At 60.0% G+C, this 57,671-nt stretch carries 43 protein-coding genes and 8 pseudogenes (1 of these 51 running past the window's edge); 24 read left to right on the forward strand and 27 right to left on the reverse strand.

What is annotated here, in order from left to right:
- The 10 genes from F7R26_RS39165 (at position 1) to F7R26_RS39210 (ending at position 11,685) form a co-directional block, all read left to right on the forward strand.
- Positions 1 to 189 (forward strand): hypothetical protein, encoded by a 189-nt coding sequence (locus F7R26_RS39165; protein WP_150986957.1) that lies wholly within the window; start codon positions 1 to 3, stop codon positions 187 to 189.
- Positions 182 to 922, forward strand: a complete 741-nt coding sequence (locus tag F7R26_RS39170; RefSeq protein WP_150986958.1) for a ParA family protein — start codon at positions 182 to 184, stop codon at positions 920 to 922. Before F7R26_RS39165 ends, F7R26_RS39170 begins: the two co-directional genes overlap by 8 nt.
- Before the next feature lie 12 nt (positions 923 to 934).
- Positions 935 to 2,002, forward strand: coding sequence for a ParB/RepB/Spo0J family partition protein (locus tag F7R26_RS39175; RefSeq protein ID WP_150986959.1), 1,068 nt, complete (start codon positions 935 to 937; stop codon positions 2,000 to 2,002).
- A 163-nt stretch (positions 2,003 to 2,165) separates the two neighbouring features.
- The gene (locus tag F7R26_RS39180; RefSeq protein WP_150986960.1) at positions 2,166 to 3,557 is read left to right on the forward strand and encodes a DUF5710 domain-containing protein; all 1,392 of its coding nucleotides are present in this window, start codon (positions 2,166 to 2,168) and stop codon (positions 3,555 to 3,557) included.
- A 186-nt stretch (positions 3,558 to 3,743) separates the two neighbouring features.
- A complete protein-coding gene (locus F7R26_RS39185) occupies positions 3,744 to 4,031 on the forward strand; it encodes a hypothetical protein (RefSeq protein ID WP_150986961.1) in 288 nt (95 codons plus the stop codon).
- A 32-nt stretch (positions 4,032 to 4,063) separates the two neighbouring features.
- Positions 4,064 to 4,579 carry a KfrB domain-containing protein gene (locus F7R26_RS39190; protein WP_150986962.1) on the forward strand — a complete coding sequence of 172 codons (516 nt, stop codon included), beginning with the start codon at positions 4,064 to 4,066 and terminating at the stop codon, positions 4,577 to 4,579.
- 244 nt (positions 4,580 to 4,823) lie between these two features.
- On the forward strand, positions 4,824 to 5,879 hold the full coding sequence (locus F7R26_RS39195; RefSeq protein WP_150986963.1) for an ankyrin repeat domain-containing protein: 1,056 nt from the start codon (positions 4,824 to 4,826) through the stop codon (positions 5,877 to 5,879).
- Positions 5,779 to 7,050: a KfrB domain-containing protein gene (locus F7R26_RS39200; protein ID WP_150986964.1), complete on the forward strand. Its 1,272-nt coding sequence runs from the start codon at positions 5,779 to 5,781 to the stop codon at positions 7,048 to 7,050. The genes F7R26_RS39195 and F7R26_RS39200 overlap by 101 nt, the downstream gene beginning before the upstream one ends.
- A 38-nt stretch (positions 7,051 to 7,088) precedes the next feature.
- A complete protein-coding gene (locus F7R26_RS39205) occupies positions 7,089 to 9,608 on the forward strand; it encodes a type IV secretory system conjugative DNA transfer family protein (protein WP_150986965.1) in 2,520 nt (839 codons plus the stop codon).
- A 328-nt stretch (positions 9,609 to 9,936) separates the two neighbouring features.
- Positions 9,937 to 11,685 (forward strand): helicase-related protein, encoded by a 1,749-nt coding sequence (locus F7R26_RS39210; RefSeq protein ID WP_150986966.1) that lies wholly within the window; start codon positions 9,937 to 9,939, stop codon positions 11,683 to 11,685.
- Positions 11,686 to 11,989: 304 nt separating this feature from the next.
- On the opposite strand, the gene F7R26_RS39215 is transcribed toward F7R26_RS39210, so the two are convergent.
- The 3 genes from F7R26_RS39215 to cadR all read right to left on the reverse strand — a co-directional run bounded on the left by F7R26_RS39215 (position 11,990) and on the right by cadR (position 15,954).
- Positions 11,990 to 13,168 carry an MFS transporter gene (locus tag F7R26_RS39215; protein ID WP_035832055.1) on the reverse strand — a complete coding sequence of 393 codons (1,179 nt, stop codon included), beginning with the start codon at positions 13,166 to 13,168 and terminating at the stop codon, positions 11,990 to 11,992.
- A 298-nt stretch (positions 13,169 to 13,466) separates the two neighbouring features.
- Positions 13,467 to 15,395: an FTR1 family protein gene (locus F7R26_RS39220; RefSeq protein WP_008645747.1), complete on the reverse strand. Its 1,929-nt coding sequence runs from the start codon at positions 15,393 to 15,395 to the stop codon at positions 13,467 to 13,469.
- A 121-nt stretch (positions 15,396 to 15,516) separates the two neighbouring features.
- Positions 15,517 to 15,954, reverse strand: coding sequence for a Cd(II)/Pb(II)-responsive transcriptional regulator (gene cadR, locus F7R26_RS39225; protein ID WP_008645748.1), 438 nt, complete (start codon positions 15,952 to 15,954; stop codon positions 15,517 to 15,519).
- A gap of 86 nt (positions 15,955 to 16,040) precedes the next feature.
- Between cadR and F7R26_RS39230 the strand changes: the two genes are divergently transcribed.
- A complete protein-coding gene (locus F7R26_RS39230) occupies positions 16,041 to 18,440 on the forward strand; it encodes a heavy metal translocating P-type ATPase (RefSeq protein ID WP_011229367.1) in 2,400 nt (799 codons plus the stop codon).
- On the forward strand, positions 18,437 to 19,513 hold the full coding sequence (gene lspA, locus F7R26_RS39235) for a signal peptidase II (RefSeq protein WP_011229366.1): 1,077 nt from the start codon (positions 18,437 to 18,439) through the stop codon (positions 19,511 to 19,513). The genes F7R26_RS39230 and lspA overlap by 4 nt, the downstream gene beginning before the upstream one ends.
- 74 nt (positions 19,514 to 19,587) lie before the next feature.
- Here lspA and F7R26_RS39240 read toward each other — a convergent pair whose 3' ends face one another.
- From F7R26_RS39240 to F7R26_RS39250, 3 genes and pseudogenes are all read right to left on the reverse strand, one after another.
- The gene (locus F7R26_RS39240; protein WP_017514740.1) at positions 19,588 to 19,788 is read right to left on the reverse strand and encodes a GIY-YIG nuclease family protein; all 201 of its coding nucleotides are present in this window, start codon (positions 19,786 to 19,788) and stop codon (positions 19,588 to 19,590) included.
- Positions 19,789 to 20,084: 296 nt separating this feature from the next.
- Positions 20,085 to 20,462, reverse strand: coding sequence for a hypothetical protein (locus tag F7R26_RS39245; RefSeq protein WP_157128667.1), 378 nt, complete (start codon positions 20,460 to 20,462; stop codon positions 20,085 to 20,087).
- Positions 20,463 to 20,655: 193 nt separating this feature from the next.
- Positions 20,656 to 21,072, reverse strand: a pseudogene (locus tag F7R26_RS39250) (tyrosine-type recombinase/integrase); the annotation flags it as partial.
- A gap of 224 nt (positions 21,073 to 21,296) precedes the next feature.
- Between F7R26_RS39250 and F7R26_RS39255 the strand changes: the two are divergent.
- Positions 21,297 to 24,237, forward strand: a pseudogene (locus F7R26_RS39255) (Tn3 family transposase).
- 156 nt (positions 24,238 to 24,393) lie between these two features.
- Here F7R26_RS39255 and F7R26_RS39260 read toward each other — a convergent pair.
- Positions 24,394 to 24,657 carry a copper-binding protein gene (locus F7R26_RS39260; RefSeq protein WP_011229361.1) on the reverse strand — a complete coding sequence of 88 codons (264 nt, stop codon included), beginning with the start codon at positions 24,655 to 24,657 and terminating at the stop codon, positions 24,394 to 24,396.
- 84 nt (positions 24,658 to 24,741) lie between these two features.
- On the opposite strand from F7R26_RS39260, the gene F7R26_RS39265 reads away from it, so the two are divergent.
- A complete protein-coding gene (locus tag F7R26_RS39265) occupies positions 24,742 to 25,752 on the forward strand; it encodes an IS30-like element ISRme10 family transposase (protein WP_011229360.1) in 1,011 nt (336 codons plus the stop codon).
- A 70-nt stretch (positions 25,753 to 25,822) separates the two neighbouring features.
- Here F7R26_RS39265 and F7R26_RS39270 read toward each other — a convergent pair.
- From F7R26_RS39270 to F7R26_RS39290, 5 genes and pseudogenes are all read right to left on the reverse strand, one after another.
- A pseudogene (locus F7R26_RS39270) lies at positions 25,823 to 25,939 on the reverse strand (site-specific integrase); the annotation flags it as partial.
- Between the two features lie 35 nt (positions 25,940 to 25,974).
- Positions 25,975 to 27,318, reverse strand: a pseudogene (gene tnpC, locus F7R26_RS39275) (IS66 family transposase); the annotation flags it as partial.
- Positions 27,319 to 27,522: 204 nt separating this feature from the next.
- Positions 27,523 to 27,738, reverse strand: a complete 216-nt coding sequence (tnpB, locus tag F7R26_RS39280; protein ID WP_080672772.1) for an IS66 family insertion sequence element accessory protein TnpB — start codon at positions 27,736 to 27,738, stop codon at positions 27,523 to 27,525.
- Entirely contained in the window at positions 27,714 to 28,091 is a 378-nt protein-coding gene (gene tnpA, locus F7R26_RS39285) for an IS66-like element accessory protein TnpA (RefSeq protein WP_011229357.1), read from the reverse strand. The genes tnpB and tnpA overlap by 25 nt, the downstream gene beginning before the upstream one ends.
- A gap of 80 nt (positions 28,092 to 28,171) precedes the next feature.
- Positions 28,172 to 29,231 (reverse strand): annotated as a pseudogene (locus F7R26_RS39290) (tyrosine-type recombinase/integrase); the annotation flags it as partial.
- A 1,299-nt stretch (positions 29,232 to 30,530) separates the two neighbouring features.
- Here F7R26_RS39290 and F7R26_RS41920 point away from each other — a divergent pair.
- Positions 30,531 to 30,731 (forward strand): annotated as a pseudogene (locus tag F7R26_RS41920) (c-type cytochrome); the annotation flags it as partial.
- On the opposite strand, the gene F7R26_RS39300 reads toward F7R26_RS41920, so the two are convergent.
- Together F7R26_RS39300 and F7R26_RS39305 are read right to left on the reverse strand one after the other, a co-directional pair.
- Positions 30,660 to 32,303, reverse strand: coding sequence for a glycosyltransferase family 39 protein (locus tag F7R26_RS39300; RefSeq protein WP_223277462.1), 1,644 nt, complete (start codon positions 32,301 to 32,303; stop codon positions 30,660 to 30,662). The pseudogene F7R26_RS41920 and the gene F7R26_RS39300 sit on opposite strands and share 72 nt — an antisense overlap.
- A gap of 761 nt (positions 32,304 to 33,064) precedes the next feature.
- The gene (locus F7R26_RS39305) at positions 33,065 to 33,310 is read right to left on the reverse strand and encodes a hypothetical protein (RefSeq protein WP_008650714.1); all 246 of its coding nucleotides are present in this window, start codon (positions 33,308 to 33,310) and stop codon (positions 33,065 to 33,067) included.
- A 164-nt stretch (positions 33,311 to 33,474) separates the two neighbouring features.
- On the opposite strand from F7R26_RS39305, the pseudogene F7R26_RS39310 reads away from it, so the two are divergent.
- Positions 33,475 to 33,923, forward strand: a pseudogene (locus F7R26_RS39310) (transposase); the annotation flags it as partial.
- 41 nt (positions 33,924 to 33,964) lie between these two features.
- On the opposite strand, the pseudogene F7R26_RS39315 reads toward F7R26_RS39310, so the two are convergent.
- Positions 33,965 to 34,261 (reverse strand): annotated as a pseudogene (locus tag F7R26_RS39315) (integrase core domain-containing protein); the annotation flags it as partial.
- Positions 34,262 to 34,744: 483 nt separating this feature from the next.
- Here F7R26_RS39315 and F7R26_RS39320 point away from each other — a divergent pair.
- The 4 genes from F7R26_RS39320 (at position 34,745) to F7R26_RS39335 (ending at position 38,385) form a co-directional block, all read left to right on the forward strand.
- Positions 34,745 to 36,352 carry a glycosyltransferase family 39 protein gene (locus F7R26_RS39320; RefSeq protein ID WP_008650720.1) on the forward strand — a complete coding sequence of 536 codons (1,608 nt, stop codon included), beginning with the start codon at positions 34,745 to 34,747 and terminating at the stop codon, positions 36,350 to 36,352.
- Positions 36,349 to 36,732 (forward strand): GtrA family protein, encoded by a 384-nt coding sequence (locus F7R26_RS39325; RefSeq protein ID WP_008650722.1) that lies wholly within the window; start codon positions 36,349 to 36,351, stop codon positions 36,730 to 36,732. The genes F7R26_RS39320 and F7R26_RS39325 overlap by 4 nt, the downstream gene beginning before the upstream one ends.
- Positions 36,729 to 37,850, forward strand: a complete 1,122-nt coding sequence (locus F7R26_RS39330) for a glycosyltransferase family 2 protein (RefSeq protein WP_008650723.1) — start codon at positions 36,729 to 36,731, stop codon at positions 37,848 to 37,850. Before F7R26_RS39325 ends, F7R26_RS39330 begins: the two co-directional genes overlap by 4 nt.
- A 256-nt stretch (positions 37,851 to 38,106) precedes the next feature.
- Positions 38,107 to 38,385 carry a zinc ribbon domain-containing protein gene (locus tag F7R26_RS39335; RefSeq protein WP_223277440.1) on the forward strand — a complete coding sequence of 93 codons (279 nt, stop codon included), beginning with the start codon at positions 38,107 to 38,109 and terminating at the stop codon, positions 38,383 to 38,385.
- Between the two features lie 57 nt (positions 38,386 to 38,442).
- Here the strand turns inward: F7R26_RS39335 and F7R26_RS39340 are convergent, their stop codons facing one another.
- Both F7R26_RS39340 and flgB read right to left on the reverse strand, forming a co-directional pair.
- A complete protein-coding gene (locus F7R26_RS39340; protein WP_011514822.1) occupies positions 38,443 to 40,932 on the reverse strand; it encodes a heavy metal translocating P-type ATPase in 2,490 nt (829 codons plus the stop codon).
- 499 nt (positions 40,933 to 41,431) lie between these two features.
- Positions 41,432 to 41,854 carry a flagellar basal body rod protein FlgB gene (gene flgB / locus F7R26_RS39345; protein ID WP_008650726.1) on the reverse strand — a complete coding sequence of 141 codons (423 nt, stop codon included), beginning with the start codon at positions 41,852 to 41,854 and terminating at the stop codon, positions 41,432 to 41,434.
- A gap of 296 nt (positions 41,855 to 42,150) precedes the next feature.
- On the opposite strand from flgB, the gene F7R26_RS39350 reads away from it, so the two are divergent.
- Entirely contained in the window at positions 42,151 to 43,218 is a 1,068-nt protein-coding gene (locus F7R26_RS39350; protein WP_011229350.1) for a porin, read from the forward strand.
- 182 nt (positions 43,219 to 43,400) lie between these two features.
- Entirely contained in the window at positions 43,401 to 43,679 is a 279-nt protein-coding gene (locus F7R26_RS39355; RefSeq protein WP_008646716.1) for a hypothetical protein, read from the forward strand.
- A gap of 298 nt (positions 43,680 to 43,977) precedes the next feature.
- On the opposite strand, the gene czcE is transcribed toward F7R26_RS39355, so the two are convergent.
- The 9 genes from czcE to czcN form a co-directional block, all read right to left on the reverse strand.
- Positions 43,978 to 44,379, reverse strand: a complete 402-nt coding sequence (gene czcE / locus F7R26_RS39360; RefSeq protein ID WP_011514820.1) for a copper-binding periplasmic protein CzcE — start codon at positions 44,377 to 44,379, stop codon at positions 43,978 to 43,980.
- Positions 44,380 to 44,487: 108 nt separating this feature from the next.
- Positions 44,488 to 45,918, reverse strand: a complete 1,431-nt coding sequence (gene czcS, locus F7R26_RS39365; protein WP_011229349.1) for a sensor histidine kinase CzcS — start codon at positions 45,916 to 45,918, stop codon at positions 44,488 to 44,490.
- Between the two features lie 4 nt (positions 45,919 to 45,922).
- On the reverse strand, positions 45,923 to 46,600 hold the full coding sequence (gene czcR, locus F7R26_RS39370) for a heavy metal homeostasis two-component system response regulator CzcR (protein WP_008646724.1): 678 nt from the start codon (positions 46,598 to 46,600) through the stop codon (positions 45,923 to 45,925).
- A 1-nt stretch (position 46,601) separates the two neighbouring features.
- Positions 46,602 to 47,552 (reverse strand): cation diffusion facilitator family transporter, encoded by a 951-nt coding sequence (locus tag F7R26_RS39375; RefSeq protein WP_004635344.1) that lies wholly within the window; start codon positions 47,550 to 47,552, stop codon positions 46,602 to 46,604.
- Between the two features lie 50 nt (positions 47,553 to 47,602).
- Positions 47,603 to 50,794 carry a heavy metal efflux RND transporter CzcA gene (czcA, locus tag F7R26_RS39380; protein WP_004635342.1) on the reverse strand — a complete coding sequence of 1,064 codons (3,192 nt, stop codon included), beginning with the start codon at positions 50,792 to 50,794 and terminating at the stop codon, positions 47,603 to 47,605.
- A 16-nt stretch (positions 50,795 to 50,810) separates the two neighbouring features.
- Complete coding sequence (gene czcB / locus F7R26_RS39385; RefSeq protein WP_004635340.1) at positions 50,811 to 52,373, reverse strand: heavy metal efflux RND transporter CzcB; 1,563 nt, start codon at positions 52,371 to 52,373, stop codon at positions 50,811 to 50,813.
- 17 nt (positions 52,374 to 52,390) lie between these two features.
- Positions 52,391 to 53,647, reverse strand: a complete 1,257-nt coding sequence (gene czcC, locus F7R26_RS39390) for a heavy metal efflux RND transporter CzcC (protein ID WP_024570390.1) — start codon at positions 53,645 to 53,647, stop codon at positions 52,391 to 52,393.
- Positions 53,648 to 53,722: 75 nt separating this feature from the next.
- On the reverse strand, positions 53,723 to 54,070 hold the full coding sequence (gene czcI / locus F7R26_RS39395; RefSeq protein WP_011229345.1) for a CDF family cobalt-zinc-cadmium transporter CzcI: 348 nt from the start codon (positions 54,068 to 54,070) through the stop codon (positions 53,723 to 53,725).
- Between the two features lie 314 nt (positions 54,071 to 54,384).
- Positions 54,385 to 55,032 carry a heavy metal efflux RND transporter CzcN gene (czcN, locus tag F7R26_RS39400; protein WP_150986967.1) on the reverse strand — a complete coding sequence of 216 codons (648 nt, stop codon included), beginning with the start codon at positions 55,030 to 55,032 and terminating at the stop codon, positions 54,385 to 54,387.
- 256 nt (positions 55,033 to 55,288) lie between these two features.
- Here czcN and F7R26_RS39405 point away from each other — a divergent pair, with 256 nt between their 5' ends.
- Positions 55,289 to 55,747 carry an MgtC/SapB family protein gene (locus tag F7R26_RS39405; protein WP_004635330.1) on the forward strand — a complete coding sequence of 153 codons (459 nt, stop codon included), beginning with the start codon at positions 55,289 to 55,291 and terminating at the stop codon, positions 55,745 to 55,747.
- A gap of 603 nt (positions 55,748 to 56,350) precedes the next feature.
- Here F7R26_RS39405 and F7R26_RS39410 read toward each other — a convergent pair.
- A complete protein-coding gene (locus F7R26_RS39410) occupies positions 56,351 to 56,527 on the reverse strand; it encodes a hypothetical protein (RefSeq protein ID WP_004635326.1) in 177 nt (58 codons plus the stop codon).
- 598 nt (positions 56,528 to 57,125) lie between these two features.
- On the opposite strand from F7R26_RS39410, the gene F7R26_RS39415 reads away from it, so the two are divergent.
- Positions 57,126 to 57,671 carry the 5' portion of a DNA-binding protein gene (locus F7R26_RS39415; RefSeq protein ID WP_004635320.1) on the forward strand. 393 nt of this gene lie beyond the right edge of the window, so 546 of the gene's 939 nt are visible here — the first part of the coding sequence; its start codon is at positions 57,126 to 57,128; its stop codon lies off the right edge, out of view.

Genomic DNA, 57,671 nt, shown 5'->3' on the forward strand with positions numbered 1-57,671 from the left:
GTGACTGAAGAGAAGAAGCCCACGCTAGTTCGATTGCCCGTCGAGTTCCGCAAGGAACTGTTGGACGAGAGTGCGGCGCAGACCCGTGAACGCGGGCAGACCGTGTCGATTCCCCAATTGGTTGTTGAACTGGCCAAAGAAGCTTGGGAGGCGCGGCGAGCCCGGAAACCTGGACAGGACAATGGCTAAATTGATCACCGTCATCAACAACAAGGGCGGCGTCGGGAAAACGACCATCGCATGCCACCTCGCTTTCGCCTCGGGGGAAGCTGGCAAGAGGACCCTGTTGTGTGACTTCGATACGCAAGGAAACGCCGGTCAATTTCTGACCAAAGACCTGCAGATCACTAAGCGTCGCGGCGGCTCGGAGCAGCTTTTCGAGCAGGCGGAGCTACAATACACCCCCGCTTGGGTGGACAACATTCAACTCTTGCACGGGCACGGATACTTGCAAGAGTTGGATTCGCGCGGTGACGAGCTCAGCGAACTGGCGATCCAGAAGCGCGGTGAGATCCGCAAGCTTCCGTTCGACTACGTGATTTTCGACACGCCGCCGGCGCTCGGTCCGCGGCAGACCGCTCCGTTGTTCTGGTCGGACTTGGCCGTGGTGATTGTTGAGCCTCAGCTTACCTCGTTGACGGGGATGGCCGATGTCTTCAAGAACATCCAGGATGCGCGGAAGCGCAATCCGAGCCTGCAGGTGCAGGTGGTAATCAACCGGTACACCAAGGCGTCGTCGTCGCAAAAGAAGGTGCGTGCGGAGCTCGAGCAAAAATTCGGCAAGATGATCGTGGGCGAGTTCACGACGCGCGTTGCGGTGTCCGATGCGCTGGCCAACTACCAGCCGGTGTGGCGGTTCGCGAAGGACAAGAAATTGAACGCCGCCTGGAAAGATTTTTCCGGGCGTGTGTTGGGACTTTAAGGATAGGAAAACATGGGCACACTCGACTTCCTCGACAGCTTGGAAGCACCTGCCGCAACGGCCATCAGTATCCCTCTTCGGGATGTGATGCCCGACCCGAAGCAGCCGCGCACGCGATACCGCGAAATCGATGGCAATGTGTCGGTGGAAGGTCGGGACCACATCAAGAACCTGGCCAAGAGCATTGCTGATCAAGGCCTTCTGCAGCCGATTACCGTGCGCGAGGTGGACGGCGGCTACATGATCGTCATGGGAGAATGCCGGTGGCGCGCGTTCGTGCTCAATCAGGAAGAGGGCATTCCCGGACATGAGGCTATTCCGGCCTTTGTACGGAACGACATGTCGCCGGCGAAGCTGCGCCTGGCGCAGTTGGCCGAGAACCTGAATCGCGATGACCTTACCGATCTGGAGGTCGCGCACTTCGTCAAGGAAACGCTGGAAGAGAATCCTGAGCTCAAGAAGTCCGAGCTTGGGGCGATCATGCGGCAGAACAGCCAATACATCTCCCGTATCCTCGCTTTGTTGAACCCGAAGTGGTCCGACGTGGTCGATTCCGGGATGATCTCGTTCGCATCGCTGCTTGAACAATACCGCGCGCTGCCGGAGAAGGTCCGGGCAGAAGTGAAGACGAAGGTGCAGGCCGAGGGCCGCAGCAAGATTACCTCGACCGACCTGAAGAAGGCTCGCGACGGGATGAAGGCTCCGGGGCGGGTCTCGGTTGACCCCGAATTGGCGCGCTCGGTCGATCAGATGCTCGAGGCCAATACGCCCAAGGGCGAACACTACCATCCGCCCAAGACCCAATTCACTGATGCTGGCATCACGACCCCGATCATTCCGAGCGGCGTCGAGAATGTGAATGCCGGTCTGATCGACAAGCGCACGCTGCGTATCACAGCGCGCCAACTGAAGATGCTCGTTGAGAAGAGCGCCGTCACCGGCAAGGAGAAGGGCTTGATGGTGGAGCTGATTCTGCCGGTCGAGGATTTGAAACGGATGCACAAGAAGATCGGCGGAAAATTGCCTGAAACCGATTCGCTTCTGCAGGCCGCCTTCATGGATCAACTCAACTCGATCTGACGAAACAAGGGGAGCGCATAGCTCCCTTCGTTGCGCCGTGTGTGAATATGTTATTGCACAAAAAGAGGCATTAGTTTTGCAAGTTCCGTTTGGCTACGATGCTGCCCAACCTCACGAGCAACGCCCCATCCGGTGGGAAAGCCGTAGGCTGACCAATCCGCACATGATCATGATGGGTGATACCGGTAGCGGAAAGACGCACCAGCTGCGGCATGTGTGCGATAGCTTGGTGCGCTCAAGTTCCGCACAGACCAGGATTCATGTGCTCGACCGCCACGGCGACATCGACGTGCAGGGCGCGTCGTCCGTATTCTTTAGCCAATCTGCTGATTTCGGCATCAATCCCCTCGAACTGAACCCCGACCCCCACTACGGAGGGGTGCGAAAGCGCGTGCAGGCGTTCATTTCCGGCATTAATCGAACGAGCCAGCGTCTTGGGCATAGGCAAGAGGCAGTCCTGCGGAACTTGCTTCTAGATCTGTACCGGTCCATGGGCTTCTCCCTGGATGATCCACGGACCTGGCACGCGGCGAACGCCGCTGAGATCTATAGCGTCCCGGGCAAAGAGGACCGCCTCTATCTCGAGGTGCCATACGAAGAGATTGATCGGGCGAAGAAGTGTGGCATCCGTTGGGACGGCGACGAAAAAGCCTGGTGGTGCCCACATGGGGAGCACACGGGAGAGCGCCGGAGGTGGCCGGCGAAAGTGGCCGGCCAACGATATCCAACGTTGCTTGACGCCATTCGGTTCTCAAACAACAGGCTCAAGGCCATGTTCCTGGGGTCAAGTCAGCAAGCTGTGCGCAGTCTTGAGGCTGTGCAAAGGGTGGCGAAGAGCCTGGCCGTCAAGCAGCGGCGGGCGGCTCGCATGGCCGAGGTGATGGTGGGGGAGGAGGAGATCAGTGCAGAGCTCGCGGAAGCTCGCGCCAAAGCCATTGCAGCGTACACGGCGGCAGTTAATGCAATGGTTACAGGCCGCGAATTGGACGATCTCCTCAAGTACGACTCGATCGAGACCGTGAAGTCGGTTGTGGACCGCCTTGAGAATTTCTATGCGATGGGCGTTTTCCGGAGCGTTCCGCCTCCACACGATCCCGGCGCCAAAGTTCACCGATATGTGATGACAGCATTGCACGACGACGCGCAGAAGCTGCTTGTGGACACGAAGGCGGAAGAGATTTTTTCGCGTGCGATGCAGCGCGGTGAACAGAGCGAGGTGCGGGACGTACTTGTGGTGGACGAGGCCACGGTTTTCATAAGTGACGAGAAGGACCACATTCTGAATCGCATTGCAAAAGAAGGCCGGAAATTTGGCGTAATGCTCCTTCTTGCCTCTCAAGGTCCCGGGCATTTTACCGATGATCTTATGTCCGCAGCGGGGACAAAGGTCATGCTGGGCTTTGACCGAAACCAATGGCGCGATGCCAACCGCATGCTGGGAATGTCAACGAAGGCGCTCGAATGGATCATTCCGCGGCGCCGCTGCGTCATCACCATGAAAGTCGCCGGCGAGTTACAGAGCGGCACACACTGGGTCAACTTTCAAGCTCTCTAGCGTCAAATTGCGTTGCCAGTGGATGCTGGCGGGGGGACGCACGCGACCAGGGTTCAATTTTCTGACGTTGGAATTCAAGAGCGCAACTTAATAGTTGTTAAGAGTTATGACCTTTACAAACTATTAAATGCGCGTATCATGTACCGAAAGGACAACACGGGTACGTACAGGAAGGGGTTAAGAACAATGAAGAACACAAACAATGTCGCGCTGATCAACCCGGAGTCGGAGCATTTTGTGCCGACCCTGACCGACGTGGTCTCGCCCGCGACGCTTGCTCAAGTGTTCGGGGACCATCCGGTCCCCTTCAAGACGAACGAGGACGGGTCTGCACCTACCTCCGTCTACCTGCAACACCTGGAAGACACTTGGGCGCTGGCCATGGAAGAAGCGGAAACGGACGAGGTTCAAGCGGAACACGCCCCTGCGCGTGATCTTCGAGAAGTTTCCGTAGAAGCCCGGGCCATCCTGTAGACTTCGGGCGGTTTCCACTAGCATCGCGACAAATGAACGAGCGGGAGTTCGACAACCTGGTCAGCATGACACGCCTGACGCCGAAAAGCCGCGAAGCGGCTCGTTTGGTGTATGTGGATGGGAAGTCGCCGAGCGAGGCGGGAGTGACAGTGGGTCTTTCGCCGCAGCGGATTTCGCAGATCCTTGCCACTGTCAAGAAGGCTGAATCCGAACGACCGTTGTCCGCTGCTCCCAACACGCCCGTTACCCCGGTTGACGCCGTAAGGGCAAGCTACGCCTTTGCTGTCAAAGCTGCGCGTGATCTGTTCGGAGACGAGGCGACAATCAGGGCGCCTGGGCCCGACGAGAGACTTGTTGGGCGAGTGGAAGCTCGCACCGATTTCCATCTGGTGCAGCATCTTGGGCGAAGTGCAGTAGCAATTCACGAGCTCGCTAGCCTGGACAGAGTGCCTCCTCTGGCCAGGTCCGTTACCATCCAGTATCGCGCAGGGGCGGCTCAGGTCCTCGACCGCGACCAGGTGCAGACGCGAGAATCTAACGTTCGTTGATGTGGTTCCAGTGGTTCCTATCTGGCTATCAACGACGAACAGAAGTAATATATAAAAAGCATCAAACAAACATAGCGAGGCTTGCCGATTTGCCGCCTCCGTTGGCGAGAGCAAGGGCGCGATGCCTTGATTGCGAGGTAGTGCTATCCGCGCGGTGGGCCGCCGCCGCGCGCTAACCCTGCACGCTGAAATGCGCGCGTGCAGTTTCCATGAGATGCAGTGAGTGAAACCAGGACTGTGAACTATGTCGGCTAAATCGGATTTCTTGGATGCTCTTGCGGAAGGGGACTTCGTCTCCGCCCGCAAGCTGATGGCGCAGCACAAGCTGGGCCCGAACACCCGCGACTGGACTCGCTCGCGCATGTCTCCGCTCGCATATGCGATTCGCCACGGCGACAACCAGTTCGCGGCGGAGCTCGTGGCAATGGGTGCCAAGGTGGATGAAGTGAGCCAAGGGGACACCCCCTTGATTCTGATGGCGAACCCGGAAGGAGCAGAGATCCTGGCTCAGGCCGGCGCAGACGTGAACGCCACGATGCGACGTGATGCGGTCAACATGGGCGTGAACAAGGGTGCGACGGCGCTGATCAAGGCCGCGCATAACAACAATTCCGAACTGGTGGCCAAGCTGATCGAGCTGGGCGCGGATGTTCGCGCGACCGATCGGCTCGGGCGCACAGCGCTGCACTACGCGGCACGCAATAACCCGCAGACTGCCGATCTCCTGATTAACGCCGGCGCCGATTTCCTCGCGAGAGACCGTTTCGGCAAGACGGCTCTGTTTGTTGATATCGCTCCGAGCAATACCGCCCCGTCGCTAGCTACCACATCCCCCGCAAACAGCATCAGCAACTCCGTGAAGGACGCTGCTGCGCGGAAGGAGATCGAGACGACCAACGAAGGCTTGATGGCGGTGCCGGAGAACGCACTGGACGCGGAAACCGCGAGGCGGCTGGTTCACGATGACGTGACGATGTACAAGGGCGTGTCCGATCCGACCGAGAGGCACTGGGCCGCCCTGGCGATGGCCGACAATGCGGACAGGCAGCAGACGTATCGAGAAGCGCTCCTACAGGAGGCCCCGGAGCTAGCGATGGACCTGGGCGCTGCAGTGTCGCGCGAGGCAGCCCTCGTGAGTGAAAAGGAAGAAAGCAAGGCAATCGAAGTCGATTCGATGCTACGCGATCAGGTGACGGCTTTTGATCACGTCGTCGGTGAGCGTATTTCGATCCCGCACGGCGACTTTCTCTACCTGGAAGGCACTGATAATCCTCACGCCCGAGCAGCGGGCCGAATTTGACCAACAGGCGCGAGCTCGTAGCGAAAGCCAGCAGCGGGAGCAAGAGGCGGCCCAGAAGCGTGCTGCCGCTTACGCGCAGAAGAAGTGGGGGTCGAGCCGCGAAGAGGGGAAGCACCCGTATCTTGACAGGAAGCAGGTGAGCGCCTTTGGCGTTCGTGTGGACGGCGGTGAACTGGTGATCCCCCTCGTTGACGCCGAGAACCGTCTCTGTAACGTGCAGCGGATCTTCTCGGATCAGGAGCGAGGAAAACTCTTCCTCAAGGATGCACGAAAGACCGGGTGCTTTCACATCCTTGGCGATATCGACACATCACCCACAGTTCTCTTCGCCGAAGGTTACGCAACTGGGGCCAGCCTCCACATGGCCACGTCGTTGCCTGTTGTGTTGACGTTCGACAGCGGCAACATCGACGCAGTAATGCGGGCCGTGAGCGCGCGCGTGGAAGGGAAGGAAAAGATTGTGTGCGGCGACGAAGATGATCTGCCGCCGTCGAGGATACTCCGCCGGATTAACGGCATGCTTACCACAGAACGTACCTTCGCGAAGCTGAAGCTCAACAGTGTCGACCCCGATGAGTTGAAGCTTGATGGCATCCCGCGACCCGCGCGACACAACCCGGAATGCACGCTCAGCCTTCGGGTTGAGTCGGGGCCGCACGAGACGCCGCGGATAGTGGGCGAGATTCGCAATGCGTCGACCGATGGCGTGCTGCGCGTCATGCTGAACAACGTGGGCCGAGAGAAGGCGCTGGTGGCCGCAGCGGAGCATGGCGCAACCGCGATCTTTCCACGTTTCGCCAGCCACGATGGATTCCCGACCGACTTCAACGATCTGCACGTGCGGGAGGGGCTACAGGCGGTCTCGCTCCAGCTGCAAAAGGTGATTCAGCGCGGGCACGAGACCGCCCGCATTGCGCATGCGGGGGTCGCGCCGGCGAGCGTGCAAGTTTTCGAGCCCCAACTTGGGGGGCGCTATATCGGGCAGGTGATCGAGATCTCGGATACCCATCTGACGCAGCAGATAGGCCGGGGCGTTGCTGTACGGCACAACCGCTCGACAGTCGTCGGGGAAGCGGTGGTTGGGTTGACGGTGGAGATTGCGTATGCCAACGGCAGGGCGCGACTCACCGATCGGGCGAAGCGGGCCGTGGATAAAGTCCCCGAGCGATAGTAAGATATCATGATATAAAAAAATGAGAGTGAACTGATATGATCCAAAGCGGAAAGCGGAACGACTCGGTTCGTTTGAGTGTCTCGGTCTTCTTCGTGTTCGCTCTATGCACGATAGCGACGTGCTGGGTGGCGACCCAATATCTCGCGGCAATGCTCCGCTATCAGCCAGGCCTCGGGGAACCGGTCTTGGCGTTCCGCTCCGGCGTCAAGATCTATCAGCCTTTCTCAGGGTGGATTTGGAGCTGGACGTGGATGAACGAAACCGGGCGGCTGCAAGACTATGTTATGCGCACAACCGGTATCCACGTTGCGGGCATGTTCTTGAGTGTCGCATTTGGCTTCTATCTTTGGTATCGCCGAAGCCTCACCAAGCAAATTACCGAAGGGCTGCATGGCACCGCCAAGTGGGCGTCGCTCGAGGACGTACAGGCGATGAGGTTTGTTTCTTATGAAATGAAGAAGGGTAGCTGGCCGTTCTACAAGCGCGTTTCGTACACCGCTAACGGGGTGTATCTCGGGGCCTTGGACACTCCTGACGGGAGAAAGGTACTGAGATACGATGAGTCGGCTCACGTCCTTGCCTACATGCCCTCGCGTAGCGGCAAAGGCGTCGGTCTGGTCGTCCCCACGTTGCTCTCGTATCCGCACAGTACAGCCACGAATGACCTGAAGCGGGAGAATTTCGAGTTGACCAGTGGGTTCCGCCATTCGGCGGGCTCATTGGTTATTTGCTTTGACCCGACTGGCACGGACGGTCGAAGCATTGATGGCCGCACGCCATTCCGAGTCGGATGCTCATGGAACGTGTGTGAGGAGGTTCGCGAATATCCGCACGATGTACAGGACGCGCAGAACATCGCGGCCATTATCGCGGATGCCAACGACGAAGGGATTGGCAGTGACCACTGGATCAGTACGTCGTGGGGCCTTATAGCCGGGCTGATTCTTCACTGCAAGTATGCGGAGCGGGACAAGTCGCTTACAGGCGCCTTCAACTATCTGACGGACCCGACGTTTGAGGACCCAGAGCAGATGCTGATGGGCATGTTGAACGCCGAACACGATCCCACCGGTCGCTTCGGATGGAAAGACTCCAGCGGGAGAGGCACGAAGGTACACCCTGTTGTGGCAGCCGTGGCGCGTGCCAATCTGAACCGCGAGGCGAAGGAGCGGGCAAGTGTGCTGTCGACTGCCGAAACCAAATTGGCACTTTATCAAGATCCTGTTATCGCGCGGAACATTCGGCGGTCGGACTTCCGGATTCGGGATTTGATGCATCATGAAAAGGCCGTCAGCCTCTACCTGGTGGTGCCGCCGTCTGACAAGAAGCGGCTGCAGCCGCTGCTGCGCATGTTCTTCACGTACCTGATCCGGCAGCTGACGCAAAGCATGGACTTTGCCGACGGCGAGAGCCTCCGCTCGTTCCGCCACCGTCTATTGCTGTTGATCGATGAGCTCCCTTCTCTGGGAAAGATGGACCAACTGCAGGACGGTCTGGGCTACCTTGCAGGCTACGGCATCACAGCCTTCCTCTTCGCTCAGGACACGATCCAGTTGGTTGATGCCTACGGGGAGAACCAGACCATCACTTCGGGTTGCCAAGTTCGCATAGCGAGCGCCCCAAACACGCTCGCTACTGCGAAGGACATTTCGGCGATGACGGGCATCACGACGGTAAAAAAACAGACTGTCAACTACTCGGGCAAGCGCACTGCCGCCATGCTGGACCAGATGAATGTCTCAGAGGATGACGTCGAACGCCCCTTGCTAACTGACGATGAGGCGATGCGGCTTCCGCGTGACGAGATCATTATCTTCAACGCGGGTCACAACCCGATTCGAGCCAAGAAGCTGCGCTATTTCGAGATGAAAGAGTTCAAGCGGCGCGCAGAAGTAGAGAGCCCTACGCGGGTAGAGATCGCGGTGCTGAAAGACGGGCGTGTGAAAGCGCAGTGGTTCATGGTCCAATGCGAGCCGCGGGAGCAGGGTGGTATTCTGATCTGCATCAACGCTTACGATAGCTTCCCTGCAGTCCGGCTCACGGTGAAGCAGGAGAACATCGAGGAGGACACCGTCGTTGAGGCGGAATATGTCTTGCGCCGGCGCGACGGTGCCGAGTTCTCCGATGAGATTACGATCGATGATTCGCACTTCCTCGCTACTCCGCGCGATGAGGCGTTCAAGCTAGATCCTCGGGAATACTTCGAGGTTCATTTCTCTGCCCTTGACCAGGAAGAATGGAAGGGCGCCAAGATCTGTGGTTTTGGACGCCGCCTCTCCGACTACGAGCGAGAGGCTCGCCGGAAGGTGAAGCAGCACTATCACAAACTCGAGGAAGACACTGGCAAGGTCGCGGACATTCGCCTCGAGCGCGCCGAGCAAGATAGTCGATATAGCGGCAACGTCGTTCTGGCCACTGAACACTACCTGGTGCTGGAGCGCATGGGCGATCTCGGAGCCGTCTCACTACATCGGCTGGCGCGCCTTTCGCGTATGCCGAAAGTGGGGGAGCGGATCACAATTCGCTACACCGGCAAGAAAGGGACCGTAGCGTGAAGAACTCATCAACCGTGATGGTTCGGGCGCTTCCTTTGGTCGATAGCGTGTGGATGAGCGCCGGAGCCGCAGCGCATCTATATCGTCTTCTTGCACGCTACAACTGGTGCCTGATCGATCCTGAGCGCTATAGGGCACGCTGGCAACTGTTTTGGCCAACACTGCGGTGGTGCGAACGCGCCATGCTACGGCTCTGCCTTGCGGCGCATGGCGGCAAGCGAGTGGGGCAGCGCTTGACAACGGCATCGCCGCAGGGATATCGCGACGTGCTCCTGGCGCACAGGCCCGTGCGCATTGAGGCCAATGTCGAAGATGAGTTCTGGACGGTATGTTGCTCACTGACGAGTTCGATCTGTACAAGAACCTCTTCATCAATACGACGATGCAATCAGTCGCAGGCCTCGGCAATCTCACGGGCAGCGACATGGCTTTCGATCTGTTCGTGAAAGGCAGATACCTCGACCAGCGCTACAACGACCGGGGAATGTATGGAGCGACCGGCACACCGCTCTCCAACTCGATCGCGGAGATGTACACGCTTCAGCGCTACTTTCAATACGACGACATGAAGAATCGCGGGATCTTGCATTTCGATGCCTGGGCTTCGACATTCGGCCAGGTGGTCGCCGGATGGGAACTTGACGCCACCGGCGTGAACTACAAGCTCAATTCGCGGTTCTCGAAATTCCAGAACGTGCCGGAGCTCGTCAACATGTATCGGTCGTTTGCTGACGTCATTTTGCGCGAGGACCTCGAGGAGCAGGCCCGGGCGCAGGGAAAACGGTTCCCTGTACCTCGTGTCGCAGGCGGGAAGTCAAAGAACATCGTGGTGGAGCGCTCGCCGCAGCAAGCGAAGTACATGGGCATTCAAGAGCGTCGCTACGATTCAACCGGCCAGCCCTATCTGCGCGCGGACGGAAGCCCTGTGATGGGTTGGAACGAAGGTTCGATCATCCATCGCATGGAGAACATGCCGAAGGACCCCCGCAAAGACAATCCGTTGAAGGTTACGAATGACGCGCGAAAGGCCGGTCTGGACTTCCGGCTGATTGATCCTAGCGCGCCTGACTTCGCAGGGAGCAAGGTCAATGCCGCCGTCTCAGAAATGATGCGGATCTACAAGAAGTGGGATGAACGGAAGGGGACGCAAGTCGTCTTCTGCGACCTGTCCACGCCAAAACTAGGGAAGGGCGGGCTGGCGCAAGTGGAAGCTTCGCCAGCGAGGGACGATGACTCGGAAGAGATCGAGGAGGAGGGCGCATCCATATCGATGGACGATATCCTTGCGACAAGTTCCTCGTTCAGCGTCTATGACGACATCCGCGCGAAGCTGATCGGGCGTGGAGTGCCGGCGGCTGAGATCCGGTATGTTCATGAGGCCAACAGTGACCTGCAGAAGGCGAAGCTGTTTGAGCAGGTGAATCGCGGAGAGGTGCGCTTCCTACTCGGATCGACCGCAAAAATGGGCGCTGGGACCAATGTGCAGAAGAAGCTTGTCGCCGAACACAACCTGGATGCCCCTTGGCGACCGCGCGACCTCGAGCAGCGGGAAGGCCGGATTATTCGCCAAGGCAACGAGTTCTATCAGGAAGATCCGGATGGCTTTGAAGTCGAGTTGCTTCGCTATGCGACAAAGCAGACCTACGACTCACGGATGTGGCAAACGATCGAATACAAGGCTGCCGGGATCGAACAGTTCCGCAAGGGTGGTGGTAGCCAGCGAGTGATCGAGGATATCGCGAGCGAGGCAGCAAACGCCGCGGAGATGAAGGCTGCGGCGACGGGCAATCCGCTGATCTTCATGCAGGTGCAGCTATCGTCAGAGTTGCGGAAGATTGAGGCCGTGCATGCGAACTACAAGCGCAACATGCACAGCATGGAAGGGCGTCTGCAATGGCTCGATCGAGCAGAGGTACGCGCGTCGGATCGTATCGAAAAGCTGCAGGCCGAGATTGCCCTGCGTGACGGAAACACGACGGATGAGTTTGCATTTCAGATCGGGCAGCGTCGGTTCGGCAAGGACGACAAGGATGCATTGCTTTGCCGTTTGTCGATAATCGATACTGGCATGACATGACAGAACCGTACGGTCCCAACGGGATCTACGGTGCCTGGCTGAGCTACAGCCTGGTGCTTGCGCCGTTGGCCTTCCTTGGCTTTGCGTGGCTGTCAGGCCGAAGAGGTTCGGGGCCGCCCGAAAAAGTCTGAGCCGTGCGAGGTGCGGATAGCGCGAAGGCTGCCCGCTGCAGGCTGCGTCGACTGGTAGACGAAATCGCGGAGGGGCCACCGGACGCAGCCCGGTGGGCACGTGCGGGACGAAAGAAATCGCGGCAACCTGCCGGGCGTGAAGCGCGGAGAGGCGATCATGTGGATCGTGGTCATCAGCGGCCATGATCGCTGCCCGACCCTTGGCCTGCCACTTGCGGCGTGTCACGCTGAGCGACAAAGATCAGCGCAATGGTGACCGCGCAAAAAGCCGCACCTGCATAGAACGTGAAGGCTGCTCCGAGCCGGTCCCAAAGCAAGCCGGCCAACGCGCTGGCAATGAGAAGCGCCAGCCCGCTCGCCAGATTAAAGAAGCCGAACGCCGTGCCTCGCAGATCTTCGGGCGCGGTGTCGGCTACCATGGTGGCAAGCAGTCCCTGGGTCATGCCCATATGCAGCCCCCATAGCGCCACGCCGGCCAGCATTACCGCCCAGTACGCGCCTATCGCCAGCACGAGGTCGGCGAGAATAAGGGCCACCAGACCCCATGCCAACAGCGTGGTATGAGGCAGACTATCGGACAGCTTGCCAAAGGGATAGGCCGACAGGGAATACACCACGTTCATCGCGACCAGCACGAGGGGCGCCAAGTACAGAGGCAAACCGACCTGTTGGGCGCGCAGCACCAGAAACGCCTCGCTGAACCGAGCCAGCATGAACAGCGCCCCAATCGCGACCACTTGCCAGTACGATCGTCCAAGACGAACAAGGTTTGCCCACTTGATGGGGTTGGTTCGCTTGGCGTCGACATGGGTGTGGGGCTCTCGCACCCCGAGCATCAGCAGCAAGACTGAGAGGATGCCTGGGATGACTGCCACCCAGAAGACGGCCCTGAAATTATTCGCCCACAGATACATCAGGCCGATAGCACTCAGCGGCCCGAGAAAGGCTCCCACGGTGTCCAGCGATTGTCTTAGGCCGAAGGCGGCGCCCCGGAGGTGCGGCGGTGCGATGTCCGCGACCAGCGCATCGCGAGGGGCGCCGCGAATGCCCTTGCCGATTCGGTCCGTGAGACGCGCCGCCAGTACGGTTCCCACGCCGGGCGCCAGTGCGAAGAATGGCTTGGACACCGCGCCAAGCGCATAGCCCAGTACCGCGAGCCATTTGCGCTTGCCGAGGTAGTCGCTGAACGCCCCCGAGAAGACCTTTACCATCAGGGCGGTCGCCTCGGCGAAGCCTTCAATGAGTCCAACGTCGAAGGCGCTGGCGCCAAGCGCCGTCACCATAAAGATGGGGAGCAGGCTATGTATGATCTCCGACGAAAGATCCATCAGCAGGCTGACAAAGCCCAACATCCAGATCGCAGGCGGGATCTGGCATAACGTGGTGCGATGGGATGCGGTCACGGCGATTTCTATGAGGCAAGGTTGACGCCGGGACGATGCTTGAGCCCATGCAAGACGCACGGGAGCCGCACGGTTAAATCGGGCGCTCGAATGAATTCACCCAGTTTAGGGGCACCTCGCGCTCGCTTGCTATCGGGGAGGCGCCAGAATTGGCGAGATGTTACGCCGGTGAGGCGCTCCACGGCCCACGGCAGGCAAGCCGAGCCGAGGAGACGGTTCTCCCCAGCGCGGAGCCGCATTGGCGGCGTTACACCTGGGTAGATGGCCGGTGCGACCGCAAATTGTAGACGACGCTTGCGGCGATAATGAGCAGAATCAGGACTTGCGCTACGACGGTCTGGACGGACGGATAAATGCCCAGGACGTCGATACGAGGCATGGAGATCGGCGTAACTTGTAGGAAGCCGACTTTCTGAAGCGCAGCTATGCCTTTACCAATCAGAACGACCGCCAACACGCCGACCAATGCTGAGCTGAAGGCAAAGAACTGACCAATCGGCAGGCGCGCCGTGGAGCGCAGGAGCACGATGGCGATCGCGGCCAGGATGGCGATACCCGACGCAAGTCCTGCGAGCAAAAATACACCGTTGCCCTCTGTCCACAGGGCAGCGTAAAAGAGGACTGTTTCAAACACTTCTCGATAGACGGTCACGAACGACAGCAGGAACAGCATCAGCGCTGATTTCTTGTTCAATGCCGAGGACAGCTTCGCCTTCACATAGGCCTGCCAGCGACCCGCAAGACTCTTCTGGTGCATCCACATGCCCACGCCAAGCAACACGATTGCGGCAAACACTGCGGAAAAACCTTCCGTCATCTCGCGACTGGCGCCACTCAGGTCGACGACATAGGTGGCTACCGCCCAGGTCAGCCCACCGGCCGCCAGCGCAGTAACCCAGCCTGCATGCACGTAGGGCAGGACATCGGTGCGATCCGCTTTCTTCAGGAACGCCATCATCGCGACGACCACCAACAGGGCTTCAAGCCCTTCTCGTAGCAGGATTGTCAGGGCGCCGAGGAAGGTCGATATGGCGTCATTGGTGCCGCCCAGCGCCTCCTGTGCGTCGTCAAGCTGCGATTGCAACTTCTGCGCAATTTCATGGGCGCGTTCCACCTGGCCCGCTGTCACAGCATTGCGATAGAGCCCCATCGTCTTCTCGATATCCTGGAACAGCGCCTGGTTCTTGGCAGCCAGCGCCGGCTCGACGGGCTCGAAGCCGTCGAGATAGGCAGACAACGCCAGCCGCGAAGCCAACTGCCTGTCGCCCTTGTCCAGGGTGGCCAAGCTTTCCTTCAGCTTGTCTCTGGCGATCATCAGGCTGTCGGTGCTTGACGCGGTGACCGAGCCCGGCGTGCTCCTGAGGTACGCGGTCAGTTGGCGAGCGGCATCCGCCCCGACGGTCTTGGCGAGCGCAGCCTCGGAGGTCTGGCTTAACAAGGCCAGCGTGGGCACGGCTGCGTGGAGAGCCGGTTGAGAGGTCCACAGCTTGGCGCCGGCCTGGCGGTCGGCATCCGAATACGAAAGGGTCGAGGCAAAATAGGCGAGCGCCCAGCGTTCCTCGTCCGAGAGTTGAGCAAATGCCGGCATCGACGTCCCTTCTACCCCGCGCGTGATGATTTGCTGTAGGGCAAAGACGCTGCGCTCCTGGGCGCGCTCGTGATCAGCCAGGGCGATCGGTGGCGGGCTCAGCTTTGCAGCTAGTGGGCCGTCCGCGTGCCCGGAAACGCCGTGGCACGAAGCACATTGGCTTTGATACAGCTTTGCCCCTTGTTGCAGATCGGGCAGCTTGCCGGGGGCCATCGGGACCGGATAGGCTGCGAGGAGTCCGCCGGCCAGTTTGCGAGCTTGCTCGCCGACTGATTCGGGCGGGGCCTTTTCTGCAATGGATGCGCGCAACGCCGCCGCTTCCTTGGCCAACTCTGGCGCGGCTGGCGTCGGCGGCAACTCGGTTAGCTGCCGTTCAGCGGCCTGCGCGAACTCCTGCATCTCGGCATACTCGGCTTCGTTGGCGACGTGGCCATCCTTGACGGACCGGCCATAGTCGACAGCAAGGTAGTCCAGTACTTGCCAGATTTGCTTGGCCTTGTCTTGCGTGGCGAGAGGATCTGCCTGTGCGGTCGAGACCGTCACGAACAGAGAGAGCAGAACAATCGAAAGGAGACGCAGGGCTTGCATGGGAGGCCTTACCGGCAGAACAGCGATTTCGCGTACAAATGCGAATGATTGTAATTCTATTTGCCGGCACGATGCCACTATCCAAATGCAGGAGACGAAGTACGGCGCCAGGGATGCCCACCTAGTCGCTTGGATGGGCGGTGGTCCCCCGCGTATCACACACGCAGTCCGACAGTCCCTGCAGAATCCCGCACGATTGGGCGGGCCTGGCACCAGAACAGGCTTCGCGCAGTTCCACCAAATGGTGCTTCAGTTCGAGCAAAGCTCCGATCCGAGATTCGACCTGACGGATGTGCTCATCCAAGAGCATATTGACTTCACCGCAATCCTGGTCGGGCCGCTTCCGGTAACTCAATAAGGTCCGTACGTCGCTCAACGGCATATCCAGAGACCGGCAGTGACGAATGAACTGCAAGCGCTCCACGTGCTCCTCGCCATACAGGCGAAAATTCCCCCGGCTGCGGCCCGGCGGCGGCAACAGCCCTTCTTGTTCGTAGAAGCGAATGGTCACCACCGGGCATGCGGTGCGCTTGGCAAGCTCGCCGATCTGGATATTCATGGCGTCGGATGGGAGATGTCTTGACTCTATAGTAACTAGAGGGTGTTAAATCGGCAACGCGAGATGAATACACACAAGGGGTTGCCATGAGCGAATGTGGCTCGAAGGGATGTGGCTGCGCTTCCGTTGCGACGCGCAACCCAGAACCGAGCACGGTTGGCGCGGGGCTGAAGCAGGCGCGCTACCGAATCGAAAACATGGACTGTCCGACCGAAGAGGCGCTGATTCGCGACAAGCTCGCGAAACTGCCCGGCGTGGGAGGACTTGAGTTCAATTTGATGCAGCGAACGCTAGCCGTTAGCCACCAGATGGCGTCACCGGGCCCTATCGAGGAGGCGCTATCGGCCATCGGGATGCGGGCGGTTCGCATGGACGAAGCAACGCCCCTGCAAAATACGGTACTGGCCATCCACCAGATGGATTGCCCGACCGAGGAGGCGCTGATTCGCAGCAAGCTTGCCGGCATACCTGGCGTCGCCAGCCTCGAGTTCAATCTGGTGCAGCGGACGCTGCACGTCTGGCATGCGGCTGACACGCTATCCCACGTGCTTACAGCCCTGAAATCACTCGGCTTCGACGCCGAAGTGCGCAGCGCCGGTGCCCCCGCAGCGGCCGAGGCACCGGGGCCCGCGCGCACGAACTGGTGGCCGCTTGCGGTGTCAGGGGTGGCCGCGACGCTGGCGGAGGTCGTGTACTGGCTCCATGGTGGCAACCATTGGGGCGTGGTCGCGCTGGCGCTGGCGGCCATCTTCACTGGTGGCCTCACCACCTATAAGAGGGGCTGGATCGCGCTCAGGAATCGCAACCTGAACATGAATGCGCTGATGTCCATTGCGGTCACTGGCGCCATGCTGATTGGTCATTGGCCCGAGGCGGCGATGGTGATGGTGCTTTTTGCGCTGGCCGAAGTCATCGAGGCCAAGTCGCTGGATCGCGCCCGCAACGCCATTCGCGGCCTGATGGATCTCGCACCGGATACCGCACTGATTCAGCAAGCTGACGGCAGTTGGGCCGAGGTGGATGCCAAGGCCGTCGCAGTTGGTAGCCGGATTCGAGTCAAACCTGGTGAACGCATCGCCCTCGACGGTCAGGTCATTGAGGGGCGCTCCACCGTCAACCAGGCACCGATTACCGGCGAGAGCCTGCCGGTCGAAAAGATCGAGGGCGATCCTGTGTTCGCTGGCACGATCAACGAGTCCGGCTCATTCGAATTCCGCGTCACGGCGGCAGCCAACGCGTCAACATTGGCGCGCATCATTCACGCCGTCGAAGCGGCCCAGGGAAGCCGCGCACCGACGCAGCGCTTCGTCGACCAGTTTGCCCGCCTCTACACACCCGTCGTATTCGCCGTGGCCTTGGCGGTGGCGGTTCTACCCCCGTTGGTGTTCGGTGGACCGTGGCTGGACTGGATCTACAAGGCCCTGGTCCTGCTGGTGATCGCCTGCCCCTGCGCTCTGGTGATTTCCACGCCGGTGAGCATTGTCAGCGGCCTGGCCGCGGCCGCGCGGCATGGCATCCTCATCAAAGGCGGCGTCTATCTGGAAGAGGGGCGCAAGCTGAAGTGGTTGGCCTTGGACAAGACTGGCACCATCACGCACGGCAAGCCCGCCCTGACCGATTTCGTGGTGTGGGGCGACGCCAATCCGGCCACATCCAGGCTGCTGGCTGCGAGCCTGGCTGCCCGCTCGGATCACCCAGTGTCCCTGGCGGTGGCGCGCGCCGCCGAAGGTGAAGGATTGATACCTTGCGACGTCGCCGATTTCGCGGCATTGCCTGGCCGTGGGGTGCGTGGCAGCGTCGATGACCACTCCTACCATCTGGGCAACCACCGGCTGGTCGAGGAACTGGGCGTCTGTTCGCCAGAACTCGAATCGCGGCTCGCTGCGCTTGAGGCCGAAGGCAAGACCGTTGTAATGCTGGTCGGACCAGAGGGGGTGCAGGCGTTGTTCGCAGTGGCCGACACAGTGAAGGAGAATAGCCGTCAAGCCATTGCCGATTTGCACACCTTGGGTGTCAAAACGATGATGCTGACGGGCGACAATCCGCATACCGCCACGGCAATTGCTGGCCAGGTCGGCATTGACCGCAGTCGGGGCAATCTGCTGCCCGAAGACAAGCTGCGGGAAGTCGAACAACTGTCAACGGACGGGAAGACTGGCATGGTGGGCGACGGCATTAACGATGCGCCGGCGTTGGCGCGAGCGGACATTGGCTTTGCGATGGGCGCGGCAGGAACCGACACGGCGATCGAAACTGCCGACGTGGCGTTGATGGACGACGATCTGCGCAAGCTGCCGACGTTCGTGCGGCTGTCCCGTGCCACCGCCAGCGTCCTGAAGCAGAACATCGCTCTGGCGCTCGGCATCAAGGCGGTGTTCCTGGTGCTCACCTTCACTGGCCAGGCCACGATGTGGATGGCCGTGTTCGCCGACATGGGCGCCAGCCTGCTGGTGGTCGGCAATGGATTGAGGCTGTTGCGTCGATGAGCTGGAAGGCCATTTTTTACGACTGGGGCGGCTTGAACGGTGCACTCTTTCAGCTTATCAACGCGGCCACGCCGGCGTTCCTGATGCCGCTTGCCTGGCTCTTCAGCAATGTCCTGGGCAACTACTGGACAGCGCCCGTGGTCGTGCTTGGGCTGTGGGCATGGTCAAGTTCAACGGCAGAGGCTAGGCGCACCATGGCGATTCGCTGTCAGCTTCTTCAATTTGTAGTCGGCTTCGGGATCGCATTTGCAATCGCCTCATGCTTGAAGCTCGGGCTCGATTTCCCGCGCCCGGCGGCAGTGTTTGGCCAGTTGGATCATGTGCTCGGCACGGTGGAGGAGCGCTACAGCCTACCGAGCGGCCACTCCACGTACGCCGCACTGGTTGCCGGGGCGTTGTGGCCGCTGCTGGGCATTCGCCGGAGACTGGCTTTGATTGTCTATGTCGTGCTGGTCGGCTGGTCGCGCATTGCTGCAGGCATGCACTTCCCCGCCGATGTGCTGGCCGGCTGGGGGATCGCCACCGTTAGCCTGATGCTCGCTGGCTTCCTGGTGAGGATGCTGCCGGGCGCAATCAGGACAATGGCGACGCGTGCAAGCGGTGCCTGGTACGCCTTGGCAGCCGCGGTGCTACTAGGCGATCAACTTGCAAAGACCGTCATCTCACAGCTCTTTGGGTATGGCGAGCAAGTCGGCATTACCCCATTTTTCAATCTTGTGCATGTCAGGAACAACGGTGCGGCGTTTAGCCTGCTGGCGGGCGCTGGCGTCTGGGCGCGTGTCGGTTTTGCCGCGCTTGCGATGTGCATTTCGCTGTGGCTAATTGACCAGCTTCGCAGGGGCGCGCCGAGATGGGAGGCGGCTGGCTATTGCTTGATCTTGGGTGGTGCGTTGGGTAACGCTGCAGATCGCCTCTTGCGGGGAGCTGTGGTGGATTTCCTCGATTTCCACTGGCGAGGGACACATTGGCCTGCATTCAACCTGGCCGACGTGGCGATCACGGTCGGTGCGGTCTGCTTGATCGTGGCTACGCGGCGTCGCGGCGGGCAAATCCGAGCAAATTCCACGGCGTAGCCACTACTATTCCTTGCAATGGAGGATCGCGCCAATCGAGCGCCGCACCGTCGAGAAGCCCGTGTTGTTCGAACTCAGGTTGCGTCGAACTCGCGCTGTGCCAGATTCGCCGACTTGCCAATGTAGATAAGCCCGTTGGTCGGCACCTCAAAAGGGGCGATCGCATCTTGGCAATTGAGAAAGAATGCATACACGCCTGGACAGCTCGGCGCACTCAGTTGTTCGGGAGTGGACGCCCTACTCAGGAGGATGTCAACGATCTGGTCGTGGAGCATGGTCGCAACCGCATAAGAGACAGTAGCCGAACACCCATGATGCCAGTGTATTTGGCTGATTTGCAACGACGTCTGGCGCGAGGCGCCGCCCTACAACCCAAAACTTGCATGATTTCGTTGGCAGGCGACGCGCGACATCGGGGGCGAAAACGGCACGGAATGGCGGCTTTCATGCGAGGGAGCCAGGGGGGCTTCTGGCCGGGAAGCGACCTTCGTCACAGCGCAAGTCCCGGTCATGCTCTCGGTGTACGATGTGCGGGGAGAACCGTCCGAGCGGGACGAGACATTGTGGAATCTCAAAGTCCATGGGGGCAGCTATGGGGTTTTCTTGCCGAAAGTTTCTCATTGCCCGTGACGATACTCTCTGGCAGCTGCCAACCACCAAATTCCAGCGGATGTTGCGGGAGCCGGCCAACCACTGCTTGTCCACTTTTGCCGGGCAACGCGCACGCATGGCCGATGTGGTCGTCGAACTGGTGGCCAGAGAGCCAGTGCGCGTCGTTCGAACGACGTTTTCCATTCTCACGTTCGATGCCGAAGGTTGCCTCGATCCAGGGGCATTCGAAAAGCAGCAATTTGCGCTCGCGGAGTCGGTCGTTGCCCCCGTCTTCGCCGCATCCGTGGATGAGAGCAAGCAACCCGTCGTTGACGCGTCCGCGCGATTCATTGCGCAAGGGGGCCAATGGGTTCCGACACGAGCTTTGGCGCGCGCGATCGATGAGGCGGCGTTGGGGCAACGACGGTGCCTACGCCTGTAGGTAGTTGCGCAAGCGCGGCGCTTTGGTAGGTGCGCATGCCGGCGTCGGCGCGCCGCCAGCGCAAGCCGGTGGGGCAGAGCGCCTCACAAATGACAGGGACGATAAGCGCCTACTGTGGCGAAGCGGGCGCGGTGAATGGTTGACCCTGTTGCTCGCCCACGGTGTGCGCATGGCGTCGGTCGTCTTCGGCGTGCAGGTAGATGCCAGTCGTCTCAATCGACGCATGCCGCAGGTTCTTCTGGATAAAGCGGATATCGGTGCCGGCGTCGGCCTGGTGCGAAGCCGCGGAATGGCGCAGCCAGTGCGTCGAGGCACGCGCCAGCGTCGCCGCGCCGACCGGATCGCTCGTCTCTAACACGGCGGCCGCCCGCCGGAACACTTCCTTCGCGATCAGATAGACCGCTGTCGGCGTGAGGTGCCGCTGCGCGTCGCCGGCAACGCTCAGGATGGCCGGGCTCAGCTCACCGGGCGCCGGCATCGGCAGCAGGCCGTGGAACGCACGATAGCGAGCAAACTCGGCCATCAGGGGTGCCCTTGATATTGCTGCAGTTTGCCGGGATAGCGACCCAGAGTATTCATGCGGGTTTCCGGGCAATGGCCAACACGATAGTCATGTAAATCAATGGGTTACTGACTCAAGATTTTGAATGTCATACGTGGCGCACGAGGCACGTATCAGGCAGCTCATTGCGTCTCCGTGTCCTTGCCGTTAATCTCGGCGGTCCGTCTACCGCTTGGGAGAAAAGCGCGATGGATCACTGGCAACTGGCGTATCTCGGCATGCGACAGATGCCGCGCGAGCTCAGCGAGTTCGAGCTAGCCACTTTCTTCACTTTCTCTCCCAAGGAGCGCGCCCTGATCGACGCACGGCGCAGCCAGCTGTACCGGCTGGCCTGCGCCGTCCACATCGGCTTTGTGCGTATGACGGGCCGCACCCTTGACGCCTCCAAGCAGGTTCCGAAATTTCTCTGGGCATATGTTGGCGCCCAACTCGGCATCACGCCACCGGATATGGGCACGCTGAGCGCCCTCTATGACCGGCGCACCGACACGCTGGTGGACCATCAGATGCTCGCCTATCAGGCGCTCGGTTTCAGCCCGATGGCTGAGCATCAGCGACGCTACGTGACGCGTTGGCTCAAAGAGCGCTTAGCGGGACAACCTAGTCGCAGTGACATGCTGCACGAGCTCAAGCGGTGGCTGTACGAGCATCGTGTTCTGATCCCGCATGACCGTGCGCTGAAACGCCTCATTAGCCAGGCCGTGGAGGTTTCCGAGGCGGCATTGACTGACGCGTTGGTGCTCGCATATGGCGAGGCATCGCTTGACGCTTGGGGGGCATTGCTACCTCGTCCGGAAGGCAATCAAGCAAGTCTGCAGCAATGGCTGTGGGCGGTTCCATTGCGCAGCTCCACGCATCAAATGGGGGAGCTGTTTGACAAGATCGAGCGGCTGTACAAGTTGGGCGTCCAACATCGCTGGCCGGCCGTCTGCAATGAGGCGGTGGTACGGCACTACGCGAGACGTTGCGCCAATCGACCGGCCTCGGTCAGCAAACGCATGGTGCAGCAATCCCGCCGCTTGGAGTCTGCTTGCTTCTTGCGCTATGCCTTGTGTGCTGCCACGGACCAGATGTCGTCCATGCTGCGCCACTGGATCCGCAAATCCGTCAACGACGCAGGACGGCTCATTGACGCTGGCCGGCCGGATCCAGAAATCAAGCTGCGAGAATTTGCGGCAGCCGTCAAAGGGCTCATCGCTGATGACACGCTCACACGAGAAACGCTCTGCCAACAATTGGATGCTTTGGCCGACGCCGCAACGAGCCAGCATCGCCTGCGAAGCCGTGCCAGCATGATTCGAGAGCAACTGCTGTTGCGGCATCGGCTTGCGAGAGCCATGCTGGGCAGGCTGGTCCAGCTGCCATTCGCCACGCAGTCCGCCCATCCAGTGATAGAGGCAATGGAGATCTTGCACAATCTCTATGCGCGGAAGGCTAATTGGCTACCAAATCGGGTTGCCGTGCGCTTCGGGCGAGCCTGGCAGCCAGTACTGGAGGGGCAGGACCGTAAGCGAGCGCTGGCCGCCTTCGAATGGGGAACGCTGTTTGCCCTGCGGGTGGCGCTACGCAATGGCTCGGTATTCCTGGATCACAGCTTCGCCTTCCGCAGCCAAGCAACCATGCTGATTTCCGGCCAGGATTGGCAGGCGCGGCGCAACCACTTCTATGGCCATCTCAAACTGCCGCAGGACGCAAGAGCATTTTTGGAACCTGTGGTCGAGCACCTCGACGCGGGGCTCGCCCGGCTGCGCGATGCCGCCGTGCGGGGCGAGCTAAGGATCGATAGCGCCATCCATGTTGATCCATTAAAGGCGAAGCGGCCCGAAGCTTCGGTTGAGGCCCTGCGGCGTGCGCTATTTGACCGGCACCCAGACGGACAACTGCCTGAAATTCTTCTGGAAATCGACAGCCACACTCATTTCAGTTGGCTTCTGCTGGGGCGAGAACCGTATTCTCGCAGTGAGCTGCTCATGGTCTACGCCGCTGTGCTCGCGCACGGGACCTCGATGTCTGCGACGGACCTCGCTCGCATGGTGCCGGAACTTTCACCAAGCGCGATTCGTCAGATGATGCGATCGTATCGCGGACGAGCGGAAACTGCGTAAAGCCGCTGATTCAGTGCTTGCTTTCATGCATCAGCATCCCATCGCCCGGCATTGGGGGCGCGCCGAGTTGGCGTCTTCCGACATGATGTCGCTGGAGACGACGCGCTCGGTCTGGCAAGCGCGGGCTGACCCACGTCGGCGTACCGCTTCGATTGGGATGTACACCCATGTCCGCGACCGGTGGGGCATTTTCTACGACCAGCCAATCCTCCTGAATGAGAGACAAGCCGGCGCCGCCATCGAGGGCGTGATTCGCCAGAATGGCGGGGAAGACGTAACGCAGCTCGCCGTTGATACCCACGGCTACACCGACTTCGCCATGAGTCTGTCACGGCTGCTCGGCTTCGATCTCTGCCCGCGACTCTCTCATCTGCGTGATCGCCGGCTGCATGTACCCAAAGGCCATGCAGTGCCGCCAGAACTGGCCGCAGTAGCGGACGCCGATGTCCGTCTGGTATTGATCGAACTTGCCTGGGATGAACTGGTCAGGATTGCGGCATCGGTCCAGACCGGCCAATGCACGGCGGTGCAGGCGCTTACACGTTTTGGCGCGGCGGCAAGGGGGCAACACGTGTATGAGGCGGGTGTGCACCTGGGACGGCTATTCCGTACGATTTTCCTCGTCGACTATTTCACCAACACCGCGTTCCGCCAGGAGATGCAGCATGCCTTGAATCGCGGCGAGGCGGTGCACACCGTCCAGCGGGCCATCCACTATGGAAAAATCCCCTTGGAACTAGCTCGGCACGATGCGTCGCTGGCAGCGGTCTCGTCTTCGTTGACGCTGTTGACCAATGCCGTGATGGCTTGGAACACGCTGCACATGCAGGAGGCTCTAGAGGCGATAGAGGCCATCGGAGGAGAATCCATGCGTGCCGAAGACCTGCGCCAGATCGCTCCGACTCGTCTGGAAGGTATCAACTTGCGCGGTACTTTCGATTTTCCGATTGCACGCTACGCGCACCGCCTACCACCGAATGCGACAAGCGTGCAGACAGTACCGTCGACCTGGCGTACAGCATGACCTCATTTACAGGTCTTTGAGCCGATGGAACTTCCCATACGGAACGGCTTTCTCCTAAGCTGATAAGTGGAGGCCGGCCTGTCAGGTTGTTTCGTCTGACGTGCCGGCCATTCCGGCAGCCTTTATAGCTAAACCGTTTGACCGCCAACAGCGAGTCTATTTCCGCAGGTCCACAACGGTGGCCTTGCCGTCGACAGAATCGAACGTCGCCGAGACCTGGTCTCCTTCCTTCAGCCCCTTTAGCATGGCCGGGTCCTTGACCGGGAAAGCCATGGTCATGGCAGACATGCCCAGGTTGGCGATGGGACCATGCTTGAGTGTGATTTTTCCAGTTGCCGCGTCAATCTTCCGCACTTCCGCGGGCACAGGCTGAGGCGCCTTCTTTGCACCCGCCGACGGCGTCATGTCCATGCCTTCCATCGTTGCGGCGGTGCCGGGTAGCGCAGCACCTATAGGGGGCGGTCTCTAGAATGAAGTGCAACACCCTGATGTTAGGGTGTTGGGATGGGACAAAGCTACAGTCAACTGGGTATCGAAGAGCGTAACTGTAGTCATCGCCTGCTAAACGAGGGGTGCAGCCTGCGTCAGGTCGCGAGAGTGGCGGGGCGAAGTCCGTCGACTATTTCACGCGAGGTTGCCCGGGCCGGAGGTCATCGTTCCTACGATGCTGCGAGCGCGCAGGGTATGGCGCTGAGAAGGCGTCGACGTGGGCCGCGCAAGCTGGCAGCAGGCACGGCGCTGCTGAAGCTGGTGAGAGCATGGCTGCGCGTGGGCTATTCACCGCAACAGATTGCAGGCAGACTCCGGCGCATGTATGCCCACCAGCCGGAGTTCCATGTGTCCCACGAGACGATCTACTGCGTGATCTACGCCACGCCGCGCGGTGAGCTGCGCCGCGAGCTAATCGGCAGCCTGCGTAAGGCCCACAAGGAGCGTCGTTCACGGGGCGCGGGGAACGATCGCCGAGGCAAGCTGCAGGATATGCGCTCGATCCACGAGCGGCCCGAGGAGGTGTTCGAGCGGCTGGTGCCTGGGCATTGGGAAGGCGACCTGATCAAGGGCGCGGGCAATCGCAGCGCAGTGGCGACGCTGGTGGAACGCAAGACGCGCTTCGTGGTGTTGGCGAAGATGGACGGTTGCGGGGCGGAGGCAGCGCTGGAGGCGTTGACCAAGAAGTTCCGTCGGGTGCCGCTGGCGCTTCGCAAGAGCCTGACCTACGACCAGGGCAAAGAGATGGCGCATCACGCAGAGCTGACCAGGCGAGTCAGTACCGAAGTGTTCTTTGCCGACCCGCACAGTCCGTGGCAGAGGCCAAGCAACGAGAACATGAACGGACTGGTTCGGGAGTATCTACCGAAAGGCGACGATCTATCGGTCTTCTCGCAGGGGTACTTGAACGGAGTCCCGAAGGCGCTGAATTATCGCCCTCGGGCGGTTCTCGACTTCGCCACTCCCGCCGAAGCCATGGCCGAAGAGATCAACAAATTACGAACTGGTGTTGCATCTCAGACTTGAAACCGCTGTCACGGCCAGCGCTGCCATCTTCTCGCGTTCCGTACTCACGGCACCCTCCTTAATAAGAGATTCAGGTAGCGAATGCCTGGCCGAATTGCCGGGCCCGCTTGACGTCATCGGTATGCAAGTAGATGGACGTGGTCGAAATTGAGGCGTGGCGCAGGTTGTCGCGCACAGCGCTCAGTTCGACAGTAAGCGCCCGGTGAACCCGTCTCGACGGGGCTACGCAGGAAGGACGGAAGCAGTCCAGCGATGTGGCAGGAGCTCCGCGATGTCGGCGGTCTTCTGAGTCGGCAGTCGCGTAAGCACGTCTTTCAGGTAGGCGTACGGATCATGCCCATTGAGCTTCGCCGACTGGATCAGACTCATGACTGCGGCTGCGCGCTGGCCAGCGCGCAGTGAGCCCGCGAACAGCCAGTTCGATCATCCAAGAGCGATAGGCCGTATTTGCCCTTCGATATGATTGTTATCGATGGGCACGGCTGGATCCTCAACGTAGCGCACGAGCGCCGCCCAGCGTTTGAGGCTGTAGTCGATGGCACGCGCGATGGCCGCGCCGTCGGGCACCCTCCGCCTTTGTTCACTAAGCCAGAGATGCAGCGCATCCAGGATTGGTCTGGCCCGCTGCTGTCGCGCTTCCAGGCGTAGTTCTGGCTCGGCGTCCCGCACCTCTCGCTCGATCTCGTAGAGCCCAGCAATGAAGCGCAGCGCCTGGCCAGCCAATTCGCTCTTGTGCTTGTCGTGCAACTCAAAGTACTTACGACGCGCGTGAGCCATGCACCCAATCTCGACGATGCCGCCGCCGAAGCTGGCCTTGTAGCCCGAGAAGTCGTCACATACCAGCTTGCCCAGCCAGCCCCGCCGGAATGCGCGGGCATGTTCGCCGCTGCGGCTGGGGGCAAACTGATAGATCACCGCACGTAATGACGAGAGTTGGCTCGGTGCGTAGGCCCACAGGTAGGCGCGATGCGTCTTGCCGTCGCCTGGCGAGAGCATCTGCACTGGTGTCTCGTCGGCATGCAGTACGCTCTGGGTCAATACCTCCGCCTGCAGTGCATCCACCAGCGGTTGCAGACGCACGCCGCAGATGCCGACCCACGCGCCCAGCGTCGATTGCGGGATCGCCAGGCCGGCGCTTGCGTAGATGCGTTCTTGCCGGTACAGAGGGAGATGGTCGCCGAACTTGGACACCAGCGTATGCGCCAGCAGGCCGGCGGTGGGGATGCCCTTGTCGATGACGTGCGGAGGAACGGGTGCCTGGGTGAGAGTCTCACATTGACCGCATACCCACTTGCCCCGGATATGACGTTCGACCGTGAACACGCCAGGGGTGTAGTCCAGCTTCTCGCTGACGTCTTCGCCAATGCGCTTGAGCGCGCAGCCGCATGTGCAAGTCTCGGACTCCGGCTCGTGACGGATCTCAGTGCGAGGCAATTGGGGTGGAAGTGCTTGGCGCTTCGGCTTGTCCTTGGGCTCCGACCTGGATGAAGGAGTCAGTGCTTCGAGCTCGGCTTCGATTGCCTCAAGGTCTGCATCGAGGGCTTCCTCCAGCAAGCTTGCCTGGGCAGATGTCCCAGCACCAGCGCATCCAGTTGCTCTCGGCACAGCGGCGTCGCGATGGCCGTCATACCGTCGGTCCAGACGAAGCGGCCCTTATTGCGGGATTCATGTTCCGAATCTTGCCAGTTCCCCGTCACTCCAACTATTGGCACAGCCCCCAATGGACGCTCGGCCCTTGTACCAAGCCACGACTAAAGCACGGTGATCGCCTCATCGCGGCCCAGGCGTTGCCAAGGCAGGGTACACCAGCACCTTGATACGCGTCGCGCGCTTGTTCGTGAAGAGATAAGCATGATGCGGTCGGGCGGCTCCGAATACCTTCACCACCCGAGCCAAGACCGTATCTGTTCCCGCTCGCATGTCCAGCGGCTCGGTAGCTAGCCAGATTGCCTCGATGCGGATCAACGCAACCACCCCTGAAGCCATTCGCCACACTCTGCTGCGGCCGATCCTGGCCAACGAATACTGATCGTCGCAGCACCGCGTCGCACTTCGATCTGTATATCCGGTATCGCAGGCGTCGGCGTGGGATCGCCGATCTGCAACGGGATGAACTCGGCTTGGGGTACTGTCATCAATGCACGGGCTTCGCCCGCGCTATCCAACGCTTGGTGTTCAGCGACCCAGCGTCGCAGCAGATTCGCGTTCACGCGATGGTGCAGCGCTACCGCCGCAATCGAAACACCCCGATGCAGGCAGTCCTGGACGGCTTTAGCCTTGAACTCGGCGCTGTGCCGACGTCGGCGTCGCGCTGGTGCGCTCTCTTCGATAGTGTTCACGTGTCCACCAAGAATTTAGATGGACACGATGCTCCTTGCTCTCCTGCTTCCCTTCAAGACGGGTTCACCGGGCGCTTACGTTCGACACCCTTCGCCAGTGCGTGCGTCGCGTGGCTGTGGCGCATCCACTGTCGTATCGCCCGTCGGAGCTTCTCTGCCAACGCTGGATGATCGCCTTCAATCGTGTTCGCTGCGAGCCTGAAGAATCGGTGCATGACTTCCCACAGGCGCAGGGGCGTGATACCGGTTTCGCCACCATCCAGGCTACCGACTATGGGCTTAGGTGGGTTCCAGCGAGCGAGGCTGACAGGGAGCCCGCGCTCCAGCAGGTGGCGTTCCAGCGCCGTCCGCGCCAAGGGCGTCAATGTAACCCTAGCGGGCTTGCCACCTTTGCCGACCAGGTGCAGCCAGTGATCGCCCGCGGCGTCGACGTCGAGATGACGCAACGCGGCATTGGCCAATTCGCTGATCCGCAGTCCCGTCGCGTATCCGAAATCCAGCAGGAAGCGAAGCCGCTGTGCGGCCGCGGCTTGCCAGCCGTACGACCACTCGAGGCCGTTGGCGATGGTGCGCACCAGCAGCCATCTCCATCGGTGAAGGCGTGGGTGATTTCCACGGCCATGGCACGCTGGTTACTGCGCACCTTGATGCCCGCCAAGGGGTTGGCCAGTACATAGCGCTGTTCCACCAACCAGCGGAACAGCGCGCTGAGCACGGTCAGCGCATGGGCGACCGAGCGCGCCGAGAGGTTGTCGACAAACGGGCGCCAGTCCGGCGACGTGTGTGGCCGCGGGGGTCCAACCCAGCACTCGCGCGGCGTGGGTCTGTGCAAAAATGTCCGATAGTCGTTGCATCCTTGGTCGTCAAGGATGAAAGGGCCTTCCCTCGCGCGACGATGGCCCACAGGATCAGCCGTTCGGCTTCCTTGCGATAGGCGCGCTGCGTGGCCGGGGATTTGTGCAGGGCCAGCCAGGCCTGGATGTCCTCGTAATCGTTGTCCATGCCCAGGATGTAGGTCGACAGCGGAGCGCGGAAGGCGCCGGCGGAGCCGTCGACCTCGTGTGGCAGCCGCAGGTGTTCCCACGGTGTCACGATGGCCCGTCGGTCAGCGACGATCAAGGCGCGGGCACGCTCGGTAAGCGCGTGCTTTAGATCACCATCGATATATGGGAGCGCAGCATGCGCGCAGCGGGTAATCGGGCCGACTGATTGTGCATTTCAATTTGAGGCCATTTGCTATGCGGTGCCCCACTGCGACAACAGGTTCCGCATGCTCGTCGCACTCGGCAGCAGCCGATCCCACCACGAGGGCGATGTTGGCGGGTCCCCATACGAGCAAGTCTGGCGCGCGAATTGCTGTTGTTGGAATGGCGTATTTCCAATACGCCGATCAAACTATTCCGAAGGAGATTTGTCATGCCACATGAGGACCTCAGAGCGTGTATTGATGCCTGTCACGCGTGCGCAGTCGCCTGCAATCATTGTGCAGCTTCCTGCCTGCGAGAACGGAACGTCGATGAAATGCGGAAGTGTATAGAGCTCGATATAGACTGTGCACAAATTTGTGCGTTTGCTGCTGCTGCTATGTCTCGCGCAAGCGAACACTCAAAGGAGATTTGCCAGCTATGCGCTCGAATTTGCGAAGAATGCGGTGCTGAATGCGCCAAGCACGCAGCGCAACATTGTCTGGACTGTGCGAAGGCCTGCGAGCGATGCTCGCAAGCGTGCAACAGTATGCAATAACTGACGCCGCAAGGCACCGAGCACCTTTTGTCGGCGCGCCGCGGCAATGTACGGGGATTCTCGCGTCGCGTCCAATGTAACTCACACCAAAACATGTAGAACTTTCATGCTCGAGGCTGGCGGGAGAGCGGCAGGTCGCAGTCCGCTCTTTTGGTCCACTTCTCCGTTCATGTGGCATTTGCAGCTAGCCCGGCGCCAGCTTCTGCGCTCCCTGCACAAACGGACAAAATACTAGTGATCTCGTGGGCGTATCTGAATCCATATCGACTCGTCATCGCTGGAATCCATTACGGGATAATGACGTGGCGGCAATGTCCTGTCAGGCACGCGTCGTGCTTGGAGAATGGGCCAACGACGATCCGCTGCCGGAACTGCAACCGGACTTCGTTGATGCAGTAAGCGCCCAGTCCCCCAGCGCAATTGGCCCGAAGGCCGAGCGCGGGCAGGCCGGGATTTTCCTTGCTGTGCACCTCCCAGCCACGTATCGAACTAGAATTTACGCCGTAACTATTCTGACGCTGCCGAAACAGAGGTGAACGCGCAATGAAAACCTTCGGACTTTCGATCCTTGTCTCGCTGCTCCTTGTGGCAGTAATTGGACTCGGAATCGCGTTCTCGGGCACTTATAGCGTGGCCGCGGATGAACCTGATTGGCGGATCACAGAAAACGTTTTGGCGATGGTGCGTTCCCGCGCCATGGAGCGGCAATCCGACGAACTGCAGCCGCCAAATCTGAACGATGCGCAGCGTATTTTCAAAGGAGCGGGTCAGTATGCTTCTATGTGTGTGGCTTGCCATCGTGCACCAGGCTTACCAGACAATCAGTTAGCGCGTGGACTTTATCCCTCGCCGCCGCGTCTGGATCAGAGCAGGGTCGATCCCAAGCACGCCTTTGTAGTGATCAAACACGGCTTGAAGATGACCGGCATGCCAGCATGGGGCGATGATCACGACGAACGTCTCGTGCCGCATGACCGCGAGCTTGTGACCAGGGGTCTTCCATCGCTGCGCAAAGGCCTCTTCATTAGCAATCCACTTTCCAGGCTCGACCGAGAAGCCAAGATCTAGCTCGGATCTGGCGCCGACAATGGTAGGTAATCGCTCGGTGTAGAATGCTAGGCCTCGGTCAATTTGTCCCACGTCGAACAGTTCTGTGTCAACGCGGGACGCCGCCTTGGCTTCCAAGCCAAGTGGTTTGATGGAGAGGGATCCAAACGCCCGAGACGCCATCAAGCCAGCCTGAAGGCCGGCCAGCGTCGCCAGCGAAGCGACGGCAACCGCGCAGAGCCTGCGGCCGCGCAGGGCGATCCCAAAGGCCAGAAAGCCACCGATCGCGAGAATGCCTACGGTGATGGAGCCCCAGGTCTGCAACGTTGCCGGATCGCTGACGTCGCGCTTCAGTAGCGCATTTGACAAGGTCGGATGCCACAGCAGGAAGCCGATCGTCACCGCGAGCACTGGCATGGCAAGAAAGCTTGCAGCCAACGTGGGGCGGACTCCGGACATAGCACGGTGCGCAAGCAGCACCGCCATCGGTGGAAAGGCTGGCAGGATATACAGCGGCAGCTTGGAGCGGGAGATCGAGAAGAAGGTAAGGACAACAACAACCCAGAGTGACAAAAACAATCTCGAATCGAAGTGCTGCGTCGCCCGAGCGCTGCGAGACCAGAAAGAGAAAGCACGAGGGATCAAGCCAATGAACGGCAGCACACCCGCCGCGGCAACGGCAAGGAAAAACCAGACTGGCTTGTCTCGCTCGTGTATCGCGGAAGAAAACCTTGCGAAGTGTTCGTGGATAAAGAAGTAGTTCAGAAATTCGGGGTTGCGCAAGGACACCACAATGAACCAAGGCGCTGTGATTGCCACCGCAAGCGGACTCCAGCGCCAGAATTTCCCGCTGAAGAACGCGGATCGCTGTCGCGTGATCGCCACGTACAGCGCCAGCGTTATTGCTGGCAATACGAGAGCGATCAGGCCTTTGGCAAGAAATGCCAGACCGACCAACAGCCAGATAATCGGGTATAAGCGATAGTCCCGACGCTGGTAAGCCACAGCGAAAACGAGAGCCGCACTGCCGAGCAGTGAGCCGACGCCGATGTCCGTCGTTGTCAGATTCGAGCCGAGAATCCATAAGGGTGCGCCGATAAGTACCGACGCTGAAGCCAGGCCAACGTGCTTGTCATAGAGCTTTTGCGCAGCCCACCATGCGACAAGTACGCCCAGCAGTCCCACAAGAGCACTCCAGATCCTTGCTGTCCATTCGGACGGCCCGAAAAGCGTATAGGCGCCGGCGGTCGCCCAATACTGAAGGGGTGGCTTGTCGAAGAACTTGACGCCATTTAACCGCGGCGTGACCCAGTCGCCCGAGACGAACATTTCCCGCGGAACCTCTGCGTAACGCCCCTCATCGGGTTCATACAGCGGGCGAATGGCTAGTGTCGACATCCAAAGGACCATTGCCAGTGTCATCGTCAAGACAGGCAAAATCCGTCGTTTTGAGAGCAGGCCCATGTAGTTACGGTTAAATTTCTGCCGATCAGACGTACGCGTCGCCTGTGCCACTTCCGAAAGCTACTCGCAGGATCGTGGTGCTGGGGCTTTGCAACGGACACGCGCTTCTTTTCGATCCCGAGTCTGCAGACCGTATTCACGGAAAGGGCTTGGGCCGCGAGGTGGCCGTTGCAATGTCTCGAACGCGATATTTTTGCATCCGGATGACAGATTTTAGGGTCCTGACCTGTCGAAAGGATTACGGGAAGATGACGTGCGGAGCCATCGACCGGGAAGTTGGGGATAGGGCGTTGTGTCGAGCGACTAAGGAGGAGGGAGCCTGACAGTCGGTTTTGCGGTTGCGCCGCGATCGCTGGACCTGAGGGAAGGCCTCTTAAGACCTTACAAACAGCGGCCGATGATCAAATGATGGCCATGGACGTCAGTCCAACCAATCAAGCGCGTGCTCGTCACACCCGGCCACCTTCAATTGGGCTTTAGTGAGCCGCATAGCACTAGAATCCATTCACGGCTCCAGCGCTCGCCCATCCAAATAACGTGATCTTCGCCGGAAGCATGTTGCCATGCGAAATCATCCACGATCTAAAGTGTGCGCCGGGCTCGACCGACCGGGCCGCGAAAATGAGCTCGGCCAGTCAAGAAGCCGCTTCCCGAATGCATTACGCACGTGCACGTAGACTGCTGGAGCTACGCCGCCTTACGCTCAGAGGGAGTTGCGGCTACTCCAGAGATTCGGGTGCCCGCCGAGGGCAGCAGTTGCGCGCCCATCCGAGTACTGAGAGCTGCTCCATGATTTCTCCATCGACCTCCACTCGGTACGAGCTGTCGGCGAGCCGCAGCCACGACGTCACTAATCCAAGCTGCATCAGGCTCTGCAAGGTCGCTTCCATCTCCACCGCTTGCAACTCAGCGGCATCTGGATCGCCGCTGGGCGCCTCCAAGACTATTGCACCATTCTGGGCCATCGCCTGTATCCTCTCGCTTTAGGAAGTCGTGCCAAGACGCGATCTTATTTTATGCGCAGTTCATTTACGCATAATTAATCGATTTACTTGCTTTCGGGGGGGCTATCCGGATGGAGCGAGCCTGGAGCGGCCCCCTGAATTGCCGGACACAGTTCCCCCTTACAATGAACTTACAGGCGGGGGCATACGACTGTGTTTCGATTGAGCGCGAGAGCTGTGAGCCGGGCAAGACGGTGTTGATGGTGGCGTGCCAGCAAGGCGGAAATCCGAATCACCTCCTTCATTGGCGCAAGCTGTACCAGGACGGCAGTCTATCGGCGGTTAGGGCTGGTGAAGAAGTCGTGCCGCCATCGAGCCTGAGCGACGCGCTCAAGCAAGTCCGTGAGCTACAGCGCATGCTGGGGCAAGAAGACCATGGAGAACGAGATTCTCCGTGAGGCAGTGGAGGTGATGACCTCGCGAAAATAATTTGCGCGCTCAACCTCATTGGCGGGGGACGACCTGTGAAGCTGGTCTGCGAAGTTCTCGGTGTAGCGCGATCAAAAATGTAGAAGAGAAGCTTGCTCGGCCTGCAGACTGGCAAGACGGGCGCAGTGCCAGGCAAACCGACGATTGGGGTTACCCCGTTTTTTCGGACAGATCTGCATTGGAATCTTAGTTCGATGGGTTGTCTCCTTGTGATGGGGCGGTGAAGGCTGAGTGTTGCGTCAGATCCTTGTCATGGGCGGTCATCCTTTCAAACTCCTGCGGGCTTCGATAGCGCAACGCGCTGTGCAAGCGATGTGGGTTGTACCAGCCTTCGATCCAAGTGAACAAGGCGCGCCGCGCGTCATCATGCGTGGCAAAGTGCGAACGCATCAGCAGCTCGCATTCGAGCGTTGCAAAGAAGCTTTCACACATGGCGTTGTCATAAGCATCGCCCGCCGATCCCATCGAGGGCTGCACCCCGGCGTACTAAGGGTGATGAGGCCCGCTGACAACTGCGGGGCGTCAAGTTTACTATGCAGAACATTGCGGCGACATTGCCGAATGGTTACGCACCAACGCATCGAACCCGACGCCCGTTCTCCGAAGCACTTGGGTTACCATGAGCTAACGCTGACGCTTCGTCAGGCAACTTCTTCTGCCGCAAAGCACTCGACGGCGGACTGCGCCGTCATCATCTCGTAATCCCCCCGACAGGTGAGCGCCCTAGAATCCCGCTGTTCGCTCTCTGCTGGCCAAGTCGCCATCCTTCGGACTCCCGCGTGAATCGCATCCTCGGCTCGTGGGGCGTCAAGCGGCGCCGCGTGAACTGCTCCATGATCCAACATCACGACGGCGACGAACCACATCCGGCATCTATGTCGTTGCGCCCTGAGAGCATTTGACCAAGCGCGGTAGCAGTGGCCACCGCACACCTGGACGGGCAGTCTCTTGAAGCGACAGATTTTCATGGCTTTGACCATCGCACTCACGGTGGTCCTCTGGATGTCCACGCTATCCGTGCGTCCCCTCTATGAACCCGACGAGGGTCGTTACGCCGAGGTTCCGCGCGAGATGTTCGTCTCCGGCGATTGGGTCACGCCGCGGTTGAACGGCATCAAGTTCTTCGACAAGCCGCCCCTGCAGTATTGGGCGACCGCCAGCGCCTATACGCTCTTCGGGCCGTCCGAGTGGACAGCAAGGATCTGGAGTGCGCTTGTGGGACTGCTGGGCGCACTCGCCGCATGGTGGGCGGCGCGATCGCTCTATGACACGCGCATAGGCCTCGCCTCAGCGCTGGTGCTCATCGGCGCTCCCCTCTGGATTCTCGGCTCGAATCTGACAACAACAGACATTGGTGTCGGCGCACTGCTCGGCAGTGCCGCTCTCGTTTTCGCCGTGGCCTACCAGAATCGGGAACCTCGCTTATACCCCCTGATCTGGTTGTTGGTCGGTCTGGCATTTCTTGCCAAAGGCCTGATTGCCCTGGTACTGCCAGGAATCACGCTGCTGCTATACGGGGCGGTCACTCGACAATTTTCCGCATTTTTTAGCGCGAGATTCTGGCGCTGGAGCCTGCTTGCGGTGGCCATCACCATGCCTTGGTTTGTCGTGGTGTCCCAGCGCAACCCCGAATTTCTGAATTACTTCTTCATCCACGAACACTTCGCGAGATTCTCGTCCTCGGTTCACGAGCGGGACAAGCCATTCTGGTTCTTCCTGGCCGTTGGTGCGGCAGGCGTCCTGCCGTTCATGGGCTTGATTCCCCGTGCTATCGCACTCCGCTCTCGCAGCGCACAGGCAACGCCTGGCTTCGACGCACGACTGTTTCTGTCGCTGTGGGTAGTCGTTGTCATTGCCTTCTTTTCGATTTCGCGCTCGAAGCTGCCGCTCTATATCCTGCCCGCCTTACCACCGGTGGCCGTCTTGCTCGCGTACAGATCCATGACTGCAGCCCGCCCCACACTGGCGGCAAGCTTTCTTGCCATGCCTGTGCTCGGCGTTGCCATCGCCGTGCTGCTATGGCATCCGACAATGTCGAATGCGGTACTGAAGCTCAATATCAGCAATCCGGCCTCATTGCATACCTGGGGCGCCATCACGATGGGCATTCTGGTCATCGGTGGCTTCCTGGCCTTTGGGATCGCCCTGCGCGGCCACAGGCTCTGCGCGGTTGCCGTCGCTTCGCTGGCGACGCTGGCCAGCCTTCAGGCTGGCTTGATGGCGTCTCGGGCGTTTGGGTCCCTCTCCATCAAACCACTTGGCTTGGAAGCCAAGGCGGCGTCCCGCGACAACACACAACTGTTCAACGTGGGCCAGATTGACCGAGGTCTGGCGTTTTACGCCGAACGAGAACCGATCATTGTCGGGGCCAGATCCGAGCTGGATCTCGGCTTCTCGGTCGAGCCCGACAAGTGGATTGCTAATGAAGAAGCTTTTGCGCAGCGATGGCTGACCCCTGGTCACAAGCTCGCGGTCATGCGGCACGAGACGTTTCATCGACTGAGACCGCTGCTCGGCGGCAACACAACTGTGATCGGACGACATGGCGTCAACGTTCTGGTGCAAAAACCATGAACATCCCATCACGATTTGTACGGTTTCTGGGCGCGGGGGCGACGGCAACCGCTACACACTACGCAACACTGATCACGCTGGTCGGTTTCGGGGTTGCAGCGCTACCGGCGTCTGCCGCCGGCAGTGTTGCAGGCCTTCTGACGCACTACTGCATCAGCAGCCGATGGGTGTTCACACCAGTCCGACCACAACGCGCCACTTTCGGACGGTTCATTCTCGTTTCCGCGCTGGCGTTCTTTCTTAACTCACTTCTGATGTGGGCTGGACTAGCATTGGGGCTTCACTACCTGGTTGCTCAAATCCTCTCGACAATTTTCGTCATGTTGGTCAACTACGTACTCCATGCAAATTGGACGTTCATGAATGGAGCGATGCGATGAATGCCGCCAGCCTGCTGCCAGAGAAGATCTCGGTCGTCGTACCGCTCTTCAATGAAGAAGCTGTCCTGCCACAGTTTCACTTTCGGCTTCTCCGCGTGATGGATGGATTGGCATCGGACTACGAGATTATCTACGTGGACGATGGCAGCCGCGATCGATCACTGGCGGTTGCACACAATCTCAAGGCGGCCGAAGCGCGCGTCGGCATTGTCGAGCTGAGTCGCAACTTCGGCAAGGAAGCCGCGCTAACGGCGGGCCTCGACGTGGCAAGCGGCGACGCCGTTGTGATCATCGACGCCGATCTGCAGGATCCGCCCGAACTGATTCCGTCGTTGATCGAGAAATGGCGCGAGGGGTTCGACGTGGTGTACGCCACGCGCACTTCCCGGGATGGCGAATCGTTCCTCAAGAAGTTCACCGCGCACTGGTTTTACCGCCTGATGGGCAAGCTCAGCGATACGGAGATTCCGGCCGACACCGGCGACTTCCGCGTCATGAGCCGTCGTGCCGTTGCCGCACTCGGACAACTCCGGGAGCAGCACCGCTTCATGAAGGGGCTGTATGCCTGGATAGGATTCCGGCAGACGGCCGTCTTGTATCGGCGTGACGCGCGGGCATCCGGGACGACCAAGTTCAACTACCGCAAGCTGTTGCGTTTTGCCGTGGATGGCATCACTGCCTTTTCCACCGTGCCGCTCAAGTTTGCAACCTCGATCGGCCTGCTTGTTGCCGTTCCCGCCTTTGGCATGGCCGCCTTCATCGTTGGCAAGACGCTGCTCTACGGCGACCCCGTACACGGCTACCCATCCATGATGACCGCCCTGCTTCTGCTGGGCGGCCTGCAACTGGTTTTCCTAGGCGTGCTCGGGGAATATGTTGGGCGTCTGTTCAATGAAGTCAAGCGGCGGCCGGTGTATCTGGTGGCAAGCTATACGGCGCCGATCGGCCCCGGCACCCCCACCGCTGAGCCGGGGCAGGTGGCCGCAGCGACACGGGGTGGCACCCCGCCTGCAGCAATCTTTCACGCACCCGGATGCCCGGAAGGCAAAGCTCCTGGCCTCCCCGAGGCTCCTCAGCGGGATGCCATCCTCACGGAAACCCTTGCGCCAAGCCGATAGACAGCCCGCCTTCCATGCGCTCTCACGACATGGCCAGCAACTATCGGGATCATGACGTTTTCGAAAGAAAGAGCCTCGTATTCAACTTATTCCGTTCTTCGCATCCACCGACCATTGACCCTGTAGTCACTACAGACTATTTACTACAGGCATTGGCTGACGCGTAGCAGCGCAAGTCGTCGCAGCACCCGACACCACGGGGCCGCAGCGACGATCCATCCACTTAGGAGGAATGATGGGTTTCTTGGAAAGGCTCATGGGCCGTCACAGCGGCGGTCATCACGGCGGCGGAAGTGAGCACGGTCGTCGAGGAGGTCATCATGATGGTGGCGGCAGCTACGGCTATGGGAATCCTTTGCCACCACAAAGCCCCGCCGGCGTCCACTGCCCCAACTGCGGCACGGTGAGCGCCCAGGGCGCGCGCTTCTGCCAGCAATGCGGCAGTTCACTGGCTCCGGCGCCGTGCAGTCGATGCGGCACCTTACTCCCACGCGACGCAAAGTTCTGTGGAAGTTGCGGCAATGCCGCCAAATGAGTCGGCGGCCATAGCTGCCGCCGCATCTGGCATCGCCATCATTGCGGCCGGGGCCCGTCATGGGGATTTGTCGCGATAGGCTAGCAGTCGAAGCGCATTGAACACGACGATCAGCGTCGACCCCTCATGCATGGCCACGGCGGGCCCGATACCGAGGCCGAGGATCGTGGCTGGCAGAAGGAACGCCACGACGCCGAGGCTGATATACACGTTCTGAAGGATGATGGCCCGCGTATGTCGGCTTAAACCGACCACAAAAGGTAGGTGTTGGAGGTCGTCGGCCATCAGCGCAACATCCGCCGTTTCCAGTGCCACATCTGAACCTGCCGCACCCATTGCGATGCCCACCGTGGCGTTGGCCATTGCCGGCGCGTCGTTGACGCCGTCGCCGACCATGGCCACTTTGGCTTCCGCGCGCAACGTCTGGATGGCTTTGACCTTGTCCTCAGGCATCAGATCGCCCCAGGCTTCATCGATACCTACGTCCTTGGCGACGGCTTCGGCTGCGCGCTGGTGATCGCCGGAGATCATGATCATGCGTGTGATACCCAGCCTGCGCAGTGCCTCGAGGGCAGCGCGCGCCGAGGCGCGCGGCGTGTCCATCAGCCCAATGGCGCCGAGGTCCCGATCTCCCTGCCTGACGATCATTGTCGTGCGGCCAGTGCTGCGCAGCGTCTGCACTGCGCTCGCCATCGATTCGCTAAGCGGTGCAATCCCGTCGGCGCCGAACATGTCAGGCTTGCCAATCCAGACGGTCTTACCGCACAACGTCGCCGTGACCCCGCGTCCGGTCAAGCTTTGGAGATGAGACGCTTCCGGGATGGAACTGCCTTCCAGGCGCTTGCGGCCATCGCGGGCAATGGCCGCAGCCAACGGGTGGTCGCTGAGCGACTCCACGGCGACCGCTACGCTCAACAATTCCGCTTCAGCTACTCCTTCGGCGACCATCACATCGGTAATACGGGGGCGCCCCTCCGTCAGCGTCCCCGTCTTATCGAATGCAATGGCTTTCAGTGAACCCAGGTTTTCGAGCGGCGCCCCGCCCTTGATCAGTACACCCCCTCTAGCGGCGCGCGCTACCCCCGACAGCACCGCGCTCGGTGTCGCGATGGCGAGCGCGCATGGGCTGGCGGCAACCAGCACCGCCATGGCGCGGTAGAAGGTCGCACTGAACGGCTCATTGATCACTAGCCCTGCAAACAGCAGCAATACCGCCAGCACAAGCACTGCAGGAACAAAGATCCGTTCGAACTTCTCAGTGAACCGCTGGCTCGGTGACTTTTGCGCTTCGGCCTCGTTGACCATCTTGACGACTTTCGCCAGGGCGCTGTCCGTGGAAAGGCGCGTCACTTCCACTTCAATGGCGCCGGCGCCATTGATGGTTCCGGCGAACACGCGGGACACGGCCCCTACGGCATCGGGCTTCCTCCTGGCTGCGGCGGCGTCATCCACGGGCTGCTTGTCGACCGGGATGCTTTCGCCAGTAACCGGCGCTTGATTGACTGCGGAAGCCCCCTTTACCAGAAAACCATCGGCGGGGAGGCGTTCGTTCGGCCGAACCACCACCACATCCCCCACCTGCAATTCCTCGACGGGGACCTCTCGTACCTCGCCTTCACGCCGCACACTTGCTGTAGCCGGTGCGAGCGCCGCCAACGCTTCGATCGCCCGCTTGGCGCGCCCCATGGCGTAGTGTTCGAGCCCGTGGCCGAGACTGAACAAAAAGAGAAGTAGCGCGCCTTCCGCCCAAGCGCCTAACGCCGCCGCCCCTGCGGCGGCTACCAGCATCAGTGTGTCGATTTCGAACTTCTTTAGCCGGAGGTTCTCTATCGCTTCCCGAACGGTATAGAAACCACCAAAAAAATACGCGCCGACAAAGAAGGCAACCGGAATCCATGCTGGCAGGCTGCCGAACAGCTTACCAACGGCAAATCCGAGACCAAGCAAGGCCCCACAGATCAGGGAGAAGATTAGCTCAGTATTCGGGCCAAACACGCTGCCGTGTGCGTGGGCCTCATGCCCCTCGCCTTCCCCATGTGCATGATCCTTGACGCCTTCGCGGTGTTCATGGTCTGCATGACCGCTCTTCCGGGCACCGATCTCAACCGGCGCGAGCCCGCGTTTTGACAGGGCCTGCTCGATCCCTGCCGCGGAGATCCGATCGTTGTCGAATTCGACGCGCGCTATGCCGGAGGCGCTGACTTCGGCCTCGATGACGCCGGGCAAGGCCCGCAGTTGGCTAGCTACGGTTCGCGCTCGTCGTTCGTGCCAGACGCCCTTCAATTGCCAAAGCACATGACCAAACCGCGACGAAATCACCGCACCCGTGCTTGTCACCAGCTCCCGGATGCGGGCAAGGGAAATCGCTGCGGGATCGTAGTGGACACATATCTGTGAATCGCTATCAACATTTGCAGTTTTTATATGCGCCGCCTCGACGCCCTCTTTCCCTCTCAGTTCGGACAGCAACCGTTCTACACAGGGATCAGAGGAATCGGGAAGGCCAGGAAGCAAGACAGGAATGTCCAGGCGCAGCTTTTCGGTCATTGTCGCGGGCTCCAGTCAGTCTGAATCGGCATTCACGCCGTTGCACACTATTAGCAACTAGTGTGCCCCGCATTGCAACAACAAAGCTCAACGAGTCAGCGCCCCAATGCCCCGCCGTAATGCGTTGGTAATGTGCCCGCAATCTGAGCGTACTATCTTGCGGATGACAGGATCCTCATGTCATCCGTCCAGGAACCATACAGATGATTAGCGCCGTCGCATGCTCTGCCTTGCTGGCCTACGCTTTGCCGGCTCCTGCGACCGGTGATCGACTCAGCGAGAAGCCGACCCAGTGGCACACCCTCGCCATTGGACATTCAGACACGGGATACGCCTCCCGCGACCAACGGGTTGCCTGGGCGGCCAACCCGCGACATCGCACAGCCAAACATCCGTCGAAGCAGGAATCCGCAGCGAGCACACCGGAGCCGTCTTCCAGAGACGCGTCCAGCGCTGTCGCCGCACCCAAGCCGCCCTGCCAGTAGTCGCGGTTTCCCCGCTAGGGCCGCATGTCCTGGTAGAGCTTGAGCATGTCCTTGTACTCGTCGGCAGTCTTTTGAATGGAGAACCGCATCCGCAGCGCGTTCTCTGCAAACGCCACACGCTCGACGTCCATCTCCACGGTGTTGCCGTCCATACTCGACTGCAGGGGGACGCGATACATCAGATCCTCTTCCAGCGCGGGCTTGCTTGCCTCGATGTGTCGCGGCGAAGTCATGGTCATGCCCGCAAAATTCTGGCCACTGCCCATCACCCTATCCAACTCGGCGCTGAAGTCGATATCGCGCGCCTTGTAGTTCGGCGTATCCGCATTTGCAATATTTGCAGACAGCAGCTCGAACCTCCGTGTGCGAAGTCGCAGCGCTTGCTCATGAACGCTGTCTTCGCTACGCGCCCATTTTGCGACGTATGGCGTGTCCATCCTTACTCTCCAACTAGATCGGAACCCGCAGCGTATTGCAAAGGCAGTCGATCTTGCTTCGAGAGAAGCGACCTCTTTTCGTGAGTTTCCCATTACCGGCCCGCAATGTTCGCGCGCACACAGGTTGACGCGTCCGCGCGAAAGCCATGTCAATCCACATAACCCCGGTACGTTCCACCTTGTCGTCATCACGCGACGAAGTGACCCCACGTAATTACTTCGCAATCTGACCGTCATCTGCAGATTTCTATACTCGCCCCCACCAAATTAATTTCGGGTCTTAATGAGGAGAATCCATGAAGATTAGTCGCATTGCCGTCGCATCCCTCGGTCTGTTCGCTACAACCGCATTCGCTCAATCGAGCGTCACGCTGTATGGTGTGGCCGACGCGGGTATCGAGTATCTGAGCAACGTCCCATCGGCTTCGCCCGGTGGCTCGAACCAGGTTCGCATGACCTCCGGCAACATGTCGACGTCGCGTTGGGGCCTGCGTGGCGTCGAAGACCTTGGCGGCGGTCTGAAAGCCATCTTCGAATTGGAAAGCGGCATTTCGTTCGACACCGGCGCACAGAACAACAGCACCCGTCTTTTTGATCGTAGTGCCTTCGTAGGATTGGGTAGCAAATATGGTCAACTGACGTTGGGTCGTCAAACGACACCAATGTATGACACCACGCTGCAACTCGACCCGATGGGCTTCGCGCCGCGCTACTCGCTCTTCAAGATGGATGACGTCTTGGCGGGTCGCGCTGACAATGCTATCAAGTACCGTGGCATCTTCAGTGGCCTGACGGTCACCGGCCTCTACAGCTTTAGCCGCACCGGCGGCGGCGAAGTGCCGGGGAACTACAAGGTCGATCGAAACATGGGCGTATCGCTCATGTATGAAACCGGCGCCCTCGCTGTCGGCGCGGTGTACGACGAGATCCAGGGCAGCACCGTCGCCACGGCCGACCGCAAGGACCGCCGCGCTCTAATTGGCGCGAGCTACGCTTTCGGACCGGCTAAGGCATTTATTGGTTATCGCTGGTACAACGGCAATGTCGGTGCGCTGCCGACGAACGGTTCTAACATTTACTGGGCCGGCCTGCGCTATGGCCTGACGCCCGCACTGACGCTGACCGGCGCCGCCTACTACACGGACAGCCGCAATTCTGGCGCAGACCCGTTCCTGTTCGTTGCCTCGGCAGATTACGCTTTCTCGAAGCGTACCGATGTGTATATGAACGTCGGTTATGCACTGAACCGCGGCAACTCGCAGCTGGGCATGAACGGCTACAACTCGACGACCGGCAGCCCGACCAACGTTGTCCCTGGCAAGGATCAGACCGGCGTCGTCGTAGGCGTACGCCACAAGTTCTGAGCGAGCTCAAAAGAATCGACACTTTCTTGTTAATTCAAGAGAGTTTGTGCCTCCCAACCGGGAGGCATTTTTTTATGACAGGATCGTAATACGCGGGTAATTCAGTGGAGCAGGTCCGGTAGCTAGACTGTGAACACGGTGAGCGATTAGAGACTCACAAACATTGACTCCGGAGAGATTCCATGAAGACGATTCACACTGCCCTGATTGCTGCTGCCCTCACGATTGCTGCCGCCGGCTCCGCCATCGCTGCTACCCCTGATGGCCAGATCCACCGTCCCCGCGACCCCTACACCGACGGCGGACGCGCCGCAGTCAACGACATTTACGCCGGCGGTGCACGCATCGACAAGCGCGACGTGTTCACCGACGGCGCACGCCTCGGCCAGCGTGACGTATTTACCGACGGCTCGCGTATTGGGCCGCGTGATGTGTTCACCGATGGCGCACGCGGAATTTGACGCAAGCCGTCCCTGAAACTCAGACCGACCTCTGTGGGGGAGCCAGGCACCCGTCAGTTGCTTGGCTCTTGGTGCTCTTTCGCTTTATCCCGATGGCGAAAGCTTCCGAAGCTTGCCCTCCCCGGAGGGCAAGCTTTTTTTCCCTCCATCGGCGTCAATCCGGTGCCGTTCATGATGCGGTGGCGCGTGCTACAACTTCCCATCGCCTCGTGTATTGCTAAGCGGCAGAACCGACGCCAATGACGATGAAAAAGGCCCCGCATTGTGCGGGGCCTGTAGTTCACCGGTTCAGCAACGTTCAGCCACCTGTGAAGAGGTCGCTTCTATCAATATAGACGCGCACGCCAGCGCTACCCGGCAGATCCGGCATCAACAAGCCAAGGTCCACACTCGTATCCCTGACCATCTGGGCGAAGGTCCATGCGACGATCTTCTCGCCGGCCCGAAACGCCACCGTCTCGCCAGAGTCCACGTTGACATACCGCATCCCTGGCTTCACGTCGATAATGCGACTGGCCTGAGATTGGCCGGCTGGATCGCCATACAAGGTCGCGTGACGCTTCGCCATCGCCTGCGCCGTCGCCGTCGACGCAGGCACGCCCGGTTTCAACCCGGTCATTTCCAAAGCATACGAAGCCGACATCCCACCCAACAGCAACGCCGCAAACAGCAAGGCGTGTTTCTTCGTTTTCATAGTCATCTCCTTTCTAGAGACTTCGTTGATCTATGAAAACGAGTGTATAAATTGTACGCATGCTGCAGCCTTGCCCGGCGATTACAAATAGGCAATCGGGCTCATTGCACCACTCTACCCAACGACTGGTCGGTCCTGACTCGGCCTACCCACCGAAACCCGCGCTGAGGCTTCAGCACCGTTGAGCGGGAAGCGCAATGTAAAGCGTGTCTTCCCATCCAAGCCGCTCACGGCTGACGCGTCGCCGCCATGGAGCTCCATGATCGACAGGACGATGGCCAGGCCCAGCCCCGTGGACTGTGACGAGTTGGATCTCGCCCTATCCCCACGGAAGAACCGATCAAAGATGAGGGAAAGTTCCCGCTCCGGGATTGGGTCTCCAACGTTCGTGATGTCGATGCAACAATGTGCCGCTTCGCGGCGCACCACCAGATCTATCATCGAATTCGGCCACGCATGACGGACCGCATTTGACAGAACATTGTTGATCGCACGCTGGAACAGAATGGCATCAGCGACCAGGGTGGCATCCCCGCTTACCCTGATTACGACGCTTCGCTCCTCTGCAAGCACCGAAAAGTAGGCGGACAACTTGCGAAGTTCTGCATTCAACTGGAGTTCCGTCAACTCGAGCGCCACATTGGCACTGTCAGCTCGCGCGAGGAACAACATCGCATCGATCATCCTCGCAAGTCGCTGGTATTCGACCAGGCTTTCCTCCACCAAGGCGACATACTCGGGCCCGGTGCGGTCTCGTGACAAGGCGACCTCGGCATGTCCAATGAGGTTGTTAAGCGGCGTGCGCAAATCATGGGCAAGATCGGCGGAGAACCGCGACAGCTTCTGATAACCATCCTCGAGGCGTTGCAGCATCGCATTGAACGCAGAGGCGATATCACGCACTTCGGTGGGCTTGGGTGGCATGTCCACCCGGTAGCTCAGCCGTTCCACACTGATCCGGTTGATCTGCTTGATAAGTACGTGCGCCGGCTCCAGCTCACGGCGCGTAATGGCCGCCCCCACCAGGGCCGTCAATATCACACCGACGGTGGTACCAAGCACGAGCGTCGTCCGGAATCGCGCAGTCACCTGCTTCCTGTCCTCGCCAGACTTCGCCACGAACACCGTCGCCCGCGTACCGTCTCGCCCCAACACCGCATCGGCGGACTGGAACATGAGCGATGACTTTCCCGTGACCGCCGCTTGGTCAGTGCCTTCCAGCAATGCATCGTTGCCCGTGCGAAACAAAAGCCGGCCATCCAGCGCCGTGACGCGAACGATGAGGTCCGAGTAACCTCGCACCAGATCATCGAAGCGATGCTGCGCCGCCGGGACGCCCTGCACCCCGTCCACCTCGCGCAAGAAATGCTCGACCTGTTCGAGTTTTCCCTTTACAACCTCATCGTCTCTGGCCTCGAGTTGCGCGGCGAGCGAGTAGTAAGCAAAGGCGCCCATGCTGGCCAGCGCGATAGACAGTACCAATGCAAAGAAGAGCCCAAGCCGCCTCGTCAGTGACAGCGGGGTTATCGAAGTCCCGGGCCTCATTCCGTCACCGGCCGCGCTCTGGGTCGAGGACATAGCCCATTCCCCGTACGGTATGGATCAGCTTTTGATCGAAGGGATCATCCACCTTGGATCTCAGGCGCCGGATCGCGACGTCAACGACATTGGTATCCGTGTCGAAGTTGACGTCCCAGACCTGGGACGCGATCGTGGTTCGCGACAGCACCTCCCCTCTCCGGCGCATGAGCAGGTGCAACAGCGAGAACTCCTGATTCGTCAATTCAATGCGGGTAGTTCCCCGGAATACCCGCCTTCCAAGCACGTCGATGTCCAGATCGGCAATGCGCAATCGCTCGGACTCCTTCGAGGTGCTTTGGCGCAAGCAACGCCGGATACGGGCAAGGAGCTCGGCAAAGGCGAAGGGCTTGACCAGGTAATCGTCTGCCCCCAACTCGAAGCCTCTGACACGATCCGCCACATCATCCAGCGCCGTCAGAAACAGTACGGGTGTCTCGGACTTGGATCGAATGGACTTGATGACCGTCCACCCGTCCATACCTGGCAGCATGACGTCCAGGATGATGACGTCGTAGTCGGTCTCTTCCGCCATGTGGAGCCCATCGCCACCATTGTTCGCGATGTCGACCACGAAACCCGACTCCGACAATCCCTTCTGCAAATACTCCGCAGTACGCGGTTCGTCTTCTACAACAAGTACCCGCACCTTAGTTTCCTCCTGCAGCAAGCGACTTCGATCCGACCAGTGCTGGCGATGCATTGAAATGCTGAGCTGCATCCGCTTGTTCGCATGGTGCCAGTTCGAACTGAATGGTCACGTGCGTGATATCGAATTTGTCAGCCAGCATCTGCTTCAATTCCGGTAGCACTTCCATTTCCGGGTTGACGGCCGTGTCATTCACGACATGAACCGTCAAGCTCGCCTTGCCGCTGGTAAGTGCCCAGATGTGGAGGTCATGGAAGCTTTTTACCCCGGGCGTCGCCAGAATTTGCTTCTCAACCTCTGCCAGATCCACGTCATCGGGTACGCCTTCGAGCAGCACATTCAGGCTCGACTTCAGCAGGATCCACGTGCGAGGCAGTACCCAGAGGCCGATCAGCACCGCAATGGCGGAGTCGACCCACGCCCAGCCCGTGAAGCGGATGATGATCGCACCGGCGATGACGCCAACCGACCCGAGCAGATCGCTCCAGACTTCCAGATAAGCACCCTTCACGTTCAGGCTGCTGCTTTGCCCGGAGGACAGCATGCGCATGCTGATGAGATTGATGATCAGGCCCAGCACAGCCACGACGAACATGCCGGTTGACTCAATCTGAGGTGGCGATTTCAGCCGCAGGTAGGCTTCGTACAGGATGTAGATAGCCACACCGAACAGCAGCAATGCGTTAAAGGCCGCGGCAAGAATCTCAAAACGGTAGTAGCCAAATGTCCGCTTCTTGTCCGCGGGTCGCTTGGCGATCGCAATAGCAGCCAGTGCGATGGCCAGTGCGACGGTGTCCGTGAGCATGTGCGCGGCGTCGGAGATCAACGCCAGGCTCTTCGTCATGACACCACCGACCACTTCGGCAATCAGGAACGTACCGGTCAGCGCAAGGGCGATCTTGAGCGATCGCTCGTTGCCACCGGGATGGTCGTGTGAGTGACCTGCGCCCATAGAAACTCCTATAAAAATTGGGCGGTACGATGACCGCCCAAGGATTTACGTCATGCAGGCTGGCGGCCTTGATCCGGTTGATGCGTCTGAGTGACTGGCTCGCGAGTATCTTCCGCGTCCTCATCCTTGCGGTGAGCAAGTCGATAGAGCACCGGCAACACCAGTAGGGTCAGCGCCGTGGACGACAAGATGCCACCGATTACCACCGTTGCGAGGGGACGTTGCACCTCAGCGCCCGTACCGGTGGCGATGGCCATCGGCACGAAACCCAGGGATGCCACCAGGGCCGTCATCAGCACCGGACGCAGTCGCGTCAGGGCGCCAACTCGGACCGCGCTGTCGAGGGAATGCCCTTCTTCGCGCAGCGATCGGATAAACGACAGCATCACCAGACCATTGAGCACCGCCACCCCGCACAGCGCGATGAAGCCCACCGCTGCAGTAATGGACATCGGAATGCCGCGTATCCACAGGGCAAGAATCCCGCCAGTCAGCGCAAAGGGAATGCCCGTGAAGACTAGCAAGCCATCCTTGATGTTGTTGAACATCGCAAACAACAGTACGAAGACCAGCAACAGCGCCACCGGCACTACCACCTGCAGGCGGGTGGTGGCGGACTGCAGTTGCTCAAAGGTGCCACCCCATGTCATCCAGTAGCCAGCCGGGATCTTGACCTGGCTTTGGATAGCCGCTTCCGCCTCGGGCACGAATGAACCAATATCACGTCCACGAACGTTGGCACTGATCACGATGCGGCGCTTGCCGTTCTCGCGCGAGATCTGGTTCGGGCCGGGCGCCATTTCCAGCGTCGCCACCTCGCTCAATGGGATAAACGTCGTTCTCGCGTCCACTCCTTTTGGCAACGGAATCGGCAATCGGCGCAGAGCCTCGACCTCGCCGCGCACAGCTTCGGGCAGGCGGACCACGATATCGAAACGACGATCGCCCTGGAAGAAGGTTCCGGAATCACGGCCTCCGACGCCCGTTGCCACCGCGTCTTGCACGTCGCTCATGTTAAGCCCGTATCGCGCCGCCTTCTCCCGATCGATCTTGACCGTCAGCATCGGCAAGCCGGTGGTCTGTTCTACCTTCACCTCCTGCGCGCCGGGGATGCCCTGCAGCACGGCCGATACCTTCTTCGCCGTCTCGCTGAGCACGTTGTTGTCATCGCCGAAGATCTTGACTGCGACGTCCGAGCGGACCCCGGAGATCAGCTCGTTGAACCGCAGCTGGATCGGTTGGGAGAACTCGTAGTTGTTCCCGGGGATCTTGCCGGCTTCCTCCTGGATGGCGGACAGCAGTTCGGCATGTGTTTTCTTCGGCTCTGGCCAATCCTTCTCAGGCTTGAGCATGATGTAGCCATCCGAAATATTCGGCGGCATCGGATCGGATGCAATCTCCGCCGTACCTGTCCGCGCAAACACGCGCTCGATTTCGGGGAATTTTGCCTTGAGGGTCGTCTCGATCGTCTTCTGCATCTCCACGGACTGCGACAGGCTCGTGCCAGGAATGCGCAGCGCCTGGATGGCAATGTCGCCTTCGTTCAGATTGGGGATGAACTCGCTGCCCAGGCGGGCCGCAATGGCCACGCACAGAACAATTGACACCGCGGCAAACGTCAATACAACGGCCGTGTTCGCGAGCGACTTTTCCAGCAGCGGCTCGTAGCGACGCTTCGCCCAGAGCATGAGACGATTTTCTTTCTCGGCCACCCGTTCGCCGATGAACAAGGCGACCGCAGCCGGAACGAACGTCACGGACAGAATCATCGCGCCCAGCAGCGCCAGGACGACCGTGAACGCCATCGGGTGGAACATCTTGCCTTCCACCCCCGTCAGCGCAAAGATCGGCAGGTAGACGATCATAATGATGAGCTGACCGAAGATCAGTGGGCGACGCGCCTCCTTCGCTGCGGCAAACACCTCATGGAACCGCTCGGAGCGCGTCAATGGCCGGCCATGGTGTTCCTGCGCATGCGCCAGTCGCCTCACACAGTTTTCGACAATCACCACCGCGCCATCGATGATGATGCCGAAGTCGAGCGCGCCCAAGCTCATCAGGTTCGCACTGATCTTGTAGTTCACCATCCCCGTGAAGGTGAACAACATCGCCAGCGGAATGATCGTCGCGGTAATCAGCGCCGCGCGGATGTTACCCAGGAAAAGGAACAGAATTACGATGACGAGCACCGCGCCTTCAAGAAGGTTCTTCTTGACGGTCGCAATGGCCTTGTCGACCAGACGTGTCCGGTCGTATACCGTTACGATCTTCACACCTTCCGGCATCGTACGGTTAATGGAAGCGACCTTTTCATCGACCGCTTTTGACACAGCCCGGCTGTTTTCGCCGATGAGCATGAATACCGTGCCCAGCACAACTTCCTTGCCATTCTCGGTTGCCGCACCGGTACGCAGTTCCTTGCCAATCTCCACATCCCCGATGTCGCGAATGCGGATCGGCTGCCCCTGCGCTGTACCGACAATAATGTTGCGGATGTCGTCTTCGGACGCAACCTGACCCGGCGCACGAACCAGATACTGCTCGCCCCTACGCTCGATGTAGCCCGCACCCACGTTGTCGTTGTTCTTGTTCAGCGCATTGACGACGTCGGTCAGCGTCAGCCCGTACGACGCTAGCCGTTCAAGACTCGGCGCGACCAGGTACTGCTTGTTGAAACCACCGATAGTATTGATCTCGGTGACACCGGGCACGTTACGCAGTTGCGGCCGTACCACCCAATCCTGGATTTCGCGCAAATCTGTCGGCGTATAGGCAGTCCCGTCAGCTTTGCGAGCACCCTCTTCGGCTTCAACGGTCCATAGATAGATCTCCCCGAGGCCGGTCGAAATAGGCCCCATCGCCGGCACAACGCCTTCAGGCAGATTGTCCTTGGCTTCCTGGATGCGCTGGTTGACGAGTTGGCGCGCGAAATAGACGTCCGTGCCATCCTTGAAGATGACCGTCACCTGCGACAAGCCATAGCGGGACAGGGAACGCGTCTGTTCGAGTCCCGGCAGGCCGGCCATCACGACCTCGATCGGATACGTAACACGCTGTTCGGTTTCGAGCGGTGAATAGCCTGGTGCCGAGGTATTGACCTGAACCTGAACGTTGGTAATGTCAGGGACCGCGTCGATCGGTAGTCGGTTGTAGCTGAAAATCCCTAACCCGGCCATTCCAAACACGGCGAGCAGGACCAGCCATCGCTGCTGGATGGCGAAACTAATGATACGTTCAAACATTGCTGTTTCCCCCGTATCAATGGCCGTGTTCGGCGCTGGATTTGCCAAGTTCGGCCTTCAGAACAAAACTGTTGGCGGCGGCGTAACGTGCGCCCGGCTTCAGGCCCTCGACAATCTCGATGACCTTGCCGTTTGTCCGGCCGACCTTCACCGGCTGCGGCACGAATCCACCTTGAACCGCGACAAAGACTACGCTCTCGCCATTGACGTCCTGGACGGCCTCGGTCTTCACCGCAACGGGCACCTCGACATCAGCACCGAATACGTCGACCGTGACGAAGAGACCCGGTCGCCAAGCCATCTGTGGATTGGTCAATGTTACGCGGGCCTTCGCCGTCCGCGTCTGCTCGCCCAGCAGCGAACCCACGTATGAAACGGTGCCATCTGCCTTCACATCGGACGATGCCGAATTGATCGACGCCTTTTCGCCGATGCGCACCCGCTCGACATCCTTGGCAGACACCACGAACTCGGCCCAGACGGACGACAGATCCGACAGCGTGAACACGTTGGCGTTGTCCGCCACCGCTTCCCCAAGCGAGATATGCTTTTCAACGATCATGCCGTCGAACGGTGCGCGCAGCTCGTAGCGATTGAGTGCCGTCGAGCTGTTGCTGGCGCCAATGGCGGTCAGCTTCTGCTGCGCGTTCTGGACACTGATCTGCGCTTCCTGCAGCGCGTTGCGGGCGCTCAGATAATCTTGCTCCGCAGAGATCTTCTGTTCCCAGAGCTTCTTCTCGCGGTCATAAGTGACACGCGCCAGATCCAGACGTTTCTGTGCTGCGAGCAGTTCGCTGCGCTGGTCAGAAAGTCCGGTGCTCGCGATGACCGCGAGAACCTGTCCCTTCTTAACCTGTTGCCCAATATTGGCCGGAACGCTCTCTACGACGCCAGCCAGTCGCGGCACCACGTGGGCTGTCTTGTCTTCGTTGAAACGGATTTCGCCGGGGAACTGGACGCCAGCCTGGACCTTTGCCGAGCCCGCGGTTTGAACCACTACCCCTGTCTTGGCCAGCTGGTCCGCTGTCAACTCAATCTTGCCTTCCTCTTTCGAGAGCCGCACGGCGAGTGGCGAAGACGAACCGGGCAAGGTCACATTTGCGGTCACGTCAAAGACATGGGGCTCGGCAACTGGCTGTTGGCTTTCCAGCGCGTCGCCAGACACCACGAACTTGAGCGCTTGAGACTCGCCCGTAGCCCGCACGAGCTGGCCTGTCGCTGCCACGCCATTTGCCACCGCCTTCCCAGACTTGCTAACCCAGAGCCGAATACGGGCCTCGCCCTTGGATTCGGCCGTGCCAATTTCGACGTCATAGCCATCACGCGAAAAGAGCGCGCCACCATTGGGGCCCTTCTTGACCTCGTGATGCTCGCCGTCGCCGTGTGACTTGTCATCCTTGTGGTCGGCTTCCGCCGCCTGCTTGCCATGGTGCTCGGTGTCGCCATGCCCCTTGGATTCCGAGTGCCCACCCTGCTCTTCCGGCGCAGAGCGCCCGCTCAGCAGAACGCCACCAGTCGCGACGCCGCCCACCAGTACGATGGCCGCAATGGCAGCCTTTTGTTTGTTCGAAATAGCCATGTTTTATGAATCCCGTCTTAACGTCCCAGAATGCGATCGATCGTGGTCGCCGCCTGATAGGTTTGTCCAAGCACGCCGAGATAGCGGATGCGTGCCTGGAACAGCGTGCGCTGGGCATCCAGGACGTCCAGATAATTGAACTTGCCGGCCTCGAAGCCAATGGTCGCCGCGTTGAAGGCTTGCTCGGCGCCTGGCAAGACGGTCTGCTTCAGCGTTTGTGCCGAGGCGCGCGATACCGACAGCTGGTTCGATGCCATCAGGAGATTTCGGGTCAGGCTGATGCGATTGGCCAGATATTCATCCTGGGCCTTGTCCGCCTGGCGAATGGCCGAATACAAGTTGCCCTGATTCCGGTCAAAAATCGGCAACGGGATCGCCACACCGATCACCGCCATGTTGCGGTTGGCTTCTGTATCTCGCTTGGCACCCAGACTGACTGTCAGATCCGGATACTGGCGGCTGCGCTCAACGCCCACCAATGCCTGGCGGCGGTCAAGTTCAGCGCGGCTTGCGGCCACCAGCGGTGAGTTTTCCAGCTCCTTCTGAAGGAGTTCAGGCGCCGGCCTGGATGGCAGCGCGTCCAGATTGCCCTGTGCTTCGGCAAACTGCGGCGATGCATTGCCCCACAACGCCGTCAACGCCTGACGGGCGGACTGCAGGCTCGCCGTTGCTTCGGCCAATTCAAGTTCGGCGTTGGCCTGTTCGACACGTGCCTTAGTTTCGTCAACCGGGGAGATCTTGCCGGCCGCGACGCGGCGTGAAGCGGCTTGCGCGCCCCTCGCAGCGATATCCGCGGAGCCAGTTGCCAGCTTGACGCGTTCCTGTGCGATCAAGACGGAAAAAAAGCTCTCGATTACCTGCGCCCGAATGTCACCGCGAACGCCAGCCAGCGTTGCCTGCGCCAGTTCGCGCGTCCTTTCCGCGGCATTGATACGAGCCGAGCGCTTGCCGCCCAGTTCGATGGGGATATTCATCTGGGCGGTGGATGTACGGGTGGATTTCCGCGTGTCCTCGACCAGCGTCTGGAGTTCCGGGTTCGGAATAACCCGGGCCTGCATGATCCCACCTTCTGTGGAATCGAGTTCCTTGGCGGCGGCGGACAGGTTGAAATTGCTTCCTGCCGCCAGCGACAACGCGGCCTCGAGGGTCAACGGTCCCGCCGCTTCCCTTGGGAAGACGGGCACCATGGACGTGCCGGTGTCAGATTGCGCTACGGCAAAGTTTGGGCTGAGAAATGCTACCGCCAGCCCGAGCGGCAGAAATAGTCTTCGCATCGAATTGCACCAAGGTATGTGACCAGGAGAATTCGGCGAGAGACGAAAGGAGAAAAAGAGTCGTCGTCTCGCCGATCAAGCGAGACGCTGCCACTGAGGACGGTCGGGAGCCCTGGCATTCAGAGACGAGAACTCGGACGAATGTTGAGTATCGGTCACTTCTACCCGATTCGCTATCAACACGTCCTGCGTCTGTCCATAGACGAACGGGAGGGAGACCAGATGGCATACCCCGCAGTCTGTATCCACGAATGGCTTTTTCTCGGCATCCGTTTTACCTTCCGGCTGCTGATGACGATGCTCGTGGTGCCCAAGGTGCCAAGTGGCCGTGGCTTTCTCGTGCTGACAATAGCGTGCCGCTGCCGCCCAGGAAAACTGGAACGGCAAAATGAGCAGCACGAAGATCAGAACGAAACGTCGCATTCCTTGGGAGACTGTGCGGGGGGCTTGGGGTTGAAGTACTAACGGCTGGGCCGTCGCCGAAGTTTACATGAATCCTCGATCACCAGCATTAAGAGCAGATTACGATTATCGCTTTCGCCTGCTCGTTTTGGGGTGCCGCTTTCGCCCCTCATCAGTCTTACGCTTGGGGGCGGGCCCATGCTTCCACCGCAAATAGACAGCGAACCCCACATACAGGACGATCAGGCCGACCAGCATCACGAGCATGCTCTCGACAACAGAATCGGAGACGTGAGCGTAGTGCATGGCTGTACGTGTATGCGGAGTTGCCCGCATCAGGCAAGCGTCACGACCGCCCGGAGGACGCCGGCGTCATGGAACAAATCAAACGACTCCACGACCACCGACAGGCCGAGAAACCAGACCGAGTCCGCAATATTGCGTTGAAAGGAAGACACATGGACCGTCCATGTCGACTCCCCCCTATACAGCGACAGACGGGGAAAGAACGCTGGTGTACGGCGTGCGTATTCGGCGAATTCCGGGAAGGCGGAAGCCAGAAAGCGGTCTTCCGTCCGGATGACAGCCGGGTACATCAGCGCAAATGCGAGCGCCAGGACTGCGGTAACCGCCAGCGACTCGGTCATCGCCCCTAGTCCGATAATGCCTAGCAAGTTGCAGACATAGAGCGGATGGCGACACAGTGAATATGGACCCGAGGTCACCAAGGTATTGTTCTTGCGCCCGGAAATGTACAACGCGCACCAGAGCCGCCCGACCGTGGCCAGGCTCACCCCCAACATCCCCAGCGTCAGCAGCAGCGGCGACACCCAGGTACCGTCCCAGCGAGAATGGCCAAAGACCAGACTTGCCAGGACAAACGTTACGACAACACGCCAAACGCCGATGCGGTGGCGTGTCAGGAAATTGTCCAGCGCCCTCGAGAGACCAGCGGGTTGGGACGGGGAGATTGAATGAAGAATCGGTCATGCGGTTCGGGGGCTGGAGGAGAATGTCGCGCACTTCGAGTGGACACACTGGCGCGAAAACGAGCACTAATGGCCGGCATTCTAAGGTTGCCCTTCCGTTGTCAGGCTTTATTGCCGAAATGTAATACGTTGTTAATCTTGCCCCCCGGCCAGCGAATCCGGTTGTGTCATAGCTCGGCAATCTGACAGTCATCTTCTGCGACATAGACTGTCTTGGCCATTTTCAGGACACACCCAGAGACGCTCCGCAATGAACGACATCATCCGCACATTGAGCTCGGAATTCTCCGATCTCGCTAATGCTGCCGAGGCAGTACGTGCCGTCGTTCGAATGACCGTCTCTATCGTTTTGGGGGGCTTGCTGGGGTACGAGCGGGAGAGCTCGGGAAAATCCGCAGGCGTGCGCACTCACATGCTCGTCGCGCTGGGGGCATGCGTTTTTGTCGTGGTTCCCCTCCAGGCGGGCGTGCAGCTTGCCGACATGAGCCGCGTGCTTCAGGGTCTCACGTCAGGCATCGGATTCCTTTGTGCAGGGGCGATCCTGAAGCCGGACAATGAGACACACGTCAGGGGGCTCACAACTGCCGCGAGCATCTGGATTGCTGCCGCGATCGGCGTGGCCGCCGGCATGGGCCATGCGGTGACGGCCATCGTCGCGACTGCCTTCGCACTCATCGTGCTCAGAATCCTTCAAATGTCGAAGAAGTAAGACTCCCACTGCTCCCAAGCCACGTGCAGCGCGAATGCGCCAACTTCAGGTTCGGCCAGCATTTCCCAAACGTATGAGCGCGCTTAACAATACGCAAACTCCATCGCATGAGAATTTACCTGGATTACAACCTGTTTGCGTACCTTCACGAGGGCACGAACCCGGCTCTGCAAGCCAAAGTGAGCGCACTGTCCGATCGACATGAGTTTCCTTGCAGCCCGGCGCACATGGAAGAAATTGCCTCGGCGCTCGCAAGACCTTCGGATACTCCCCCGCTCGATCGGTTAGCGGCCGCTTTCTGCAAAATAGACGATGTTTCTCGAATTAGCCGGAACGTGCAATTGTCTCCGACGACGTTAGGCCCGATGGTTACGAAAGAAGGAACAGCCTCTCGAGTGCTTTCTTCGGGTCATGCGGCACTATCGCAAAGAGCCGGTTGTCGAGAAGAACGACTGGTATACGCGGGACTCCGTAAAGAAGGGGTCACTTCAGAAAACGGAAAATATTGCACGCTAAGGCATGGAAGAGGACCACTGCTGTCCCCAGGGGCATTGGCCAGCCGATGGCAAGCAGGTAGAAACCAAAGTCGGGGGACTCCCGTTCTCAGAGATCGGCTAGCAGCAGGTAGGCGCGGTCGAGTTGCCGATGAGCTTCCTGCCGGCGATCCATCGCTTCTAGGGCGAGCAGGAGGTCCTCGGCCAGCTCGAAATCGCTTTCCTGGCATGCCCTTTCGAACACCGCAAAGACCTCTTCATACAACGTGCGCCCCGGAACGCCCATTTGACTAACCTCCGGCGGAAAATCCGATGCTCTCTGCCGACTTGGTCCTGCCACGCCGCAGGGGCTTCTGTCCCCCATGGTTAATATGGACGTTCCCACGGCAGGGAAGGTCAAGCATTTTTCCGGCCGCGGGCCGACCTATGGTTCGCAAGCCGCCGCGCGAGACGGTTAGTGCTCGCCCCCTACAGTTCGTCCAGCGACTAGTTACCCGCACCCGGGCGCAGCCGCACCACCAGCATCGCCGCCCACTGGATATGCGGCCAGGCCAGCGAATAGACGAATGTCTGGATCAGGGGTCCCCTTGATTTCGCCGCAATTTACCGGGGTAGCCACCCGTAGCAGCCATGCGGGTTCCAGGGTGATGCCCACCCTAAAACCCTAGTCAAATCAGTCACTTGCTGACTGGTCCTTTTCCCCTTGGTTTTGGAACGTTGACCGCCCCCGCCGCGCGGCCAAGCGCGCCCTGTGGCTGGAAGCCATTGTTTCCGCAAGATAACTAGATTTATCCGTCTTTGGTTTTCCCAAGCAACACATAAATGGCTTTTCTAACGTTAGGTATGTGCGTAAGATAGGCTGAAATGCGCCTCCGGAAACTGCCATGCCCCGCCTCGCCGCCACCCCCGACCAGATCCGCGCCACCGTGCTGGCCATGCTCACCGAGGCCGGCGACGCGGCGCCGCCCACGGCCGCACGCTTTCGCCGCGTGGTGTCGGTGCGCAAGCTGCGTGACCGCCTGGGCGGCGGTGACCCTGCAACGCTGTCGCGTACGCTCAACGCGATCGAGGCCGAGGTGGTGCGCTCGGGCCTGGCCGACCTCGCCCTGCCCGAGATTCCGGTCGAGATCGCCGAAGCGATGCGCGCGCTGTGGCAGGCCGCGGTCGCGGTGCAGCTCGACGACGTGGTGCGCCTGAAGCGCGAGGCGCAAGCCACAGCCGACACCGCCGAGGCCGCCCGCGCCGAGGCCGAACTGCGGGTCGAGCTGCTGCGGGCCGAACTGAGCGAGGTGCGCGGCCAGCTCGCCGCGCGCGACACCGCGCTGGCCGTAGCGTGCGCCGCCCAGGCGGCGGCGTGCGCGCGCGCCGATGAGCAAGCCGCACGCCGGGGCGAGCTCGAGGCGGCGCTGGCGACCGCCCAGGAGCGCGCC

The sequence above is a fragment of the Cupriavidus basilensis genome (genome assembly GCF_008801925.2).
GTDB classification, from domain to species: Bacteria; Pseudomonadota; Gammaproteobacteria; order Burkholderiales; family Burkholderiaceae; genus Cupriavidus; species Cupriavidus basilensis.

Excerpts from the sequence above, each read along its gene's own strand:
- F7R26_RS39170 (WP_150986958.1), top strand. The coding sequence starts at position 182 with ATGGCTAAATTGATCACCGTCATCAACAACAAGGGCGGCGTCGGGAAA.
- F7R26_RS39175 (WP_150986959.1), top strand. The coding sequence starts at position 935 with ATGGGCACACTCGACTTCCTCGACAGCTTGGAAGCACCTGCCGCAACG.
- F7R26_RS39180 (WP_150986960.1), top strand. The coding sequence starts at position 2,166 with ATGATCATGATGGGTGATACCGGTAGCGGAAAGACGCACCAGCTGCGG.
- F7R26_RS39185 (WP_150986961.1), top strand. The coding sequence starts at position 3,744 with ATGAAGAACACAAACAATGTCGCGCTGATCAACCCGGAGTCGGAGCAT.
- F7R26_RS39190 (WP_150986962.1), top strand. The coding sequence starts at position 4,064 with ATGAACGAGCGGGAGTTCGACAACCTGGTCAGCATGACACGCCTGACG.
- F7R26_RS39195 (WP_150986963.1), top strand. The coding sequence starts at position 4,824 with ATGTCGGCTAAATCGGATTTCTTGGATGCTCTTGCGGAAGGGGACTTC.
- F7R26_RS39205 (WP_150986965.1), top strand. The coding sequence starts at position 7,089 with ATGATCCAAAGCGGAAAGCGGAACGACTCGGTTCGTTTGAGTGTCTCG.
- F7R26_RS39210 (WP_150986966.1), top strand. The coding sequence starts at position 9,937 with ATGTTGCTCACTGACGAGTTCGATCTGTACAAGAACCTCTTCATCAAT.
- F7R26_RS39215 (WP_035832055.1), bottom strand. The coding sequence starts at position 13,168 with ATGTTGGGCTTTGTCAGCCTGCTGATGGATCTTTCGTCGGAGATCATA.
- F7R26_RS39220 (WP_008645747.1), bottom strand. The coding sequence starts at position 15,395 with ATGCAAGCCCTGCGTCTCCTTTCGATTGTTCTGCTCTCTCTGTTCGTG.
- cadR (WP_008645748.1), bottom strand. The coding sequence starts at position 15,954 with ATGAATATCCAGATCGGCGAGCTTGCCAAGCGCACCGCATGCCCGGTG.
- F7R26_RS39230 (WP_011229367.1), top strand. The coding sequence starts at position 16,041 with ATGAGCGAATGTGGCTCGAAGGGATGTGGCTGCGCTTCCGTTGCGACG.
- lspA (WP_011229366.1), top strand. The coding sequence starts at position 18,437 with ATGAGCTGGAAGGCCATTTTTTACGACTGGGGCGGCTTGAACGGTGCA.
- F7R26_RS39240 (WP_017514740.1), bottom strand. The coding sequence starts at position 19,788 with ATGCTCCACGACCAGATCGTTGACATCCTCCTGAGTAGGGCGTCCACT.
- F7R26_RS39260 (WP_011229361.1), bottom strand. The coding sequence starts at position 24,657 with ATGGAAGGCATGGACATGACGCCGTCGGCGGGTGCAAAGAAGGCGCCT.
- F7R26_RS39265 (WP_011229360.1), top strand. The coding sequence starts at position 24,742 with ATGGGACAAAGCTACAGTCAACTGGGTATCGAAGAGCGTAACTGTAGT.
- tnpB (WP_080672772.1), bottom strand. The coding sequence starts at position 27,738 with ATGGCTTCAGGGGTGGTTGCGTTGATCCGCATCGAGGCAATCTGGCTA.
- F7R26_RS39300 (WP_223277462.1), bottom strand. The coding sequence starts at position 32,303 with ATGACACTGGCAATGGTCCTTTGGATGTCGACACTAGCCATTCGCCCG.
- F7R26_RS39305 (WP_008650714.1), bottom strand. The coding sequence starts at position 33,310 with ATGGCCCAGAATGGTGCAATAGTCTTGGAGGCGCCCAGCGGCGATCCA.
- F7R26_RS39320 (WP_008650720.1), top strand. The coding sequence starts at position 34,745 with ATGGCTTTGACCATCGCACTCACGGTGGTCCTCTGGATGTCCACGCTA.
- F7R26_RS39325 (WP_008650722.1), top strand. The coding sequence starts at position 36,349 with ATGAACATCCCATCACGATTTGTACGGTTTCTGGGCGCGGGGGCGACG.
- F7R26_RS39330 (WP_008650723.1), top strand. The coding sequence starts at position 36,729 with ATGAATGCCGCCAGCCTGCTGCCAGAGAAGATCTCGGTCGTCGTACCG.
- F7R26_RS39335 (WP_223277440.1), top strand. The coding sequence starts at position 38,107 with ATGGGCCGTCACAGCGGCGGTCATCACGGCGGCGGAAGTGAGCACGGT.
- F7R26_RS39340 (WP_011514822.1), bottom strand. The coding sequence starts at position 40,932 with ATGACCGAAAAGCTGCGCCTGGACATTCCTGTCTTGCTTCCTGGCCTT.
- flgB (WP_008650726.1), bottom strand. The coding sequence starts at position 41,854 with ATGGACACGCCATACGTCGCAAAATGGGCGCGTAGCGAAGACAGCGTT.
- F7R26_RS39350 (WP_011229350.1), top strand. The coding sequence starts at position 42,151 with ATGAAGATTAGTCGCATTGCCGTCGCATCCCTCGGTCTGTTCGCTACA.
- F7R26_RS39355 (WP_008646716.1), top strand. The coding sequence starts at position 43,401 with ATGAAGACGATTCACACTGCCCTGATTGCTGCTGCCCTCACGATTGCT.
- czcE (WP_011514820.1), bottom strand. The coding sequence starts at position 44,379 with ATGACTATGAAAACGAAGAAACACGCCTTGCTGTTTGCGGCGTTGCTG.
- czcS (WP_011229349.1), bottom strand. The coding sequence starts at position 45,918 with ATGAGGCCCGGGACTTCGATAACCCCGCTGTCACTGACGAGGCGGCTT.
- F7R26_RS39375 (WP_004635344.1), bottom strand. The coding sequence starts at position 47,552 with ATGGGCGCAGGTCACTCACACGACCATCCCGGTGGCAACGAGCGATCG.
- czcA (WP_004635342.1), bottom strand. The coding sequence starts at position 50,794 with ATGTTTGAACGTATCATTAGTTTCGCCATCCAGCAGCGATGGCTGGTC.
- czcB (WP_004635340.1), bottom strand. The coding sequence starts at position 52,373 with ATGGCTATTTCGAACAAACAAAAGGCTGCCATTGCGGCCATCGTACTG.
- czcC (WP_024570390.1), bottom strand. The coding sequence starts at position 53,647 with ATGCGAAGACTATTTCTGCCGCTCGGGCTGGCGGTAGCATTTCTCAGC.
- czcI (WP_011229345.1), bottom strand. The coding sequence starts at position 54,070 with ATGCGACGTTTCGTTCTGATCTTCGTGCTGCTCATTTTGCCGTTCCAG.
- F7R26_RS39405 (WP_004635330.1), top strand. The coding sequence starts at position 55,289 with ATGAACGACATCATCCGCACATTGAGCTCGGAATTCTCCGATCTCGCT.
- F7R26_RS39410 (WP_004635326.1), bottom strand. The coding sequence starts at position 56,527 with ATGGGCGTTCCGGGGCGCACGTTGTATGAAGAGGTCTTTGCGGTGTTC.